Genomic DNA, 57,671 nt, shown 5'->3' with positions numbered 1-57,671 from the left:
TGCCACCAAACACTGCGCTGCGATCACTGCGACCGGTCTTGAGGAACTGCACCAGTTGTTCTTCGCTCCAGTTGCCGAGGCCGTCTTTGTGATCGCCGCGCAGACTTTTCGCGATCCAGCCTTCAAGCGGCGCACTGCCTGACAGAAAGGCGCTGCCTTCACCTGCATTCAGAGCTTTTTCCTGCATGGTCAGGGCACGCGGCGTATGGCACGCGCCGCAATGTCCGAGGCCTTCAACCAGATAAGCCCCGCGGCTGACCACGGCATTTTCGCCGGGTGCCGCTTTGTAGTCCGCCACGGCCGGGGCAAACATCCAGCGCCAGCCCGCAAGCGGCCAGCGCATGCTCAAAGGCCAGGGAATGTCGCTGGCCTTATTCTCCTGAGCGACCGGCGCCACGCCATGCATGAAGTAGGCGTACAAGGCTTGCATGTCGGTTTGGTTGACGCTGGCGTAGGACGGATACGGCATCGCCGGGTACAAAGTGCTGCCGTTTTTGGCGACACCGTGGCGCACAGCCTTGTCGAATTCTTCGAAGCTGTAGTCGCCCAGCCCGGTTTTATCCGGCGTGATATTGGTGGAGTAGATCGTCCCGATCGGCGTTTCCATCGGCAAGCCACCGGCGAACGGCTTACCGTCCTTGGCGGTGTGGCAGGCCACGCAGTCACCCGCGCGGGCGAGGTATTCGCCTTGTTTGATCAGGTTTTGATCAATTTCTGCGGCGTTGATCGAACCACAACCGAGCAGCGCCAGGGTTGCGATAACAAGTGCTTTCATGGTCATCGCTCCTTAAGCCTGAACCAGCGGGCCGGGGTTTTTCAGGTATTGCTCGCGGATCGCCCGGGCCGACCAGTAGGTCAACGCTGCCACCAGGCCGGTAGGGTTGTAGCCCAGGCCTTGTGGGAAAGCTGACGCTCCGGGGACGAAAACGTTGTGTACGTCCCAGCTCTGCAAGTAACGGTTCAGGGCGCTGGTTTTCGGATGGGTGCCCATGATCGCGCCACCGTTGAGGTGGGTGGTCTGGTAAGACGCGGTGTTGAAGTGATCGCCGACCTTCTTGCCGATCACGGCGATGGCTTTAGGGCCCATCGCTTCGGCGATCTTGCCCATTTTCTCGACCATGAAGCGGTTCATCTTGATGTCGTTTTCCTGCCAGTCGAAGGTCATCCGCAACAGCGGCAAGCCGTAGGCATCGCGGTACACCGGGTCCAGATCGAGGTAGTTGCCACGGTAGGATTGATGCGCGCCGTGGGCATCCATCGACACTTGATGGGTGTAGTAATCGGCGGTGGCACGTTTCCAGACACTGCCCCAGGCCGGGGTGCCCGGCGGGTTGGAGGTGCCTGCGATCGGTCGGCTGCCGGCCTGGTTGACCCACATCGGCGAGCCGCCGACGAAGCCATGGGGGCCGTGATCGAAGTTGTCGGCGTTGAAGTCGTCCACCGCCACGCCGTTACCGCCGGCACCAATAAAGTTATTGGTGTGGGTGTCTTTGTCGAAGTAGGCCTTGATGGTGGCCATGTTCTGGTAGGCGAAGTTCTTGCCGACCACGCCTTCGCCGCTGATCGGGTCATACGGCTTGCCGATACCCGACAGCAACATCAGCCGCACATTGTGGAACTGGAAGGCACCGAGGATCACCAGATCTGCCGGCTGCTCGATTTCCCGGCCCTGGCCGTCAATGTAGGTCACGCCTGTCGCCTTGCTCTTGGTGCTGTCGAGATTGACCCGCAGTACGTGGGAGTTGGGCCGCAGCTCGAAGTTGGGCAGCGGTTTGAGCGCCGGCAGAATGTTTACGTTCGGCGATGCCTTGGAATACATGTAGCAGACATAGCCGCTGCAAAAACCGCAGAAGTTGCACGGGCCCATCTGTGCGCCGTAGGGGTTGGTGTAAGGGCCTGACGTATTGGCAGAGGGCAGGTTGTAGGGTTTGTAACCCACGGCGGTGGCCGCTTTCTGAAACAGCTGTGCGGAAACAGTGTTCTTCTGCGATTCCAGCGGGAAATGATTTGAACGATCCGGCGCGTACGGGTTGCCGCCCTTGCCTTCGCCGACCAACTGACCCTTCACCGTCCAGGCCTGACCCGACGTGCCGAAGACCTTCTCGGCGTAATCGAAAAACGGTTCCAGCTCTTCATAGCTGACGCCGAAGTCCTGGATGGTCATGTCCTTGGGGATGAAGCTTTTGCCGTAGCGTTCTTCGTAGTGGCTGCGCATGCGCAACTCGATCGGGTCGACCCGAAAATGCACGCCGGACCAGTGCAAACCGGCGCCGCCAACACCATTGCCGGGCAGGAAGGCGCCCAGTTGGCGGTTCGGCAGCGCGATGTCATTCACGCTATGGCGAATGGTCACGGTCTCCTTGGAAATGTCCTGGAAGAGTTTTTTCCGCACGCTGTAGGTGAGTTCGTCGATCACCTGTGGGTAATTGCCGTCGGGATAGGTGTCCTGCATCGGCCCGCGCTCCAGCGCCAGCACATTCAGGCCGGCTTCTGTCAGCTCCTTGGCCATGATCGCGCCCGTCCAGCCAAAACCGACGATCACTGCGTCGACCTTCTTCATTACCGTTGCCATGCTTACGCCCTCTCGCCGCGAATCGAAACTGCCGGGAAGGGGTATTGCTCGTTGCGTTCCACCCAATCCATGAAATCGGCGCGGGCGCCTGGGAAGCCGATCATGGTCCAGCCGACCATCCCTTTATTGCCGCCATGAATCGGGTCGCAGAAGAACCCTTCTTTGGTGTTTTGCAGCAGCAGGTTGAAGAAAATCTTCGCTGGAACACTGTCGAACTGAGGTTTTCCGGCCTCGAGTTGCTTGAGTAAATTGTCTCGGGTAGCGCTGTCTTGCTCAGCAAATACTTTACCGTTGAACGTTTTCGACCAAGCATCCGTAGCGGCGATGCCCAGGCGATAAATCTCTTTGGGCACCAATTTGCTCTGCCAGCCCATTTCTGGAGCGGCGTCTGCGTTGAACGGTCCCTGCATGAACCACAGCGCGCCGGCCGCGTAAGGCGTGTTCATCTGGCGGTCGATGTATTCGGGCACACCCGCTTCCAGGGCGCCTGGCCCTTGGGCATCGCTTGGAATCAGCTGGGCGACAGCCGCCTGGATGAACGTCCACTCTTCGGCGGTGAAGTAGCTTGGTTCATAGGTGCTGGTGCTGACCGGCGCTTTGCCGGAACTGGCCGGGGCTGCTTCGGGCGCGGCCATCAGGACCGTGCTGCCCAGACCGGTGCTGGCAATGGTGACCACCGGGATCAAGGTCAGGGATTTGCGCAAAAATTCACGCCGCGGGTTGTCTCGATCTTGATCGGACATAGGGAGGGCACCTCATCAGGCATTAGCGGTTTTTCAGCCGTCTCACAGGACGACTTTTCGTTTTGACACCGATGCAGAACGCCAGCAAACGGGGAGCAATAGGGCGCATCGGTAATATGGGGTAACAAATGGTAGCAGGCTAAGCATCAAGATGAACCGATTCAGCTAAAAAACCTCGGTTTTGCGACGAAAGCAATCGGCTGATTCACGATTCTTTGACAGAGGGGTCACAGGCCTTTGACCCCTCGGGGTCGAAGCTCGGCGTCATCTTCCCGACTCTTCCTGAACGGTCACCCCGAGCATGTCTCTACTGCGTTGTTTCCCAGCGATTTGCCTGTCCCTGGCCGCACTTTTAAACCTGCCGCTGGCCCTTGCCGACGACAGTGCATTGCCCCGACCTGCGGAGTGGGCTCAATCGGTCGAGGTGCAGTACAACCTCTTCAAAATGTCCCCGACGCTTTATCGCAGTGCATTGCCCGACAGCGGTGCGGTGCCGTTACTGGAGAAGCTCAAGGTCGGGACGGTTATTACGTTCCTGCCCGAGTCGGATTCAAGCTGGTTGTCGACGCCAGGTATCGCACAAGTACAGTTGCCCTATCGCACCAACCGTGTGGATGACGCGGATGTACTCAAAGCCCTTAGAACGATCCAGACCGCCGAAACCAAGGGGCCGGTGCTGATGCACTGCAAACATGGTTCGGACCGCACTGGCCTGATGGCGGCCATGTACCGGGTCGTGGTGCAGGGCTGGAGCAAGGAAGACGCCCTGAACGAAATGACCCAGGGCGGCTTTGGTGACAGCACTCATTTCAAGGACGGCATCCGTTACATGATGCAGGTCGATGTCGACAAGCTCCGCACCGCGTTGGCCAACGGCGATTGCAGCACGAGTCCGTTCGCCAGTTGTTCGATGAAGAGCTGGTTCAAATCGGCCCACGTCGAATAAACCGTTACGTCAGCCGGCAACGGCCTCTGACGAAAGCGCGAACAGATCTTCGGCGATCGGCCGTTCAAGAAACGCTTCCAGGGCGCTCAGCAACGAGCGCGAATCGCCCGGAGAAAAAAACGCCTCGCGGAAGGCTCGCCCTGTTCGCACATTGAAGACCCAATCCTGACGGAATCGCTTGAAGGCTTCGATGGCCAGTACGCCTGACCACGTGTAGGCGTAAACGGAGGCTGCGTAACCGGTCACCATGTAGTCAAAGCTGTTTGCGAACCGACAATAAGATGGCAGTTTCACGTGGGGAACCTCCCGCTGAACGTCTTCGAATACTTGCTGGGTGCTACGACCATCGCCTTGGCTGTGGTGCACTTCGAAATCGAACATTGCACCCATCAGCAAGAGTGCAGCTTGTCGACTGGTCTGGGTTTCGAGGGCTGCCAGTGCCGCGTCTACCCGCGCCTCGGTCAAGCGTTCACCGCTTTGGTGGTGGGCACCCAGCCATAATAGAAACTCCCGTGACAGGCACCACTGCTCGAATACTTGCCCTGCGAACTCCGCCGTATCGCGCCCCAGTTGGGAAATGCCGGAAAGGTTGTGATGCGGCGAACTCGTCAGCACGTGTTGCAGGCAATGACCGAATTCATGAAAAAGCACTCGAAGATCCTCGTGCTCAAGCAAGCACGGATGGTCGTCGACCCCAGGCGTGAAGTTACAGTGAAGATCAGCAATCGGTAGCACTACCCGGCCCTCTGCGTTTCTTCGCCGGTTTCGCAGCGTGCCGGTCCAGGCGTAATCCGGAGCTTCTTTGCGGTGGAACGGGTCAAGATAAATATGCCCGATGGTCTGACCATGCTCGCTGACCTCAAACAGGCGCACGTCGTTATGCCAGCGACTGAATTCAGCCTGCTCGAGGATCCGGATCCCGAACAGGCGTTCGCAGAACAGGCAGAGTCGTCGCAAGGTGCCGTCCAGGGGAAAATAGTCGCGCAGATTCTCCAGGGCTTCAGGGAAACGATGGTGGCGCAGTTGTTCAGCGAGAAATTCGTGATCCCAGGCGTGTACTTCCGGGATGCCCCGTTCGAGCGCAAACGCTTGTAGCTCCTTTGAATCCCGTGCAAGGGGCGGTGTGTTCACTGTCACTTGCCGACGCAGGAAACGACGAACTTGATCGGTGGACTCGGCCGCTGCGGTGGCCAGACGCAGTTGCGCGAAATTATCGAAACCTAGCAGTTCGGCTTTCTGGTGGCGCAGCGAAAGCAGCAACGTCAGTACAGGATCATTATCGAACTCGTCGGCATGCGGGCCTTGATCGGACGCGCGCGTGGAGTACGCCACGAAATATTCTTCTCGCAATGCCCGATTTTCGGCGTACCTCATGATTTGCTGGTAGGTGTTTTCATCCAGGGGAATCAGCCAGCCCTCATGTCCTGCTTCTGTGGCCAGGTGCCTCAGACGATTTTTTACGGTGGGGTATAAACCTTCCAGTACCGCAACGTCATCGACGTGCTTGGTCCATGCAGCATTGGCGCTTTTCAGATGGATGAGAAACAGCTCTTCGAGCCGATCGATGTCGAGGTTCAATCGGGCCAGCGTTTCCCGTTGCGTCAGGGACAAGTCGATTCCCGACAATTGAAACTTGCGCAGAATCTTGGCCAGCGCTGCCTTGCGCGGTTCATCGAAGTTGAGGGCGATCGAACTGTTCGCCAATCGCTGGTATGCATCAAACAACGGACGATTGCTCATTCTTTCGGATCGGTATTGCGCCCCGGCGTCGCTGCATACAGCCGCTGCCGTGTTCCAGGCGGTGTCGTTGTGTTTCGCCATCGACAGGATCTGGATGATGCCCAAAGCCTCGCTCAGGCGCGCATCGATTTCATCGATGGCCAGAACCAGGTCATCCCAATTGGGGAATACGGATTGGCTGGTGATGGTTTCGGCAATGACCTGCCGGTTGTCGGTAATGATGGCTGTGATTGCCGGCACGAGGTGTTCGGTGCGGACCTCCGACCAGGGCGGCAGGTCCCATGCCTGCAAAAGCGGGTTGGTGTCGGGCATGGCGTCTTCCTTGAGCAGAGGCTGAATGTGGTCAGCCTATAAAGGAAGCGCAGGGGAAAGGTGGTAGATAGTTACCACCTCCGCACCGCAAGGTGTGGAGGTGGCGGTGACTCAGTGTTGCTCGTCAGGCTTTTTCTTCAGCTTCGGGTTCGGGAAAAACTGCACAGCCTGAACCTTGGCGTCCGGCACTTTCAGCGCCGAGGTGTTGACCCGCGTGCCCAATTCCTTGGGTACGGACAGGCCTTGTTCATTCAGCGTGTCCGAATAACCGCAGGCCACGCACTCACGATGCGGGACCTCGTCTTCGTTCCACATCATCAATTTGTCCGGCTCGCTGCAGGCCGGGCAGACTGCCCCGGCGATAAAGCGCTTTTTCGTGATCACAGGGCCCTCGCTCATGCTGCCGCGACCTCACTCAGGCCGCTGTGGCGCAAGAGTGCGTCAATCGACGGCGGGCGTCCGCGGAAGTCGACGAACAGCACCATCGGTTCCTGGGAGCCACCGCGCGCCAGGATGGCTTCGCGGAACGCACGACCGGTCTCGGCGTTGAGCACGCCGTCTTCTTCGAACTTCGAGAAGGCATCGGCCGACAGCACTTCAGCCCATTTGTAGCTGTAGTAACCCGCCGCGTAACCGCCGGCGAAGATGTGGGCGAAGCTGTTAGGGAAGCGGTTGTAGGCCGGTGGACGCATCACCGAGACCTCGTCGCGCACACCTTCAAGTACCTGCGCCACGCTACGGCCGTCACCGTGGGTGGCGTGCAGGTCGAAGTCGAACAGCGAGAACTCCAACTGACGGACCATCATCAGACCGGACTGGAAGTTCTTCGCCGCGAGCATTTTCTCCAGCAGGTCCTGAGGCAGCGGTTCGCCGGTTTCGTAGTGACCGGAAATCAGCGCCAGACCTTCCGGCTCCCAGCACCAGTTCTCCATGAACTGGCTTGGCAGCTCGACCGCATCCCAGGCCACGCCGTTGATGCCGGATACGCCGGCGTGTTCAACGCGGGTCAACAGGTGATGTAGGCCGTGACCGAATTCGTGGAACAGGGTGGTCACTTCATCGTGGGTCAGCAGGGCCGGTTTGCCGCTGTCGGCCGGGGTGAAGTTGCATACCAGGTTCGCCACCGGACTTTGCAATACGCCGCTGATCGTGCGGCGACGGTCACGGGCGCCATCCATCCAGGCACCGCCACGCTTGTTGGCGCGGGCGTAGAGGTCGAAGAAGAAGCGGCCGACGTGCTGGCCGTTTTCCTTGATTTCGAACAGGCGAACATCCGGGTGCCAGGTGTCGAAGCCTTTCAGTTCGGCGATTTCGATACCGTACAGGCGCTGAACGATAGCGAACAGACCGCCCAGCACTTTATCGATCGGGAAGTAAGCACGAAGGGCTTCCTGGGCCACGCTGTAGCGCTGCTCGCGAAGCTTTTCACCGTAGAAACCGCTGTCCCAGCTTTGCAGGTCCGGGCAGCCTTGTTCGGCGGCGTAAGCCTTGAGCTGTTCCAGATCCCGGACGGCGAACGGCTTGCTGCGTTTGGCCAGATCGCGCAGGAAACTCAGCACCTGATCGCTGGATTCGGCCATTTTGGTGGCCAGGCTCAGCTCCGAGAAGCTGGCGAAACCGAGCAGCTTGGCCAGTTCCTGACGCAGGTCGAGGATTTCTTCCATCACCGGGCCGTTATCGTTCTGACCGGCATTCGGGCCTTGGTCCGACGCACGGGTGCAGTAGGCGGCGTAGACTTCTTCGCGCAGAGTGCGGTTCTGGGCGTAGGTCATCACCGCGTAGTAGCTCGGGAATTCCAGGGTGATCAGGAAGCCTTCAAGGCCTTTGGCCTGCGCAGCTGCGGCCATTTGCGCCTTGGCCGAATCGGTCAGACCGGCGAGGGCGGCTTCATCCGTCACGTGCTTGGTCCAGGCTTGAGTCGCGTCAAGCAGCTGGTTGGAGAAGCGACTGCCCAGCTCCGACAACTTGCTTTGCACTTCGGCGTAGCGCTTCTGTTCGGCGTCCGGCAGGTCGATACCCGACAGACGGAAGTCTCGCAGGGAGTGTTCCAGGATAGTTTTCTGCGCCACGTCGAAACCGGCCGCTTCGGGGCTGTTAGCCAGCGCTTCGAATGCTTCGAACAACTCGCGGTTCTGCCCCAGTTCGGTGGAATAGGCGCTCAAGGCCGGCAGGCAGGATTCGTAGGCTTCGCGCAGTTCGGCGCTGTTGCACACGGCATTCAGGTGGCTGACCGGGCTCCAGGCGGCGCCCAGTCGATCATTCAGTTCGTCCATCGCCAGCACCAGGCCGGCCCAGGTCGGTTGTTTGCCCTGGGTTTTGAGGATCTCGATAATGGCGGTACGGTTGTCAGCCAGGATCTGGTCAATGGCCGGTTGCACGTGTTCGGCACGGATCGCCGAGAACGGCGGCAGGTCGTAGGACTGCAAAAGAGGGTTGTTCACGCTCACGGTTGGCACCTTGGCTGGAAGAAACATTGCGCCATCTTAATTACAATCGACGCTCACCGCAGCTATCAGCAAAAGAGAGAGAGCCTATCGTGACCCTTCGCAAGTATCAGAACCACACGCCGCTACTGGGCAAAGGCGCCTTTGTCGACGGTTCGGCGGTGGTGATCGGCGACGTTGAAATCGGCGAAGACAGCTCGGTCTGGCCGCTGACGGTGATTCGTGGCGATATGCACCGTATCCGTATCGGTGCGCGGACCAGCGTGCAGGACGGCTGTGTGCTGCACATCACCCACGCCGGGCCGTTCAATCCCGATGGCTTTCCGTTGCTGATTGGCGATGATGTGACCATCGCGCATAAAGTCATGCTCCACGGCTGCACCGTGGGCAGTCGGATTCTGATCGGCATGGGCAGCATCGTCATGGACGGTGCGGTGGTCGAGGACGACGTGATTATCGGTGCTGGCAGCCTGGTACCCCCGGGCAAACGCCTGGAAAGAGGCTTTCTTTATGTGGGCAGCCCGGTGAAACAGGTCCGGCCGCTGACTGACAAAGAAAGAGCCTTTTTCACCTACAGCGCGGCGAACTACGTGAAGCTCAAGAATTTGCACTTGGCCGAAGGCTACGACCAGCTCTGACCCTGCGCCCTTATTCAGGATTCAACATGCATTACCAAACTGTTTTGTTCGACCTCGATGGCACCTTGACCGATCCACGCGAGGGCATCACCCGTTCGATCCAGTTCGCCTTGAGCAAACTGGGCATCGATGAGCCCGATCTGACCAAGCTTGAACACTTCATTGGCCCGCCGTTGTTGCAGGCGTTCATGCAGTTCTACGATTTCGACGAGCCCAAAGCCTGGGACGCGGTCAACTTCTATCGCGAACGCTTCAAGGTCACCGGCCTGTACGAGAATCGCGTGTTCGACGGCGTCACACCATTGCTGGAAACCCTCGGCGGGCAAGGGCGACAGCTGTACATCGCAACGTCCAAACCGTGGATTTTTGCCCGGGAAATTGCCCGGCACTTCGATTTCGCCAAACACTTTAAAGTGATCTATGGCAGCGAACTGGATGGAACCCGGACCAACAAAGTCGAGCTGATCGCCCACTTGATGGCCGAAGAAGGCCTGGACCCGGCCAGCACCCTGATGATCGGCGACCGTAAACACGATTTGATCGGTGCTCGCAGTAACGGGCTGGATGCAGCGGCGGTGGGTTACGGGTTTGGCAGTCGGGAAGAGTTGAGCGCTGAAGCGCCGGATTATCACTTTGAAACGCTGGATGAAATGCATCAGGCGTTTTTGCAGCGATAGTTCAATCGCCTTCGCGAGCAGGCTCGCTCCCACATTAGATCTGCGAATACAAGTCCATTGTGGGAGCGAGCCTGCTCGCGAAGAGGCCCGCTCCGCCACTGAAGTTTTATGCTCCAGCCAATGTCTTCAAAGCCGCCTTACGTTCTGCAACCGGCAACGCGCCGAGCTTCTCGACTGCCGCATAAAACTTCATCCAATCCCCACCCACCTGTCTGAACAACGCCGCAAACGCCGGCACCCATTGGTCGTACAGCCCAAATGGCAACAGCCGGGCATTGTTCATCGGCGCATTGATCCACGCGTCATAGCGTTTGTCCCCAGCCCATTGGCTGTCGCGCAGTTGCCGGTATTCACGCCGCAATCGTTCGAACTCGTCGGCTTTGCGCTGGCGCATCTGGTCGGCGGGCAGGGGCAGGGTGTACAGCCGTTCGAGTCGCGTGCGGGTGTCCAGAACCAATTGAATGAACTGGTCCCTTTGTTGCACCTGCGCGCCGCTGTCCGGCGCCAGACCGTGGAATGCACGCCATTGGCGGGTGCCTTCCTGTTCGACGAAGGTGGCGAAAGACTCATTGAACTCGGTGTCGTCCTTCACATAAAAACGTTGATGCGCCAGTTCATGGAATATCAGCGTGGCCAATCGTTCGTCACCCCAGGCCATCATCGAACTGATAATCGGATCGTTGAACCAGCCGAGCGTCGAATAAGCCTCGACGCCACCGATCGACACGTCCATACCTTGCAATCGTTGCAACGCAGCTTCACCGCGGGCGGCGCTCTGACTGTAATAACCGCGATACGCGACGCAACCGGCGATTGGAAAGCAATGGTTCTGTGGTGTCAGGGAGAATTCCGGCGTGGCAAACACGTTCCAGACTACGAACGGCCGGCCAATGTCGGCGTACAAACGGTAACTCTGGTTATCCGGCAGCTGCAGCTGTTGGCTGGCGAACGTGCGGGCCTTTTGCGATTGAGTCAGATGCGCACGCAATAATTGATCGCGACCGGGATCGGCAATCACTCTGGAAACCGGCTCGCGTGCCCGCAGCAATTGCAGCTGACCACTGGCCAATTGGCCGTAATAGCTGACGCCGGCGCAACCATTGAGAAACAAAAACAACACACCCGGAAACAAAATGCGTAAAACGCGATCAAGTAACCCAAGGCTTGGAAGCGGCCTGATCAAAATGAATCATCCCTGGAGAGTCTGCCCGCAAGACTATCCCGCCTGACTGGAGCTCCGCTATGCGCACGTTGATGCTGACAGGAGGCCTGCTGATGCTGGCAGGTTGTGCTGGATTCGGATTACCCCCCCATGATCCGGCTCAAGCGTGGATCGACCTGGATTCGAAGCAGGAAGACACCGCGCTGCAAGCGCTGGAAGTCGATGACAAGGCCGCCACCGACAAGCGCTATTTCCAGGTTCAGCCTGGTAGTCATGAGCTCACCGTTCGTTACCAATTCCCGGTCGCGCCAACCAACATCGGACCCGATGCCGAGCCACTATGGCGTGACTGCCACCTAAACGTGAAATTCAACGACTTCAACGCTGGCGAGCGGTATCAGTTGAAAGCAGGAAATATCGGCTTTCGGCCGTGGGCAAAACTCTACGATCAGCAGCGTAAAGTCATTGGCCAGGGCACACCTGCAGGCTGCCAACGCACCTGATCGGCGTTATGCTGAATGACCAATCCTCGGGACATTCATCATGCGCAGGTTGATGTTGTTGCTGGCTGCAAGCGTTGTTGCTGGCTGCCAGAGCCCGTTGCCGGCGGTTAATCCGCAGATGGCCTGGGTCGAATTTTCTACGCCATTCCCCAATGACAAATTGTTGATGGCTGAACGACTGGACAAGCAGCGATTGCGCGACGGGCGTTTTTTCCAGGTCACTCCCGGTAGCCATGAGCTGATCGTTCGATTCGACTTCGAAGTGCCCGGTGGTGGTGGCTTAGGTGTGATGGACGGTCCCTCGGAACGGCTGTGCTACCTGACCATCAACTATGATCATTTCGAAGCCGGCCAACGTTATGTGCTGGTAGGCCAGTCGATAGCGTTTACTCCCGGCGCCCGGCTGTACAACGCCAAGCGTGAAATCGTCGCGGAAGATCGAGAGTCCTATTGCCTCATGTGAGGTGAATCAGCGGTCGTTCTTCTGGTAGATGATTTTCTTCGTGCCGCCTTCGCACGAGCCAACGACCATATTCTGATCGTGTACTTCGTCGTTGGTGACGATTTCCAGCGTGTAGGACGAGACGTTATTGGCCTGGATCTTGGCTTCAATCTCGGCCTTGAGTTCTTCACAGGATTTCGTTGCCGCCAGGGCCGATGTGGCCAGCGCGCAACAGATAACCGCCAAGGCAAAACGTTTCATGGTTGAAGCTCCTTTGAGGCAGCGCGCAGGGTAATGCGCTTTAGCTGCTGTCATTTATTCGACCACAATCTCGCCAGCCAGGTTTTGTTTCAGCGCAAAAAAGATCGCAGCCGGCCGAGGCTGCGACCTTTAATAGGGAAGCGCGACAACCCCCCTTTCAGCTGACCAATGTTGCATCCAGACTGATTTTCGCATTCAGCACTTTGGAAACCGGGCAGCCCTCTTTGGCTTTATTGCTCAGTTCCTCAAATTGAGCCTGAGTCGCCCCAGGGATCTTCGCTTTGAGGATCAATTTCACTGCCGTGATCGCGAATCCACCGTCCACCTGGTCCAGGGTGACTTCGGCATTGGTATCAATGCTGTCAGCCTTGAGACCGGCATCGCCGAGAATCATCGAAAACGCCATGGAGAAGCAGCCCGCATGCGCTGCGCCGATCAGCTCTTCCGGATTGGTGCCTTTGCCGCCTTCGAAACGTGCCTTGAAGCCATAGGGCGCTTCTCTGAGGACACCGGTTTCCGTAGAAATCGAGCCGATGCCGGTTTTCAGATCACCTTCCCAATGAGCTGATGCTTTCTTTGTGATAGCCATGAATGCCTCCTCAAGATCCGGCGCGAAGGGTCGCGCCTTCGTGGTTTTCGGTTGCTAGGGTTCTGAGGATAGACCGTGGTGCAAAGTTCACCTCATCTGATCTTTCTTCAAATTCGGTAGGAATTTTGCCTCTGCTATTGAAACTCGGGTATATGCCCTCATTGCATGAAACACGCTTATAGATTCGGCAGGTTTTCGTTTGCGAGAAAAAACCTGCGTACCCAATTGGAGAAGCAGGTTTATGAAACGACTGTCCGATATCAAGTTCTCGACCCTCGATCTGGTGCCCGTGAGGGAGAACGGCAGCGCGGCCCAGTCGCTGCGCAATTCCCTGGACCTGGCTCAACACGTTGAAAAATTTGGCTACAACCGTTTCTGGGTTGCCGAACACCACAACATGGACGGCATTGCCAGTTCCGCGACTTCGGTACTGCTTGGCTACCTGGCTGGCGGCACCTCGACCATTCGTGTTGGCTCGGGCGGTGTGATGCTGCCAAACCACGCGCCGCTGGTGATCGCCGAGCAGTTCGGCACGCTCGAAAGTCTGTACCCGGGCCGGATCGACCTGGGCCTGGGCCGTGCACCAGGTTCCGACCAGATGACCGCCCGCGCCTTGCGTCGTGAACGCTCCGGCAGCGCCGACGATTTCCCGGAAGACGTGGCAGAGCTGATGCGCTACCTCGGCCCGCGCACCCCGGACCAACGGATCATCGCAATGCCAGGCACGGGCACTAATGTCCCGGTCTGGCTGCTGGGCTCCAGCCTGTTCAGCGCACAACTGGCCGGTGAACGCGGTTTGCCCTACGCCTTCGCTTCACATTTCGCACCGCGCTTCATGCATGAGGCCATTCGCGTCTACCGCAATCACTTCAAGCCTTCAGCAGTATTGGATAAGCCCTACGTCATGCTCGGCGTGCCGTTGGTGGCCGCCGACACCGACGAGCAGGCCGAGTACCTGGCAACTTCCGTCTACCAACGGATTCTTGCCCTGATGCGTGGCCAGAGCCTGGTGCAACGTCCGCCGGTAAAAACCATGGACGGCCTGTGGCTGCCTCATGAAAAAGAGGCTGTCGGCGATTTCCTTGGTCTGGCGATGGTTGGCAGTCCGCAGAAAATCCGCGCCAAACTGGAAGTGCTGATCGAGCAGACCCAGGCGGACGAGCTGATTTTTACCTGCGACCTGTACGAACATGCCGATCGCGTGCACTCCTACGAGCTGCTGGCCCAAGTCATGAAGGGTTGACGCTCAAATAGCGAGCCCAAAAAAGCCGACGTCATTGCGTCGGCTTTTTCAATTTCGAGGGAGTTCAGCCCTGCTTGTAGACGATTTGCTTGGAACCTTTTTCACAGGTGCCGACGACTTTCCCGCCGGCAGCAGTGCCTTTATCGATGATTTCCAGTGAATAATTAGAAATGCCCTTGCCATCAAGTTTCGCTGCGATTTCGGCTTTCAGCTCTTCGCACGACTTGCCCTGAGCCAGGGCTGTTCCCGCAAAAATCAACAAACCTACCGCTAAAATAAAATTCTTCATCGGTCGCATTCCCTGGTCGGATCAATAGGGGCACCCAGCAATCAGCCGGATGTAAATATGTAGCGCTTTGCCATTCCCTATGGCGCTCGGCCAGCGCGCAGGCTCAGAAGACTAGCTCAAACTCAGCTACTGGCAATCCGGAACCCGACTTTGAGCGTCACCTGAAAGTGCGCTGCCTTACCGTCCTTGATGTGCCCGCGGGTTTCGGTCACTTCAAACCATTCCATATATTTGATGCTTTTGCTGGCCTCGGCCAGTGCGTTGTTGATGGCGTCTTCAATGCTGCTGGTGGACGAACCGACGAGTTCGACTTTCTTGTAAGTGTGATGGTCAGTCATGGCGTTCTCCTCAGGGTGTGAAATACAGCCTAGCAGTGATTTTTCGTATTACTTCTGTCGGCCAATCCGAAGTGGAAGTTCAGATTTACTGCACTTTCTCGAACCCCTGAAGTCCCAACCAACACACGCAACTCAATCAATGCAGGAGAGCCACCATGGCCAACACCTCTTTACGTAAAGCCTCATTGCAAAGCATGGAAGCCGAGATCGAGAGTCTGCTGAAGTCTTTGGAAAACCTGAAGGACGACGCCTCGGACGAGTCGCGTAAAACCCTTAAAGCCTTGAAAAGCAACGCCGAGAACGCGCTGAAGCATTCGCGTCATCTGCTCAGCGATGCGTACGAAGAAGTCAAAGTCAAAACCCGTGAAACCGGGATTGCCACGCGGGACTACGCCCAGGAACACCCTTGGACGACAGCGGGTGTGGCTGTCGGTGCATTGGGGCTGCTCGCGGCTTATCTGTTGTTCAAACGCGGTGACTAATCCGTCTGGTGCAGCTCGTTTTTGAGCCACTGCGCCAGTTGCCGAGCGCGCCCGTCCGCGGCGCGCTTGGGTAGCCACAACGCCAGTTGCGCCGGGGTTTCACTGAAGCCCCATGGCGCAACCAGGCGCCCGGCCTTCAAGTCCTCGGCCACCAGCGGCTCGGGCGCAATCGCCACCCCCAGGCCGGCCACTGCGGCCTCCAGCAGATAATACAAATGCTCGAAACCCTGACCGTACTTCAACGCCTTGGCCTCGAGGCCACGTTGCTGTGCCCAGCTTGGCCATGCCTGCGGGCGTGAGGTGGTGTGCAGCAATGGCTCGCTCAGCAGCGCAGCGGGCGGTGCGTTTTGCAGTCGTTCGTAGCCCGCGAATCGCGGGCTCATGACCGGGCCGATGCGTTCGCTTGCCAACTCATAGACTTGCATGTCCGCTGGCCACGGTGGCTCGGCAAACACCAGCAAGGCATCCAGCCCTGGACGACGTGGATCGAGATCACCCTCGCCAGCCGACAGGTGCAGGCGCAGGTCCGGCAGGTCGATATTCAATCGTCCCAACCTGGGAATAAACCAACGTGCCAACAAGCTGCCGGAGCAACCCAGTACGAACGGCGCATCGGCGGTGTTTTGAGTGAGCTCTGCACAAACAGTCCGTAAACGCTCGAACGCCTCGCCGCTGGCATCGCGTAAACGAATGCCGGCATCTGTGAGTTTCAGGCCGCGACCATCCTTGATAAACAGGCTTACGCCCAAGTGTTCTTCAAGCACCTTGAGTTGCCGGCTGACCGCACCATGGGTGACGTGCAGTTGTTCGGCGGCCTTGCTGACGCTGTTCAGGCGGGCAGTCGCTTCGAAGGCCCGAAGGGCGTTCAGCGGGGGAAGGTCATGGCTCATGAGATCTGTGAGTTTTCCTGACGTGTTGCAGCGATCTTATCGGTTTTCAGCTCAAGGCGTCAGGGGTAGAGTTAACCCCATTGTCTTCCCACGCATTCAACTGGAGCGACCCATGACCCAGACTAATCTGCGCAACGGCCCCGACGCCAACGGCCTGTTTGGCGCGTTCGGCGGCCGTTACGTCGCCGAAACACTGATGCCGTTGATCCTCGATCTGGCCCGTGAATACGAATTGGCCAAGGATGATCCTGCATTCAAAGAAGAATTGGCCTACTTCCAGCGCGACTACGTGGGTCGTCCAAGCCCGCTGTACTTTGCCGAACGTCTGACAGAGTTCTGCGGCGGCGCGAAGATTTACCTCAAGCGCGAAGAGCTGAACCATACCGGCGCGCACAAGATCAACAACTGCATCGGCCAGATTCTGCTGGCGCGGCGCATGGGCAAGAAACGCATCATCGCCGAGACCGGTGCTGGCATGCACGGCGTGGCGACCGCCACCGTGGCTGCACGTTTTGGCCTCGATTGCGTGATCTACATGGGCACCACTGACATCGAACGCCAGCAGGCCAACGTATTTCGCATGAAGCTGCTGGGCGCCGAAGTGATCCCGGTCGTGGCCGGTACCGGCACTCTGAAAGACGCGATGAACGAAGCCCTGCGTGACTGGGTCACCAACGTCGACAGCACCTTCTACCTGATCGGCACCGTGGCCGGCCCACACCCTTATCCAGCCATGGTTCGCGACTTCCAGTCCGTTATCGGCAAAGAAACCCGTACTCAACTGCAAGCCCAGGAAGGTCGTCTGCCGGACAGCCTGGTGGCGTGCATTGGCGGCGGTTCCAACGCCATGGGCCTGTTCCACCCATTCCTCGATGACAAAAGCGTCGAGATCATTGGTGTTGAAGCGGCCGGCTACGGTATTGAAACCGGCAAGCACGCAGCCAGCCTGAACGGCGGCGTACCGGGCGTACTGCACGGCAACCGTACCTTCCTGCTGCAGGACGACGACGGCCAGATCATCGACGCTCACTCGATCTCTGCCGGCCTCGACTATCCAGGCATTGGCCCGGAACACGCCTGGTTGCATGACATCGGCCGCGTCCAGTACACCTCGGTAACCGACGACGAAGCCCTCGACGCGTTCCACAAATGCTGTCGCCTGGAAGGGATTATTCCTGCACTGGAAAGCGCCCATGCCCTGGCCGAAGTGTTCAAACGCGCACCGACGCTGCCGAAAGATCACTTGATGGTGGTCAACCTGTCCGGTCGTGGCGACAAAGACATGCAAACCGTGATGCACCACATGGAACACTCTCAACAAGAGCAATCCAAGCAGGAGAAACACTGATGAGCCGCCTGCAAACGCGTTTTGCCGAACTCAAGGAACAGAATCGTGCCGCCCTGGTGACCTTCGTGACCGCTGGCGATCCGAGCTATGACACTTCCCTGGCGATCCTCAAAGGCTTGCCCGGCGCGGGTGCCGACGTGATCGAGTTGGGCATGCCCTTCACCGATCCAATGGCCGATGGTCCGGCAATCCAGTTGGCTAACATCCGCGCCCTTGGCGCCAAGCAGAACCTGGCGAAAACCCTGCAAATGGTTCGCGAGTTCCGTGAAGGCAATACCGAGACGCCGCTGGTGCTGATGGGTTACTTCAACCCGATCCACATGTATGGCGTACCGCGCTTCATCGCCGACGCCAAAGAGGCCGGTGTTGACGGCCTGATCGTGGTCGACTTGCCGCCCGAGCATAATGGCGAACTGTGCGACCCGGCCCAGGCAGCAGGTTTGGATTTCATCCGTCTGACCACCCCGACGACCGATGATGTACGCCTGCCAACCGTTTTGAACGGCAGCTCAGGCTTCGTCTACTACGTGTCTGTTGCCGGTGTGACCGGTGCGGGTGCGGCGACGCTGGAGCATGTTGAAGAAGCCGTTGCGCGTCTGCGTCGCCATACTGATTTGCCGATCAGCATCGGTTTCGGCATTCGTACACCGGAGCAAGCGGCGTCCATCGCGCGTCTGGCTGATGGCGTGGTGGTGGGTTCCGCGTTGATCGATCACATCGCCAATGCCTCGACGCCGGATCAGGCAGTTGATGGCGTGTTGAGCCTTTGCTCGGCTCTGGCAGACGGCGTGCGTAAAGCCCGCGTCAGCTGAAGGTAAAGTTCCTGATACAGAGGAATTAGAGCCTCGCGGTACAGACTAAACAGCAAGACCGAGGGCTTCAGGACTACGTTCTGAAGCCCTTTTTGCTGTATGTGCAGTGAGGAAAGCCCCGATGAAAATGCCGAAACGTCTGATTGCCAGCCTGGGTGTGCTGATGCTCAGTGTCACCCCGTTGCTGAATGCGAGTGCTGATCAGCGCGACGATCACGACCGCGGCGGCCAGCAGCAAGGCCATTACGATAACCGCGGTGACAATCATGGCGACGATCACCGTGGCCCGCAGGACAATCATCGCGGCGGCCCTCCGCCACGGGACTTCGGCCCGGTGCGCCAGACGATCCACGATAACCATGGCTATTTCGTACGCGGTGCTCCGCCTCCTCCGGGTATTCATTTGGTGCGTGGCCGACCACTGCCTCGCGGCTATTACGGCGAACGCCTGGATAACCGGGCGTTGGGCCGACTGCCGTATTACCCCGGTTACGAATGGCGTCGTGCGGGTGGCGACATTGTGCTGATCGCCGTAGGAACCGGGATCGTTTATGAAATTCTCGAAGGGGTGCTTTGAATAGCAAGTAAGTGTTGAAGGCTTCGCGGATTAGCCGCGAAGCCTGTTGTTTACGGCAACTCCAACCCGCCCGCAGCTTTGTGCAACTTCCTCAGATGCTCGCCAACCTGCTTCAGGTTGGCTTCATTGGCGGCCATCTCGGCTGCACGGCTCGGTTCGAGCAGCGCTCTCACTTCTTTGTCCAGATCGCCTGTCAGCGCCTGAAGCTGCTTCTGCCGCAGACTGCTTTCCGATTCCAGACGCTGCCACTCACTCGGCTGCGGCAATCCATAGCCACCGGTGCCGAGCAGCTCCGCCGGACGGCTGAGGAAGCCGCTGTTGGCAAGAATTTGCTGCAAGGTTGCGTTGGCCTTGTCCATGCCGCCGTTCTTCAATTCCCGAGCGCCCAGATAGCGCTGCTTTACTTCGTCCTGGGCCAGCACCAATTGTTGGCGGAAGGCTGCCTGCTCCAGTAACAGTAATGCTGCGCTGGTGCGCAAATCGGCTTGGTCGATCCATTGCCGGCGCTCTTCAGCTTTCAGGGCGAGCCAGTCTTCGACCTTTTCCTGCTTGATCGGCAAGTGCTTCTTCAGCACTTCGAACATCGCTTGATAACGATCGCGGAAGGAGTCGAATCGATAGCCCAGGCGCAGCGCTTCGCGGGGATCATCCAGCACGCTGGTGTCCGCCAGTCCGCGGCCCTTGAGCACTTCCAGCAAACCGTTGGGCATGATGCTGTCCAGCCCGACCAGTTTTGTATTGTTGGTGCTGCTACGCAGTAACTTCAGGCCCTCTACAGCGCAGTTATTGGACAGGAAGAAGTAGTTGCCGTCGTAACTCCAGTGCATTTCGGCGGCGTGTTCCACCACGTCTTCGATCTCGCTGCGCGACAGGTTCAGCGGCACCGAGGCCAGGCTGCGCAGTTCGGTCTTGGTGTATTCATCGATCACCTGGGCCAGCGGCAGGACAAACAGGCGTGACGGATATTTGCCCACCAATCCATCCCAGCTCGACAGCTGCACGTCACCGACGAAGGCGCGGTAGGACAACACCAGATGCTGATCCAGATCCAGTCGACAATCTGGCCCACGTGGCCGGCCGGGTGCACAGATCACCAACCGCAACATGCTGTGACCCCAGCGGCTGACCCAGTTCTGGTTGGCTTCAGCCAGCAGATAGTCGACGGCGTAGACCCGTTCCGGATCTACCTGGCCCAGTGGCGTTTTGGCGAAATCGTTGCCGGCATTGAGGAAGGAGAAGGTTTTGCCACATGCGTCTTTAGCGGTGGGCGCCCAGCCGAAATGGTCTTTGTAGTAGCGGTACAGTGCAGGACGGCGACAGGCGTAGGCGGGGTCGAGAAGGAAATATTCCATGTTGACCGCGACGAACTCCTTGGGGCTGCTCGTCTCGTAAATGTCCGGGCTGCGAGCGATTTGTCGGTTTTGCTGTTCGCGCTCGCCACGGCGGCCAACGTACTGCGGCCAGCCGGCTAGGTCGAGCAGGCGCGGGTCATCACTGAGGGTAAAGCGCCGGGCTGATTGCCCGCGGCATTGATCCGGGATACCCACCAGTCCCGAGCTGCTGCTGCGCCGAGTGCAGCGCTGAATCAGCGTGCGCTCCGCTTCTGGCCACAGGCGCGAGCGGTCATAGATGTGGGTGAGTTCGTGCAACACCGTGGCAAGCATTTCGCGGCGCACGGTGCCGTGCGGGCGATAAGTCTTCTTGGTCGCGGCGCTGCCGTCAGTGAGGCTGGCAAGCAGGTTGCGGTTCAGGTCGAGCTCGGACACCAGCGACGCCTGGCCGTAAGCGTTGCTCGGCATGTCATCGGTCCAGCCGACGTCGATACGTCGGTCGAGTTGCTCGATGAACCGCGGCGGAAGCGCCTGCATGGCTTCATCGAGCAACGCCTGACTGGCCTGTTGTTGAGCGGGGCTGAGGCCTTCGGTTTTAAGCCTTAATTGCAAGTCAGCCTGGGCCGTGTTGCCGAGCAGCAACATGACCCCGGCCAACAGCCAGGCGCCTGGCGACCTCACAGTGCGAGGATGGCTTCGGCGAGAACCTGATCACTGGCGTCGCGGGCTTCCGGCACGCGGGTGCGCAACGTGTTGAAGGCCGCTTCGAGGTGCGCGCCACGAATCTCGCCATCGCTGGCGACGAAGCTGGCCGCATCGTCGTGGGCTTCACGAACGATCTTCGAGTCACGGATGGACGTCGTGGTATCGGAAGTGAAATCAAGGGTACGCCGAGTGGCGTTGATGAGGATGTTACTGGTGGCTACCAGGGTTTGCGCCTGGGCCACATCGGCCAGCAACAATAGGCCTAGGGCGGCAGCAATCAGGGGGCTACGCATGGAACGACTCCGCAAGAACAAGGATAACTATTGGACGAGAATTGCCTGCGCCAGTTCAAGGTCGCTTGCATGAAGTTTTGGCTGGGTGCGGCGCAGATAATTCAGGGCGGACTCCAATTGTGCTCCTCGCAGTTGGCCGTCACTGGCGATGAACGCCGCAGCGTCATCGTGGGCCGCGATTAGCAGCTTACGGTCGAAGGGAGCGGAGGTCACCATGCTTGAGGCGTAGCCGGTAGCTACGATGCCTTGTGTAGACAGGTTGAAAGCGTCAAAGGCATGGGCCGAGCCCGCCCAGCAGGCTGCCACGAAAAGCAGAGAGATCGACAGATTTGAAAGAAAACGCATGAGACTCGAAAGCTGAAGGCAAGTCCCAAGGCTAGCGCAACGCCCGGTCTAGAGCCAGCGCTGAAACATTGGGACACGGCGGGCGTGTCCCCACGTCAGTGATGCCGCTTAGATAGCCAGTATGGCTTGCGCCAACTGTGCGTCAGTCGCGTTCAGCTGAGGTGCCTGGTGGCGAATATGGTCGAGTGCGCTTTCCAGTTTCACGCCACGAATGGCGCCTTCGCTGGCCACGAAGCTGGCGGCGTCGTCACGGGCGGCGCGCACGATTTTGTTATCGCGAAAGGAAGAAGTGACATCGGAGGTCGCATCGGACGTGGCCTTGAGCGCGTCGACGACGGTATCGGTGGTCACGATAAAGCTGGAGGCGTGGGAATTGGCAGCCACGGCAAGCAGGGCTGCAGCGCTGAGCAGACGAAGACGGGACATGGTGAAACTCCTTTGGGAAAACTGATTGAGAGGTGGCGCAGTGTCTGTTGAGTCAGACGCTAATCATGCAGCGTTCGCCACGTTTCATCTGGATATTAGGCCTATGAGAGTCCGTTCGAACAGCCCCGTCTGTTCAAGCAGGAAGCTAACGCCAGAACGGTTTATCCAGCTCGTTGAGACGATCCGCGTGGCTGATGTTCAGGTCTGAGAGCTGCCGGTCATCAAGTTGACCCAGTAAACGCCGGGTTCGGGCTCTTTCCAGGTTGTTGGCAACCCCTCTCAGCAATCTACGGAACCAAAGGAAGCGAGGCGTTGATTGAGACGTGGAAACGGAAATGTCCAGTAAGTGATTCATGGCGCGGTCCTTTTGCTGGCAGTTCGGGATTTCATGGTGATCCCGTCCTCTCTTGCGCAACAGACACACTGCACTGAAATTGTACTGGTTCAGTTGTTTAAATATGAAAACTGTACCTGTTAAGCGGAATCTCTACTGTATGACCCGTGTTGAAGGTCCAAAACGACAAAGCCCGTCGTGGTTTCCCACGACGGGCTTTGTTTTTTCAATTTGGAGTGCTGGCGGTGGACCCGGTGGGTCAGAGCCAGCGACGCTAAATTAGCGCCAGAACGGCTTGCTCAGCTCTTCGTAGCGTTGTGCTTCGCTAATCCCTGCGTCAGCCAGCAGACGCGAATCCAGACGAGCCAGTTGATGGCGGCTGGAGATGCGGCGCTGCCACAGCATCAGGTTGGCGAGAACGCGCAGAGGCGTGGAAGCCTGGGTTTTTACAGCGTTGTCTTCGAAAAACAGCTCGGAACTGAGTGTACGTTCCATGGTTGACATCCTTCCGCTTATGGCGGGATTAGGTAGTGGTTTAACTGATGCCAATGATCCTCTCGTTTGGCCAGTCTCTCTAGATACAGTTCACCTGTATTGTGAGGGACCAGTTAACTGTTAAAGGGTGGTGTACTGGTCGAAATTGAGGCAACTGTACCTATCTGCACTGACATGGTGCATTTTTGATTGATTGACTCGGAAAGGTAGGCAATTACGGTAGGAAAAGACCGGTACAGCAGTACAGTTTTGTTCAGGATTTTGTTCGGCAACAGCGAGCTGACGAAACTGTGTTTGCGTCAGCTGCTATCTGTACCAATTACACCGCCAGCATGCGCCCCGTTTCTTCCAGGTTGATGTGCCAGCTCAGGGCATCGCGCAGGATGTGCGGTGTGTGACCGCCGAGAGCACAAGCGGCTGTGAAGTAGTCATCCAGGGCTTGGCGATAGTCCGGATGCACGCAGTTGTCGATGATGACCCGAGCGCGCTCTCGCGGCGCCAGGCCACGCAAATCCGCCAGACCGATCTCAGTGACAAGGATGTCGACGTCATGCTCAGTGTGATCAACGTGGCTGACCATCGGCACCACACTGGAAATTGCGCCGCCCTTGGCGATCGACTTGGTCACGAAGACCGCCAAATGCGCATTGCGCGCAAAGTCGCCCGAGCCGCCGATACCGTTCATCATCCGCGTGCCGCAGATGTGGGTGGAGTTGACGTTGCCGTACAAGTCGAACTCAAGTGCCGTGTTGATGCCGATGATGCCGAGCCGGCGCACCACTTCCGGGTGGTTGGAAATTTCTTGCGGGCGCAGGACCAGTTTGTCCTTATAGCGCTCAAGGTTGCCGAAAACATCGGTATTGCGACGGCTCGACAAGGTGATTGAACTGCCTGAAGCAAAGCTCAGCTTGCCGGCGTCGATCAGGTCGAAGGTCGAGTCCTGAAGCACCTCGGAGTACATCGTCAGGTCTTCGAACGGCGAGTCGATCAGCCCGCACATCACCGAGTTGGCGATGCTGCCAATCCCGGCCTGCAGCGGGCCGAGCTTGTTGGTCATGCGCCCGGCAGCCACTTCCTGCTTGAAGAAGTCGATCAGGTGGTCGGCAATGGCCTGGGTGTCAACGTCCGGCGGCAGCACGGTGGACGGCGAGTCAGACTGATTGGTGATCACGATAGCGACGATCTTCTCCGGCGGAATCGGGATGGCAGTGCTGCCAATGCGATCGTCGACTTTTACCAGCGGGATCGGCGTGCGCGTCGGCCGATAGGTCGGGATATAGATGTCGTGCAGGCCTTCGAGATTCGGGTTGTGCGCGAGGTTGATCTCGACGATCACGTGTTTGGCGAAGATCGCGAAACTGGCTGAGTTGCCCACCGAAGTGGTCGGCACGATGTGGCCTTGCTCGGTGATCGCCACGGCTTCAATCACGGCGATGTCCGGCAGCTTGAGTTGCTGGTTGCGCAACAGCTCCACGGTTTCTGACAGATGCTGGTCGATGAACATGACTTCGCCAGCGTTGATCGCCTTGCGCAGGGTGCTGTCGACCTGGAACGGCATGCGCCGCGACAGTACGCCAGCTTCGGTGAGCTGTTTATCGAGGTCGTTGCCCAGGCTCGCGCCGGTCATCAGGGTGATTTTCAGCGGGGTGATTTTGGCGCGTTCGGCCAATGCGTGAGGCACGGCTTTGGCTTCGCCGGCGCGGGTAAAACCGCTCATGCCGACGGTCATGCCGTCCTCAATCAGAGCAGCAGCGTCAGCGGCGCTCATCACCTTATCCAACAACGAAGGCAAGCGAATACGATCACGGTACATGGATTGTTATCTCGGGCAACGAAAGCAAGGTGTGCAGTTTAGTGATTTCAAAAAAATTCCTCCCGCTACCATGGTCGAATGCAGAGCCCCGATTTAGAGCCTTTGGTCGGTTTTTAGCGGGCAATAAAAAACCCCAGCCTACTAAAGGCTGAGGTTTTGGGTATTGCGCTGGAGCAGGTTTTACTCGACGGCTTTGACCATGTCTTCGATGACTTTCTTGGCGTCGCCGAAGACCATCATGGTTTTGTCGAGGTAGAACAGCTCGTTGTCCAGACCGGCATAGCCGCTGGCCATCGAGCGCTTGTTGACGATCACAGTCTTGGCTTTATAGGCCTCGAGGATCGGCATGCCGGCAATCGGCGATTTCGGATCGTTCTTCGCTGCCGGGTTGACCACGTCGTTGGCGCCGAGCACCAGCACCACGTCGGTCTGACCGAACTCGGAGTTGATGTCATCCATCTCGAATACCTGCTCGTAAGGCACTTCGGCCTCGGCCAGCAGGACGTTCATATGGCCAGGCATCCGACCGGCGACCGGGTGGATCGCAAACTTCACGGTGACTCCCCGGTGGGTCAGCTTCTCCGCCAGTTCCATCAGCGAGTGTTGGGCGCGTGCCACCGCCAGACCATAACCCGGAACGATGATCACGGTGTCGGCGTTGGTCAGCAGGAAGGTCGCATCGTCAGCCGAGCCGGATTTCACCGGGCGAGCTTCTTTCGAGCCCGCCGGGCCAGCCGCATCCGCCGTGTTGCCGAAGCCGCCGAGCAGGACGTTGAAGAACGAACGGTTCATCGCTTTGCACATGATGTACGAGAGGATCGCACCGGACGAGCCCACCAGGGAGCCGGCAATGATCAGCATCGAGTTGTTCAGCGAGAAGCCGATACCTGCCGCTGCCCAGCCCGAGTAGCTGTTGAGCATCGACACCACCACCGGCATGTCGGCGCCGCCGATCGGGATGATGATCAGCACACCCATCACGAAGGCCAGGGCCAGCATGAGGGCAAAAGCACCGAGGTTGCCAGTCAGCATGAAGGTGATGCCCAGGCCGAGCGTGGCCAAGCCCAACAGCAGATTCAGCTTGTGTTGGCCGCCGAACTGTACCGGTGCGCCCTGGAACAGGCGGAACTTGTACTTGCCCGACAGCTTGCCGAAGGCGATCACCGAACCGGAGAAGGTGATTGCACCGATGGCCGCACCGAGGAACAGCTCCAGACGGTTACCGGCAGGAATGGAGTCACCCAGTTGCTTGACGATACCCAGCGATTGCGGTTCAACGACAGCAGCGATGGCAATGAACACCGCGGCCATACCGATCATGCTGTGCATGAAGGCGACGAGTTCCGGCATTTTGGTCATTTCAACGCGCTTAGCCATGATCGACCCGGCGGTACCGCCGACCAACAGACCTACGATGACGTAACCGATGCCGGCGGTGGCCCCGCCTTGCGCAAAAGAGAGCGCGCTCAGCTTATAGATGAGGCCAATGGTGGTGACGATCGCCAATGCCATGCCGAGCATGCCGTACACATTGCCGCGGCGGGAGGTCGTCGGGTGCGACAGGCCTTTGAGGGCCTGGATGAAGCAGATCGACGCGATCAAGTAGAGCGTCGTGACGAGATTCATGCTCATTACTTGGACGCCTCTTCTTTTACTGCTTTCGGGGCTTTTTTCTTGAACATCTCAAGCATCCTGCGGGTCACCAGGAAGCCACCAAATACGTTCACCGCTGCCAGAGCTACCGCTAGGGTGCCCATGGTTTTGCCCAGTGGCGTCACGGTCAGCGCCGCTGCCAGCATGGCGCCGACGATCACGATCGCCGAGATCGCGTTGGTCACCGCCATCAAAGGCGTGTGCAGTGCAGGTGTAACGTTCCAGACCACGTGATAACCGACATAAATCGCCAGCACGAAGATGATCAGGTTGTAGATACCGGGGGAGATAAGCTCTTCCATCGTCTGAATCCCTGCTTAGGCGTTTTTGCGGATGACTTGGCCGTCGCGGCACATCAGGCACGCGGCGACGATGTCGTCTTCGAGGTTGATCTCGAACTGGCCTTCTTTGTTGAAGACCAGCTTCAGGAAGTCCAGCAGGTTGCGCGCGTAAAGCGCCGAGGCGTCTGCCGCGACTGCGCCGGCCAGGTTGGTCGGGCCGCAAATGGTCACGCCATTCTCGACGACGACCTGGTCAGCCACGGTCAGCGGGCAGTTGCCGCCCTGGGCTGCGGCTAGGTCGATGACCACCGAGCCCGGCTTCATCTGCGCAACGGTTTCCGCGCTCAACAACGTCGGCGCCTTACGGCCCGGGATCAGTGCCGTGGTGATGACAATGTCAGCCTGTTTGGCGCGTTCGTGCACAGCCAGGGCCTGCCGTTGCATCCAGCTGGCGGGCATTGGACGCGCGTAACCGCCGACACCGACGGCGCATTCGCGCTCTTCATCGGTCTCATAAGGCACGTCGACGAACTTGGCGCCGAGGGATTCGATCTGCTCTTTTACCGCAGGACGTACATCAGACGCTTCGATCACTGCACCCAAACGTTTCGCCGTAGCGATCGCCTGCAAACCAGCCACGCCAGCGCCGAGAATCAGCACGCGCGCCGCTTTCACGGTACCCGCAGCAGTCATCAGCATCGGCATGAAGCGAGGATAGTGGTGAGCGGCCAGCAACACGGCTTTATAGCCGGCTATGTTGGCTTGGGAGGACAGCACATCCAGGCTCTGAGCGCGGGAGGTGCGCGGCGCGGCCTCCAGTGCGAAAGCGGTAATGCCGCACTCAGCCAGCTTGGCAATGGTTTCATTACTGAACGGGTTGAGCATGCCCACCACAACGGTGCCGCTTTTTATCAGCGGCAGTTCGCTGTCGCTGGGGGCGACCACCTTGAGAATCAGCTCGGCACCAAACGCATCGTTGGCGCTGCCAATAATCGCGCCTGCCGCTTCATAGGCACTGTCGACAACGCTGGCGTTAATACCGGCGCCGCTTTGCACAGTGACCTTATGACCCTGGCCGATCAGCTTCTTGATGGTTTCCGGGGTTGCAGCAACCCGTGTTTCACCCGTCTGGGTTTCGAGAGGAACACCAATGTGCACGTCAAATCTCCTGCGTGATCTTATTGAGTAAACCCAGGCACTTCGGATGGTGCGGCTGGGGCGGCCGATCAGCACGATCCCGCCAAATCAGGGCGGGGCGCGGCATTTTGCAGGCGAACTTAGTGCCCTTCAAGGGTTTATGACGGGTGACGGAAAATTAACTACAAGTCACCCCGTGACCGAATGTCGCAACTGACCGGTTCAATCCCTTGCAGGCCGTGACTTGTAAGGATTCTTGTAAAAATTGAAGAATTTGCGCATCGGTCAGGTGAATGAGTTGTTATTGCTCCGCAATAGAGGCTCAAGGCCACGTTTTCAGGCTCTTGTGGGACGTTTGTACTGCTTGTCGGTACAGTCTTCGAATATGCGACAAATACTTATATCTGTAGTGCATTGATTTTGCTGACTACGGGGTCAGCTAATAACGTGGAGCCTTTATCCTTCTAGGCTGTAGCTCTGTGCCTGATTGACCAGCCAATCGCGAAATGCCCTTAAAGAGGCCGATTCGACCTTCCGCTCGGGAATCATCAAGTAATACGCCTTGATGCTTGATAACGCCTGGGCGTTGGCAATGACCAGGCGCTTCTCGGCCAGTTCACGTTGAATCAGGAACGGTGGAATCAACGCTATTCCCATATCGTGCATGGCCGCTTGGGCAAGCATGGAGAATAGCTCGTAGCGCGGCCCTGTCATGTCTCGCGGGATATTTAGGTTTTGAGAGTTGAACCACTGGCGCCAGGCATAAGGGCGAGTGGTCTGCTGCAACAGGGGTAATTCGGCGATGTCGCCGGGAGACAGGGTTGTCTTTTTCCCCATGAGATTGGGGCTGCACACCGGCATCGGATTTTCGCCCATCAGCCTGTGGGATTCGGTACCCGACCAGTCTGCGTCGCCAAAATAGATCGCGGCATCGAAGTCGGTGTCGGCAAACAGGAAGGGCCGAGTTCGGTTGGTGAGGTTGACCGTCACTTCCGGGTGCTTTTGCTGGAAATCCTTGAGTCGAGGCAACAGCCATTGAGTGCCAAAGGTAGGAACCACCGCCAGCTCAATCACGTTTGCACCTTGCTGGCCCATCACTGACAAGGTATCCCGTTCAACAGCATCGAGTTGGGTGGCCACCCGGCGGCTGTAAGAAAGACCGGCCTCCGTCAGCTTGACCCCACGTCGCGAGCGACGGAACAGTTCTACGCTGAGGAACTCCTCAAGGCTGGCGATCTGTCGGCAAATTGCGCCTTGAGTGAGCGAAAGCTCCTGAGCTGCCTTGGTAAAACTTTCGTGGCGAGCTGCCGCTTCAAAGCTGATCAGGGCCGTTGTGCTGGGGATTTTCCTGCGCATGTACGTCAACCTCACTAATACATCGCATAAAAGCTAATTTGCGATGTTTCGGAGTGAGAAATTAGCACAACAGTATGCAAAATCCTCGTTTGCCGTAACGCCGAACCCGGCCTAGGATCAGCTCACGTTATTTGACCCGATTCGAGAGGACACACTCATGGGCGGTAAAGCTAGCTTCAACTGGATCGATCCCCTGCTGCTGGATCAACAGCTCACCGAAGAAGAACGCATGATCCGCGACACTGCTGAGCAATTCGCTCAGCAAAAGCTCGCGCCGCGTGTTCTCGAAGCTTTCCGTCATGAAAAGACCGACCCGGCGATCTTCCGCGAGATGGGCGAAATAGGTCTGTTGGGCGCGACTATCCCTGAGCAGTATGGTGGAAGCGGCCTGAACTACGTCAGCTACGGCCTGATCGCCCGTGAAGTCGAGCGTGTCGACTCCGGCTACCGCTCGATGATGAGTGTGCAGTCCTCGCTGGTCATGGTGCCGATCAATGAATTCGGTACCGAAGCCCAGAAGCAGAAGTACCTGCCGAAACTGGCTTCAGGCGAATGGATTGGTTGCTTCGGTCTGACCGAACCTAACCACGGTTCCGACCCAGGCGCGATGATTACTCGTGCGCGCAAAGTGGAAGGCGGCTACAGCCTGACCGGCAACAAGATGTGGATCACCAACAGCCCGATCGCTGATGTGTTCGTGGTCTGGGGCAAGGACGACGCCGGCGATATCCGCGGCTTCGTTCTGGAGAAAGGCTGGAAGGGCCTGAGTGCTCCTGCGATTCACGGCAAGGTTGGTCTGCGCGCATCCATCACCGGCGAAATCGTCATGGACAACGTGTTTGTCCCTGAAGAGAACATCTTCCCGGATGTCCGTGGCTTGAAAGGCCCTTTTACTTGCCTCAACTCGGCACGTTACGGCATTTCCTGGGGCGCGCTGGGCGCGGCTGAGTTTTGCTGGCACACCGCTCGCCAATACACCCTGGATCGTCAGCAGTTCGGCCGCCCGTTGGCTGCTACTCAGCTGATCCAGAAGAAGCTGGCCGACATGCAGACAGAAATCACCATGGCGTTGCAAGGCTGCCTGCGTCTGGGTCGTATGAAGGATGAAGGTACTGCAGCGGTCGAAATCACTTCGATGATGAAGCGCAACTCCTGCGGCAAGTCCCTGGACATTGCTCGCATGGCGCGCGACATGTTGGGTGGTAACGGTATTTCCGATGAGTTCGGTGTCGCTCGCCACTTGGTCAACCTGGAAGTGGTGAATACCTATGAAGGTACGCATGACGTCCACGCACTGATCCTCGGTCGTGCGCAAACTGGCATCCAGGCGTTCTATTAATAGGAGAACGGCCATGGGCGCGCTTTCGCATCTACGAGTACTGGATTTGTCGCGGGTACTGGCCGGGCCTTGGGCCGGGCAGATCCTTGCCGACCTTGGCGCCGAAGTGATCAAGGTCGAGCGCCCGGGTAATGGCGATGACACGCGCGCCTGGGGGCCTCCTTTCCTTAAAGACGCTTATGGCGAGAACACTAGCGAGGCCGCCTATTACTTGTCGGCCAATCGCAACAAGCAATCGGTCACCATCGACTTCACCCGGCCTGAAGGGCAGAAGCTGGTGCGTGATCTGGCGGCGAAGTCGGACATCCTAATCGAGAATTTCAAGGTCGGTGGGCTGGCGGCATATGGTTTGGACTATGAGTCTCTAAAGGCGATCAATCCGAATCTGATCTATTGCTCGATTACCGGGTTTGGCCAGACAGGCCCTTACGCCAAGCGCGCGGGTTATGACTTCATGATCCAGGGGCTGGGCGGTCTGATGAGTCTGACGGGGCGACCCGAAGGGGATGAGGGTGCCGGGCCGGTGAAAGTCGGCGTGGCGCTGACGGACATTTTGACCGGTCTCTATTCGACCGTGGCGATCCTTGCAGCGCTTGCGCATCGGGATCATGACGGTGGCGGTCAGCATATTGATATGGCGCTGTTGGATGTTCAGGTGGCTTGTCTGGCTAACCAGGCAATGAATTACCTGACTACGGGCAATGCTCCGAAGCGCCTGGGTAATGCTCATCCGAATATCGTGCCTTATCAGGACTTTCCTACGGCGGATGGAGACTTCATCCTCACCGTGGGTAATGACGGGCAGTTTCGCAAGTTTGCTGAAGTGGCTGGTCAACCGCAGTGGGCGGATGATCCACGCTTTGCGACCAACAAGTTGCGGGTGGCGAATCGTGCGGTGTTGATTCCGCTTATTCGCCAGGAGACTGTGTTCAAGACGACTGCTGAGTGGGTGCTGCAGTTGGAGCAAGCAGGTGTGCCGTGCGGGCCGATCAATGATCTGGCTCAGATGTTTGCGGATCCTCAGGTTAAGGCGCGCGGGTTGGCGATCGAGCTGCCCCATGTTCTGGCCGGGATGGTGCCGCAAGTGGCGAGTCCGATTCGTCTGTCCGAAACGCCTGTGGAGTATCGCAATGCGCCTCCTTTATTAGGGGAGCATACGCTGGAGGTTCTGCAGCGGGTGTTGGGTCTGGATGCTGGTGCTGTGGTGGCATTCAAAGAGGCCGGGGTGCTCTGAGGATTCCTTCTATATAGGGGAGTGGTTTTACTCTCCTATGATAGAGAGGAAGCGGGCTGTTTTCCGGTGTTCGGCAAGTGTTTGATAGAAAAGCGCAATTAAGGGTTGACGGCAGATTCTGGAAGTCTATAATTCGCCCCACTTCCGGCGCAGTCGAAACGGAAAACTCCTTGGTAAACAATGAGTTACGCAGTTTTAGACAGCGAGTTGCTTCAGGTCATCGAAGCCCAGAAGGAGTTGAAAGAGTGAGGTTGTTTGGCTCTTTTAACGATTCGATCTTCTCGGTCGAAAGCGGTGTAAAAGAGGTGTTGACAGCAGCGAGTAACGCTGTAGAATTCGCCTCCCGCTAACGAGAGATCGGAAGCGCAAGTGGTTGAAGTTGCAAAGGAAACTTTGAAAGCTTCGAAAAATAACCGCTTGACAGCAACAGAGGCTGCTGTAGAATGCGCGCCTCGGTTGAGACGAAAGATCTTAACCAACCGCTCTTTAACAACTGAATCAAGCAATTCGTGTGGGTGCTTGTGGAGTCAGACTGATAGTCAACAAGATTATCAGCATCACAAGTTACTCCGCGAGAAATCAAAGATGTAACCAACGATTGCTGAGCCAAGTTTAGGGTTTCTTAAAAACCCAAAGATGTTTGAACTGAAGAGTTTGATCATGGCTCAGATTGAACGCTGGCGGCAGGCCTAACACATGCAAGTCGAGCGGTAGAGAGAAGCTTGCTTCTCTTGAGAGCGGCGGACGGGTGAGTAATGCCTAGGAATCTGCCTGGTAGTGGGGGATAACGCTCGGAAACGGACGCTAATACCGCATACGTCCTACGGGAGAAAGCAGGGGACCTTCGGGCCTTGCGCTATCAGATGAGCCTAGGTCGGATTAGCTAGTTGGTGAGGTAATGGCTCACCAAGGCAACGATCCGTAACTGGTCTGAGAGGATGATCAGTCACACTGGAACTGAGACACGGTCCAGACTCCTACGGGAGGCAGCAGTGGGGAATATTGGACAATGGGCGAAAGCCTGATCCAGCCATGCCGCGTGTGTGAAGAAGGTCTTCGGATTGTAAAGCACTTTAAGTTGGGAGGAAGGGCATTAACCTAATACGTTGGTGTCTTGACGTTACCGACAGAATAAGCACCGGCTAACTCTGTGCCAGCAGCCGCGGTAATACAGAGGGTGCAAGCGTTAATCGGAATTACTGGGCGTAAAGCGCGCGTAGGTGGTTTGTTAAGTTGGATGTGAAATCCCCGGGCTCAACCTGGGAACTGCATTCAAAACTGACAAGCTAGAGTATGGTAGAGGGTGGTGGAATTTCCTGTGTAGCGGTGAAATGCGTAGATATAGGAAGGAACACCAGTGGCGAAGGCGACCACCTGGACTGATACTGACACTGAGGTGCGAAAGCGTGGGGAGCAAACAGGATTAGATACCCTGGTAGTCCACGCCGTAAACGATGTCAACTAGCCGTTGGGAGCCTTGAGCTCTTAGTGGCGCAGCTAACGCATTAAGTTGACCGCCTGGGGAGTACGGCCGCAAGGTTAAAACTCAAATGAATTGACGGGGGCCCGCACAAGCGGTGGAGCATGTGGTTTAATTCGAAGCAACGCGAAGAACCTTACCAGGCCTTGACATCCAATGAACTTTCCAGAGATGGATTGGTGCCTTCGGGAACATTGAGACAGGTGCTGCATGGCTGTCGTCAGCTCGTGTCGTGAGATGTTGGGTTAAGTCCCGTAACGAGCGCAACCCTTGTCCTTAGTTACCAGCACGTAATGGTGGGCACTCTAAGGAGACTGCCGGTGACAAACCGGAGGAAGGTGGGGATGACGTCAAGTCATCATGGCCCTTACGGCCTGGGCTACACACGTGCTACAATGGTCGGTACAGAGGGTTGCCAAGCCGCGAGGTGGAGCTAATCCCAGAAAACCGATCGTAGTCCGGATCGCAGTCTGCAACTCGACTGCGTGAAGTCGGAATCGCTAGTAATCGCGAATCAGAATGTCGCGGTGAATACGTTCCCGGGCCTTGTACACACCGCCCGTCACACCATGGGAGTGGGTTGCACCAGAAGTAGCTAGTCTAACCTTCGGGAGGACGGTTACCACGGTGTGATTCATGACTGGGGTGAAGTCGTAACAAGGTAGCCGTAGGGGAACCTGCGGCTGGATCACCTCCTTAATCGACGACATCAGCTGCTCCATAAGCTCCCACACGAATTGCTTGATTCATTGAAGAAGACGATAAGAAGCAGCCCGAAATTGGGTCTGTAGCTCAGTTGGTTAGAGCGCACCCCTGATAAGGGTGAGGTCGGCAGTTCGAATCTGCCCAGACCCACCAATTTTGTGTGGGAACCTGTAGAGATACGGGGCCATAGCTCAGCTGGGAGAGCGCCTGCCTTGCACGCAGGAGGTCAACGGTTCGATCCCGTTTGGCTCCACCACTACTGCTTCTGTTTGTTGAAAGCTTAGAAATGAGCATTCCATTGTGATGATGGTGAATGTTGATTTCTAGTCTTTGGATTAGATCGTTCTTTAAAAATTTGGGTATGTGATAGAAAGATAGACTGGACGTTACTTTCACTGGTAACGGATCAGGCTAAGGTAAAATTTGTGAGTTGCTCTTTGTGAGCAAGAATCGAATTTTCGGCGAATGTCGTCTTCACAGTATAACCAGATTGCTTGGGGTTATATGGTCAAGTGAAGAAGCGCATACGGTGGATGCCTTGGCAGTCAGAGGCGATGAAAGACGTGGTAGCCTGCGAAAAGCTTCGGGGAGTCGGCAAACAGACTTTGATCCGGAGATGTCTGAATGGGGGAACCCAGCCATCATAAGATGGTTATCTTAAGCTGAATACATAGGCTTAAGAGGCGAACCAGGGGAACTGAAACATCTAAGTACCCTGAGGAAAAGAAATCAACCGAGATTCCCTTAGTAGTGGCGAGCGAACGGGGACTAGCCCTTAAGTGGCTTTGAGATTAGCGGAACGTTCTGGAAAGTACGGCCATAGTGGGTGATAGCCCTGTACGCGAAAATCTCTTAGTCATGAAATCGAGTAGGACGGAGCACGAGAAACTTTGTCTGAATATGGGGGGACCATCCTCCAAGGCTAAATACTACTGACTGACCGATAGTGAACTAGTACCGTGAGGGAAAGGCGAAAAGAACCCCGGAGAGGGGAGTGAAATAGATCCTGAAACCGTATGCGTACAAGCAGTGGGAGCCCACTTTGTTGGGTGACTGCGTACCTTTTGTATAATGGGTCAGCGACTTATTTTCAGTGGCGAGCTTAACCGAATAGGGGAGGCGTAGCGAAAGCGAGTCTTAATAGGGCGTCTAGTCGCTGGGAATAGACCCGAAACCGGGCGATCTATCCATGGGCAGGTTGAAGGTTGGGTAACACTAACTGGAGGACCGAACCGACTACCGTTGAAAAGTTAGCGGATGACCTGTGGATCGGAGTGAAAGGCTAATCAAGCTCGGAGATAGCTGGTTCTCCTCGAAAGCTATTTAGGTAGCGCCTCATGTATCACTGTAGGGGGTAGAGCACTGTTTCGGCTAGGGGGTCATCCCGACTTACCAAACCGATGCAAACTCCGAATACCTACAAGTGCCGAGCATGGGAGACACACGGCGGGTGCTAACGTCCGTCGTGAAAAGGGAAACAACCCAGACCGTCAGCTAAGGTCCCAAAGTTATGGTTAAGTGGGAAACGATGTGGGAAGGCTTAGACAGCTAGGAGGTTGGCTTAGAAGCAGCCACCCTTTAAAGAAAGCGTAATAGCTCACTAGTCGAGTCGGCCTGCGCGGAAGATGTAACGGGGCTCAAACCATACACCGAAGCTACGGGTATCACTTAGGTGATGCGGTAGAGGAGCGTTCTGTAAGCCTGTGAAGGTGAGTTGAGAAGCTTGCTGGAGGTATCAGAAGTGCGAATGCTGACATGAGTAACGACAATGGGTGTGAAAAACACCCACGCCGAAAGACCAAGGTTTCCTGCGCAACGTTAATCGACGCAGGGTTAGTCGGTCCCTAAGGCGAGGCTGAAAAGCGTAGTCGATGGAAAACAGGTTAATATTCCTGTACTTCTGGTTATTGCGATGGAGGGACGGAGAAGGCTAGGCCAGCTTGGCGTTGGTTGTCCAAGTTTAAGGTGGTAGGCTGGAATCTTAGGTAAATCCGGGATTCTAAGGCCGAGAGCTGATGACGAGTGTTCTTTTAGAACACGAAGTGGTTGATGCCATGCTTCCAAGAAAAGCTTCTAAGCTTCAGGTAACCAGGAACCGTACCCCAAACCGACACAGGTGGTTGGGTAGAGAATACCAAGGCGCTTGAGAGAACTCGGGTGAAGGAACTAGGCAAAATGGCACCGTAACTTCGGGAGAAGGTGCGCCGGTGAGGGTGAAGCATTTACTGCGTAAGCCCATGCCGGTCGAAGATACCAGGCCGCTGCGACTGTTTATTAAAAACACAGCACTCTGCAAACACGAAAGTGGACGTATAGGGTGTGACGCCTGCCCGGTGCCGGAAGGTTAATTGATGGGGTTAGCTAACGCGAAGCTCTTGATCGAAGCCCCGGTAAACGGCGGCCGTAACTATAACGGTCCTAAGGTAGCGAAATTCCTTGTCGGGTAAGTTCCGACCTGCACGAATGGCGTAACGATGGCGGCGCTGTCTCCACCCGAGACTCAGTGAAATTGAAATCGCTGTGAAGATGCAGTGTATCCGCGGCTAGACGGAAAGACCCCGTGAACCTTTACTATAGCTTTGCACTGGACTTTGAATTTGCTTGTGTAGGATAGGTGGGAGGCTTTGAAGCGTGGACGCCAGTTCGCGTGGAGCCAACCTTGAAATACCACCCTGGCAACTTTGAGGTTCTAACTCAGGTCCGTTATCCGGATCGAGGACAGTGTATGGTGGGTAGTTTGACTGGGGCGGTCTCCTCCTAAAGAGTAACGGAGGAGTACGAAGGTGCGCTCAGACCGGTCGGAAATCGGTCGTAGAGTATAAAGGCAAAAGCGCGCTTGACTGCGAGACAGACACGTCGAGCAGGTACGAAAGTAGGTCTTAGTGATCCGGTGGTTCTGTATGGAAGGGCCATCGCTCAACGGATAAAAGGTACTCCGGGGATAACAGGCTGATACCGCCCAAGAGTTCATATCGACGGCGGTGTTTGGCACCTCGATGTCGGCTCATCACATCCTGGGGCTGAAGCCGGTCCCAAGGGTATGGCTGTTCGCCATTTAAAGTGGTACGCAGAGCTGGGTTTAGAACGTCGTGAGACAGTTCGGTCCCTATCTGCCGTGGACGTTTGAGATTTGAGAGGGGCTGCTCCTAGTACGAGAGGACCGGAGTGGACGAACCTCTGGTGTTCCGGTTGTCACGCCAGTGGCATTGCCGGGTAGCTATGTTCGGAATAGATAACCGCTGAAAGCATCTAAGCGGGAAACTAGCCTCAAGATGAGATCTCACTGGGACCTTGAGTCCCCTGAAGGGCCGTCGAAGACTACGACGTTGATAGGTTGGGTGTGTAAGCGCTGTGAGGCGTTGAGCTAACCAATACTAATTGCCCGTGAGGCTTGACCATATAACACCCAAGCAATTTGCTGACCTGAGAAGGCACCAGATTGCGGTGTGTGAAGACGACACAAGTCGAAAATTCGAAACGAAACACACAAATCTATCGCATACCCATTCGCTGGAGCGTGAACCTGAAAAGGCCCACGACCTGGCTACCGAATTTCTTGACGACCATAGAGCATTGGAACCACCTGATCCCATCCCGAACTCAGCAGTGAAACGATGCATCGCCGATGGTAGTGTGGGGTTTCCCCATGTGAGAGTAGGTCATCGTCAAGATTAAATTCCGAAACCCCTATCTGCGTATGCAGGTAGGGGTTTTGTTTTAGTAGAAGTCACCAATTTTGCTGGCACGTTACGGTGTAACGGGCTGGTTACAGAATTTCTTGACGACCATAGAGCATTGGAACCACCTGATCCCATCCCGAACTCAGCAGTGAAACGATGCATCGCCGATGGTAGTGTGGGGTTTCCCCATGTGAGAGTAGGTCATCGTCAAGATTGAATTCCGAAACCCCTGTCTGCTAACGCAGACAGGGGTTTTGTCGTTTTGGAGCAGGAAACGCTTCAAGCGATAATCTACTCGGCAGCCACGGGAATGAAACCTGTTCAACCTGTCTAGTATGCCGTTCGGCGGGAATCTGGTTTGAATACCAGACAATTCAAACAACCCCCTAAGATTTCTCCTCTCTGTGCCGAAAGACTGGTGAGACATGCGCACCAAAGTAGAGCGACCTCAGAAAGTCGTCTGTGCTGTTACATGGAATGTTGCAACCCGGAACGCATCCCCACTTTTTGCATAAGAAGTCCCATGAAATGAATCTCAAATTCAGCCATAAAATCCTTCTGGCCGCCTCCGGCGTCGTGGTGCTGGCTTTTGCGTTGTTCACTTTGTACAACGACTATCTGCAGCGAAACACCATCCGTCAAAACCTCGAATCAAGCGTCCAGCAGGCCGGTGACTTGACCGCCAGCAGCGTGCAGAACTGGGTGAGCGGCCGCGTGCTGGTGCTGGAAAACCTCGCGCAAAACGTCGCCCACCAAGGCGCCAATGCCGACCTCCCGGGGCTGGTCAATCAACCGGCCCTGACCTCGAACTTCCAGTTCACCTACGTGGGCCAGACCAACGGCGTGTTCACTCAGCGCCCGGACGCGAAGATGCCTGACGGTTACGATCCGCGTCAGCGTCCCTGGTACAAACAGGCCGTAGCTGCCGACAAGATCATGCTGACCCCGCCTTACATGGCCGCCGTCGGTGGCCTGGTGGTCACCATCGCCCTGCCGGTGAAAAAGAACGGCGAGTTGCTCGGCGTGGCCGGTGGTGACCTGAGCCTGGAAACGCTGGTGAAGATCATTAACTCGGTGGACTTCGGTGGCATCGGTCACGCATTTCTGGTCAGCGCCGACGGTCAGGTGATCGTCAGCCCCGACAAAGACCAGGTGATGAAAAACCTGAAGGACATCTACCCGAACGCCGGTGTGCGCATCGAGAAGGGCAATCAGGAAGTCACCCTGAACAAGCAGGACCGAATCCTTTCGTTCACCCCGGTCAGCGGTTTGCCCAATGCCGAGTGGTACATCGGTCTGTCGATCGACAAGGACAAGGCCTACGCACCACTCAGCCAGTTCCGCACTTCTGCGCTGATCGCGATGTTCATCGCCGTGACGGCCATTGCCGTTCTGCTGAGCCTGCTGATCAACGTGCTGATGCGTCCACTGACCACCATGGGCCGTGCGATGCGGGACATCGCTCAAGGTGAGGGCGACCTGACCCGACGTCTGGCGGTGGAAAGCAAAGACGAGTTCGGCGAGCTGGGAGGTTCTTTCAATCAGTTCGTGGAACGAATTCACGCGTCGATTTCCGAAGTGTCGTCGGCCACCCGTCAGGTTCACGACCTGTCGCAACGGGTGATGGCTTCGTCCAACGCCTCGATCATCGGCTCCGATGAGCAAAGCGCCCGCACCAACAGTGTGGCCGCGGCGATCAACCAGTTGGGCGCCGCCACCCAGGAAATCGCCCGCAATGCCGCCGATGCTTCCCAGCACGCCAGCGGCGCGTGCGAGCAGGCTGATGATGGTCGTCAGGTGGTGGAGAAAACCATTCTGGCGATGACCGAGTTGTCGCAGAAAATCAGCCTGTCCTGCACGCAGATCGAAACCCTGAACGCCAGCACCGACAACATCGGGCACATTCTGGATGTGATCAAAGGCATCTCCCAGCAGACCAACTTGCTCGCGCTCAACGCGGCCATCGAAGCGGCCCGCGCTGGTGAAGCCGGTCGTGGTTTTGCGGTGGTGGCGGACGAGGTGCGTAACCTCGCTCACCGTACTCAGGAATCGGCGGAGGAGATCCACAAGATGATCACCTCGCTGCAGATCGGTTCTCGTGAAGCGGTGACCACGATGAACGCCAGTCAGGTCTCTAGCGAGCAGAGCGTCGAAGTGGCGAACCAGGCCGGTCTGCGTCTGGTCAGCGTGACCCAGCGCATTGGCGAAATCGACGGCATGAATCAGTCGGTGGCCGCGGCGACCGAAGAACAGACGGCGGTCGTGGAAACCCTCAACGTCGACGTTAACCAGATCAACCTGCTGAACCAGCAGAGCGTGGCCAACCTCAATGAAACGTTGAAGGATTGCGATGCGTTGTCCCTGCAGGCGAACCGGTTGAAGCAGTTGGTCGACAGCTTCAAAATCTGATTCAGGTCAGTTGTACCGCGTTATCGTTCTTCGCGAGCAGGCTCGCTCCCACCTTCGACCGTGTTCCGTCTGAAAAAACTCGGTCAACCTGTGGGAGCGAGCCTGCTCGCGAAAGCGGTGTAACGATCACCGCTGAACCAAAGCCTTACACAAACAATTTCAGCACATTGTTCATCGAGTCATCGGCAAAGCCCTGCACGAAATCCGTGAACCCCGCCAATGCCTCCGCGCCGCCCTGTGCGGGTTCGGCGATGATGGTCCAGGTCGCTCGGGATTTTCCCGTGCCCAGCGGTTCAACACTCATCGCCGCCCACAAATTGGCCACGCCCAATGTGTTGTAAATCGTGGTCCAGGTCATGTTCAGCGCCTGGTCATCCCGGGAGTTGAGTTGCTCGACTACCAGGTTGCCGTCCTTGAAGAATTTCTTGCGCAGGGACGACACGCCTTCGCCGGTCATCTCGATGTGCGACAGCGCCGGAATGAATTGATCGAAGCCGGCAAAGTTGCCGACCACCGCCCAGACCTGCGCGGCATTCGCCGGCACTTCCACTGAAGACACGACGTGGCAGCCTTGAGGGTTTTTGATCAGGGTATCGGGTTGCAGAGTGCTCATGGCCTTGCTCCATTTTTGGGGTTGGGTTGAATCAGATGAAGTTGATTTCTTTGAGGTAGTCGCAGCCGCGACGTAGCAGCGCCGGGGATTTTTCCGGGTAATGCGCGCCCATCTGCCGCACGCCCGCCTGGGCGTTGGCGTGGCCGATCATTGAGATGTCGCCGATGTCTTCCTCGAAGCCGTTGAGGTAGAAACCGAGCACGCCGAACAACGCGTTGTCGCTGTCGACCCGACCCAGTTGTTGCTGCCAGTCGGCGACGCTGACCATGGAAAACTCCCGACCCGCCTCACGGAATGACGCGACGTAGTTGTCCCAGCTCAGAGGTTCGGGATTGTGCAGGTTGAACACCGCTTTTTCGGGTGAATAACGGCTGGCATGGAAGGCGATGAACCGGGCGAGAAAGTCCACCGGCATCAGGTCGAAGTTCAGCGCGAACTCCGGAACCTGGCCGAGCTGGATCGAGCCTTTGAGCATCAGCATCAGGCGATTCTTGTGAGGCTGGCAGACACCGGTGAGGCTGTTGAAACTGATGTTTCCGGGGCGATAAAGATTGACTCGTACGCCACGTTCGCGAGCCCGTTCGAGGATCCGCTCACCGACCCATTTGGACAGGTTGTAGCCGTTCTTGATGTAGATCGGTGGGGTTTGCGCGGCGGGCAATTCCAACACCCGGCCATCGGCGGCAATGGTGCTGGAAGCCGAGAGCGTCGAGACGAAATTGAAGATCTTTTTGCTGCGCCCTTCGCACAAACGAAGACACTCGAAAATCGGTTCGACGTTGTCCCGCGCCAGCGACTCGTAATCGAGTACATGATTGACGTTGGCGGCGTTGTGCACCAACGCGCCGAACTGCCGATCCAGTCGCTCGTAAACATCCGCTTCGAGCCCCAATGACGGCCGTGTAATGTCCGCCGCATAGACCCGCACCCGGCTCAGGTCCAGATGCTCCAGGCGGTTTTCTCGCAACGCATGGGCAAACCGCTCGGCTGCCGATTGCCCTCCGCCGTCGCGCACCAGGCAGGCGACTTCGCTGGCGCCCCAGGCGAGCAATGCTTCAACGATGTGCACGCCGACAAAGCTGTTGGCGCCGGTAACGATCACCTTGTGCACATCGCCCATGCGGTTGACTGGCAACGGCTGGATATCCAGTTCGCGGAAGGCATCGGCCAAGGCCTTTTCACTCAACACTTCTTCGGTGCCGGAGCCGCGCACCAAGGTCGCCAACTTGGCGATGGTCGGCAATTCGATGAAGCGGTTGATCGAGATGCTGCGACCAAATTCTTCACGCAAACGTAAAAGCATGCGCGACAGCAGGATCGAGTGGCCACCCAGGTTGAAGAAACTTTCGTCGGTGGAAATATCGCTGGCCGGCAGCTCCAGCAGCTCAGCCCAGATCTCCAGCAGCAGCGCCTCGTCGGCACTGACGGGCAAACGCCGCAGCGTGTTTTCGGACACATTCACGGGCATTGCCAGCAGCGCCTTGCGGTCGACCTTGCCGTTGCTGGCGAATGGCATGCTCGGCAGTTCGGTCCAGGCTGTGGGTTGCATGTAATCCGGTAAAAACTGCGTCGCATGAGCCTTCAGCGCTTCGCGCGCGGTGCCGGGTTGATCCTCCTGAGGCTGCGCGAGGAAGGCCAGAATCCGGCGCTGGCTGTCGATGACCACTGCCACTTGGCGGTACAACTGACTGTCGCGCAGGCAGCGTTCGATCTCCTCCGGCTCGACCCGAAAGCCGCGAATCTTCACCTGATTGTCCCGCCGCCCGCACAGCTCGATGCCGTCGCGAGTCCACTTCGCCATGTCGCCGGTGCGGTAGGCGCGCAGGCTTTGGCCATTCGGCAGACTCAGGTTCAGATAACGTTCGGCGGTCTGCTGCGGGTTGTTCAGGTAGCCCAGGCACACGCCTGGCCCGAGGATGTACAACTCACCGACGGTTTGCTCGGCCACCGGTTGAAAATCCTCATCGAGAATCAGCACCTGACTGTTAGCAATAGGCGCGCCGAGGGTGCGGTTGCTGTCGTCGGTGCGCAGTTGGCGCGCGGTAATCAGCACCGTCGCTTCGGTCGGGCCATAGAGGTTGTAGAGGTTGCCCTGACGGGTGAGCTGCTCGATGACGTAGGGTTCGCAGACATCGCCGCCGGTCATCACGTGATTGAGGCAGTGCAATTGATCCAGAGGCAGGATGCTCAACAACGCCGGTGGCAAAAAGGCGTGGCTCAGTTGTTGATGGCGGATCAGCTCGACCAGTTGCAACGGATCGCGGCGCTGATCGTCGTCGGGCACGATCAGTTCGGCGCCCTGGAGCAGGGTCGGGAAGATATCGATCAGCGACGAGTCGAAACTCAACGACGAAAATTGCAGTACCCGGCTCTGTTCGGTCAGTTGCACATAGTCGGCGTACCACGCGGTGAAATGCGCGAGGTTGGCCTGGCTGAGCAACACGCCTTTGGGATGGCCGGTGGTGCCCGAGGTATAGAGCGCCATGCACGGCGCATCTGGATCGGGTCGTTGGCGCATCAAGGGTTGATCGAGATCCACGTCACCGATGTCGATGCGGCTGATGTCGAGTCCCGGCATTTGCGCCGCGAGCGGGTGCTCACCGTCATGCAGCAGCAACACTGCCCCGGCGTTTTCCAGGATGTACTGCTGGCGTTGCAGGGGATGGCTCGGCTCCAGCGGCAAATACACCGCGCCACTGCCAAGAATCGCCAGAATCCCCGCATACAACGCGCTGCATTTTGGCAGGCAGATCCCGATCACCAACGGCCCGTGATGCTGAGCGAGCAATGGCTGCAAACGCTGCTGGATGGCGCGGCTGTGGGCGTGCAAATGCCGATAGCTCAGCGGCGTGCCGGCAATGTTCAGCGCGGGTCGTTCGGCACACTGGATGAAGCGTTGCTCAAGGCGCTCAATCATCGGTATTTGGCTGAGTTCCAGCAGCGCGGGTGCTTCCGTGAGGTTGAGTCGATGGAAAAACGCCAGGTTCTCCAAATAGAGCAGGTTTTCCACGCTCTCGAAGCAAGTGGGAGCAGCAGGGTCGGCCAGCAGAAAATAGTCGGCATCACGAGAGAAACGACTGACCAGCAGCGCCACGTGATCGACCAGTTCTGCCACTGCCCGCAGGCGCAATGCCTGGCCGTTGCCCGAAGGTTCGTCGGTGATCGGCACGCGAGTGAACAGTTTCGAACCGTAGGTGCACAGCAAGTCCAGCGGCGGCAGGCCAGAAACTCCAGGCACACCGATACCCAGTTGCAGCGTCAATCGCGGCGTATTGCCGACGTCTTGAACAGGCAGGCAGGCGTCGTCGATCAGCAAATCGGCGTTACCCAACGGCTGCTTGTCGACGGCCGTCAGGCGCACCAGAGAGTGACCGTGTTGTTCAAGTTCCAGCGCCAGGTCGGTCAGGGCCTGGCTTTGTCCAATGAGCAGAATGTCGAGACGTCTCATGATGGGCTCCTCGTTAAACCAGGTAATCGCTGAGGGCGTCTTGCACGCACGGCGAATCGAGCAGCGAACTGCTGCGGAAAAACCGTACGATGTTGGCGACCAGCGGATGATGGCGATTGATCGGGAACGCCAGCCCCGACACTTCGCTCTTGAGGGCGTGGCGCGCGGTATCGCTGATCTTCAAGGACTCGATCAGGCGGAAGTCGAACGACTTCTGGATGTCGTTGGTCAGGTAATGGCCGATGAACACCGGCAGGATGTGCGCGATGCATCGGCGGTCGTCTTCGCTCGCGGTGTGCCAGTAGATGCGCACCAGCCGCGCCCAGAACCCGGAGTGGCGGCCCTCGTCGAGCAAGTGATCGGCCATCAGGCCCTTGATCGACTGCTTGACCGTGTCGTCCTTGGCGAACGCCGCGACATCGCCGGTCACGGTGTTCTCGGCGATGGCCACGCAGATCAATTCCACGGCGCTGCGCAGGTGTTCCGGCGCGAGCACCACGGCCGCTGGAATGGCTCGGCTGAGTTCGATTTCGTCCGGCAGTTCGATGGGCGTGATGCCGGTCATGGCGACGGTCTGTTGCATGAAATCCATTGCCACCAGCGCGTGGTAATCCTCGTCCACCACCACGGTCATGGCGTCGTAGCGGCAGGCGAACGGGAAGGCCACGGCGAAGCGATTCTTGGCGATGCTGCGGGCGGTCTTGTCGACGATTTCGGTTTCGAAAATCACCACGTCGTTGATGAATTTGTAGAGCGTCTGCACCAGCGCAAAGTCGCGCTGTTCCGGGCATTCGCGCAGGAAGGTTTCGCTCAGCACCAACGGTTGGCGGCTCAACGGGTAGATCAGCTTGTCGTCGTTCTCCAGCACACGCCGGGGGCGGGTACGGATGGTCGCGCGGCTTTCCCAGGCGTCGGCGAAGGATTGGTAGTCGGCGGCGTTCATGCATTCACCTCGGCAACCGGTTCGGTCATGCTCAGGCGCAGGCCATCCCACAGGGCGATGCGGCTTTCCACGGCGGCGATGGCGCTGGCGTAGACGTCTTCCTCGCGTTGCGGATCGCCATTGACCAGCCGGGCGAGAAGTCTTTCCGCCGCCGGGCCGTGGTCTTCGGAGTCGACTTCGATGTGGCGTTCAAGGTAGTAACGAAAGGTCGGTGCTTGATCCAGACCAATGCCCCAATCATCGAGGATCCGCTGGAACATCTGCGGAATGACACTTTCCCGGCCATGCAGGAACACCGCCGCAACGCTATGCCCAGGCGCATGCAGCGCGGTGTGCAAGGTATGGCGCACGAACTGCGCTGCCGCCGGATCGACGTCCACGCTTTGCAGTGCCACGTCGTAACTCACACCTTCTTTTTGCAGCGCGACGAAGCGTTCGACCGCCGCCGTGCTGGCGCCAACTTCGCGCATCGCATCCAGGTACAACTCGAAATGGCTGTAGTGACCGTGAGCCGGACGATCATCGGACTCCTCGCCCAGCACGATCTCGTTGATCAAACGCGCTGCCTGCGGATCTCGCGGCGGCAGCCAGGGCAGCTGGACGCAGGTCAGTTCCTGTTGCAGGCGTTTGGTCAGTGACATGAAATCCCATACCGCAAACACATGGGTTTCCATGAAACGTTGCAATACCGACAGTGAGTTGATTTCGGAAAAGATCGGATGAGCGCTAAGTTCTGCTTTCTTCTGGTTGAGACGGTCTTTAGTTGGTTTCATGGGCGAGCCTATAAGTGAACTGGAAATACCGTTGGGTGTGTTCTGATAAGTAAGCGATCGTTAGTGGTAACTTTTTTTTGGCGAGCGGATGCCTCAAGCGAATTGATATGGGTAAGTTGCAATGCGTCGTTAAGTGACGGCCTAGCGCCAGTATTCAAGGCGGCGGAGAAAAACTAATACACGAATAAAGTGTCGGGCAAGTTATTTTTATATTATTTTAAAGTTTAACTTTCTCGTGCGCGACAAGTGCCAATGAAACTTTTAATTTGAGTTTCATTTGGATGTAGTTACTCCTTCCGGCTTATATAAGTCAGAATTAAAATGAAGAGTGAATGCCTCACTCGAAGCAACTTTCTAACTGAGTCGTTGAAGTGAATTGAGGGGGCGGAAGTTGACTGGGATCAACGCCGGTTCTTCCTTTCCCGTGGCAAGACTCCTTCCGTAGGTTCTTGGTGCGGAGACTGCCCCGCTCATGCGGTGCGTCGCCCGTTTATTATTCGTTGGCAGGCCAAGAGTGAGCGTAAATGACGACAGCCGCCATCACCGGCGTGTCATCGACTCGGAGTCATTGTTGGTCTTGAGAGGGGTAAATCGAGGGCAGGGCTTTGGAGAGGGGCGTAGCGCAGCGCGGCAAGCGAGAACAAGCAGTTCGATCTGCTCGCTCAGGCTTGCCGGCGCAGTTTACCTGGAGGTTTTCTTGTTCAGCGCTTCGGGGCTGTTGAGGTAGCGTGTGATGACCTCGACGCCCCGATTGAGGTGATGTTCGAGCAACTTCACCGCGCGCTCGACGTCCCGGTCTTCGACGGCCAGCAACAGCGCCCGGTGATCTTCCTGGGACAGTTTGCCCAGGCCCATGGCTTGCAGGTTGAAGCGCAGGAAGCGCTCCTCTTCGTTCAGTCCGTCTTCCACCAGCCTCAACAGCCGTTGGTTCGGCGCCTTGCAGTACAGCGACATGTGGAAAAGCCGATTGAGCCGGCCGATTTCGGTGTAGTTGTTTTCCGTTTCCAGTTCGTCGATGTAGCGGGCAGCCTGTTCGAGATCCTCATTAACCAGTAACGGGATCGACAGGCGCAACGCTTCGGATTCCAGCAGGATCCGCAGCGCGTAGGTTTCCACGGCATCACCCTGAACCAGCGGTGCGACCACAGCACCTTTATGGGCGATGACGTTGAGCAGCGCCTGGGCCTCAAGCTGGCGCAAGGCTTCGCGCACCGGCATGCGGCTGACACCGAAAAGATCGGCCAAATCTTGCTGACGCAGGGCGGTGCCGCAGGGAATACGACCGTCGAGAATGGCCGAACGCAGAGTTTCTTCGATCACCGAGCGTGCCAGGTGAGCGGGAATTGGCCCGTTGACCTTGATACTGTTCAGAGGATTGAGCTTCTGTGGCACAACAACGCACCCTGTTTGATTGAAATTGATTTGGATCCAAGAGGACACTAGTGACTGCCTGACAGGTTGTCAAACGGACAAAAAATCGCAGCCTGACGTGGCCATGAAAGTTTTAATGGCACCTGTCATACCAAGTCTAGCGCGCCACCAGTGATCTCACCGTGCCATTGTCTTTTACCGGGCTAACCTGCACCATCGACCGATTTCCACTTGCCTGATCTGGATGCCTCGCATTGGCGGTACGTTTCGCGATCCCTCGGACTTTGCGCTGGCTGTACTGCGCGTTGCTGCTGGCCGGCGTTATGCTGGGCGGGCTGCATGCCGATTGGGATTTTTCGCTGATCAGCCGTCGCGCGCAGTCATTGTACGGGTCATTGGGCGAAGGGCAGCCACGCATTGACGCCTGGCAGCACTTATTGGCCACGCAAAAGCAAGTTGGCGAGCTCGAACAGCTTAAAGTGGTCAACCAGTTCTTCAACAAGCAGATGCGGTACGAGGAAGACATCGACCTGTGGCACGAGGTCGATTATTGGGAGACCCCCGTCGAGGCCCTGTGGAAGGGCGCCGGCGATTGCGAAGATTATGCGATCGCCAAGTATTTCAGCCTGCGTCATCTCGGTGTCGCCAGTGACAAGCTGCGCATTACTTACGTCAAGGCCTTGCGCCTGAATCGGGCGCACATGGTGTTGACCTACTACTCAAGCCCCGAGGCCATGCCGCTGGTACTCGACAGCCTGATTGATGCGATCCAACCGGCCAGCCAACGAACCGATTTGCTGCCGGTCTACTCTTTTAATGCCGAAGGGTTGTGGTTGCCGGGCGCCAAGGGCAACAAGAAAGTCGGTGACACCAAACGCCTGTCTCGTTGGCAGGATGTGTTGAAGAAAATGCAGGCCGAAGGTTTCCCGGTCGAGACGACTAACTAGGAGCACGCGCTCAGATGTCCTTGTTCAAACAGCTGTTGATCGCTATCTGTCTGTTCCTGGTGATTGCCTTCACCGGTAGCTTCGTGGTCAGCCTGGAAAGCTCGCGCACCCAATACGTCAACCAGCTGCGCTCCCACGCTCAGGACGCCGCGACGGCATTGGCGCTGTCCCTGACGCCGAACATCGACGACCCGGCGATGGTCGAGTTGCTGGTCAGTTCGATTTTCGACAGCGGTTATTACGCGAGCATCCGCGTGGTCGACCTCAAGTCCGATCAAACCATCGTCGAGCGCAGCGGCATTCCAGCGGTGAACAACGTGCCGGACTGGTTCGTCAAAATGATCGGGCTGGAAGCGGCCGGTGGTGATGCCCTCGTCAGCCGTGGCTGGGAGCAGGCGGCGCGGGTCGAGGTGGTCAGCCATCCGATGTTTGCGTTGGCCAAACTCTGGCAGAGCGCGCTGGGCAGTCTTGGCTGGTTGCTGATCTGCGGTGCGGTGAGCGCGGTGCTCGGCGCGCTGTTGTTGCGCCGGCAACTGAAGCCGCTGGATTACATGGTCAAGCAATCTCACGCCATCGCTCGCCGCGAATTCCTCAGCCTGCCGGAACTGCCGCGCACGCCCGAATTGCGCCGCGTGGTGCAGGCCATGAATCAGATGGTCGAGAAGCTCAAGGCGTTGTTTCAGGAGCAGGCCGTGCGTAGTGAAAAACTGCGGGTCGAATCCTATCAGGACACCCTGACAGGCTTGGCCAACCGTCGCTATTTCGAAATGCAATTGAACGCCCGGGTAAGCAATCCGGAGCAGGCGAGTTCCGGTTATCTGCTGTTGTTGCGGGTCAAGGACCTGGCAGGGTTGAACCAGCGGTTGGGCGGTCAACGCACCGACCAGTTGTTGATAGCAGTGGGTGAGCAGCTGTCCCGCGAGTGTGCCAAGTACCCGGAAACCCAGAACCTCGTGACGCGAGTTCGCGGCGGTGAATTCGCCGTGCTGGCGCCGGGACTGGTGCGCGAAGAAGCGCTGCAACTGGCGCAGAACCTCGACAGTGCCTTGGCGAGCCTGCACGCGACGGGCGCCACCGACGTGGCCTCGGTGGCCTCGATCGGGCTGGCGCCGTTTGTGTATGGCGACTCCCCACAAGCGGTGCTCGGGTTGGGCGATCAGGCGTTGGCTCAGGCGGAAGGCCAGGGCGATTCGAGCTGGGTTTGCCTGGATCACAGCGCGTCGGTCAGCGTCGGCGACGACCATCATGCCTGGCACAACTTACTGGAACAGGCGTTGAGCCAGCAGCGTTTCAAGCTGTATTTCCAGCCGGTGGTGGCCGCCCAGGACACGCAACTGGTGCTGCATTACAAGGTGCTGTCGCGCCTGATGGACGACGAGGGCCAGACCATTCCCGCCGGGCGCTTCCTGCCGTGGCTCGAGCGCTTTGGCTGGACCGCGCGGCTGGACCGTCTGATGTTGGAGCTGGTGCTTGAGCAGATGGCTGACCATGAAGAGTCGCTGGCGCTGAACCTGTCTTCGGCGACGTTGGCCGATCCGCAGGCGTTGAATAAAGTCTTCGAAATCCTGCGTCAGCATTCGGATCTCGGGGAGCGATTGACCCTGGAAATCGGTGAGGAGCAGTTGCCGGAGCAAGCCGTGCTGGAAGAGCTGACGCGACGTCTGCACGAACTCGGGTTCTCCCTGAGTCTGCAACGCTTTGGCGGGCGCTTCAGCATGATCGGCAACCTGGCGCGGCTTGGGTTGGCGTATCTGAAGATCGATGGCAGTTACATCCGGGCGATTGATCAGGAGAGCGACAAGCGCCTGTTCATCGAGGCGATTCAGCGGGCGGCCCACAGCATCGATTTGCCGTTGATTGCCGAGCGTGTCGAGACGGAGGGGGAGTTGATGGTGATTCGTGAGATGGGCTTGTATGGGGTTCAGGGGCAATTGTTTGGTGAGCCGAAGCCTTGGCAGTAATGCGTCGTCAGTGATTCTGCCTTCGCGAGCGGGCTCGCTCCCACATGAGATCTTCAGTGAACACAACATATGTGAACAGCCGAGAATCAATGTGGGAGCGAGCCTGCTCGCGAAGGGGCCAGCACAGACACCGACAATGGCGGGGCCTTAGATCAACCCCGTCTCATCATCATCGATCAATTGACTCAACCCACCTAACGCTTCACGGGCCTGGTTCCGGTCCATCAGCTTGGCTTGTGCGGCCGGCGGAAGGTCGGTAACGCGGATCACGCCTTTGCTGGTCAATACCTGGATCAAGTCGTCGAGTACCCGGATCATTTCCAGGTCGCTCTGCTTGAGCTGTTTGAGGCTGGTTTCCACTACTTCATTGGCATACCAGGCCTGGATTTCATGGTGGTCGGCCGGCAGTGTTTCCGTGGCCTCGGCGTAGGCCGCGGCTTCCACGCGCACTAACTGACCTTGCGCATCGCGTTGCACGTAGAACATTGAACATCCCTCGGAAATGGACCAGCGTCATGCTGTCAGCAGCATAGGCCAACTGGACGCGAGTATGCGGTGCGGCGACGAAATCGTCACCGGGGTGATGGACGCAAACGTGACGGCCGCCCCATAAGGGCGGCCGTTTTTCGTTGGCTCAGGTGTTGTTGTGATCGATTTTGATGGTCGGGTCACTGCCGGCAATCAACGAGTTAATGTTGGCGCTGGACCAGTTGTTGCCTTCCAGTTTGATCGTCACATCGGGTTGCGCCGCTGCGCCGTCAGCGCCGTTGAACTTGCCGGCGGAGCTGACTTGCAGGGACGAAACGCCGTCCACGGTGGTGATCTTCAGGAAGTTGTCGATGGTGCTGCCGGTTTCCCCCTGCAGCAGATCGCGCAAGTCGATGCGGTCACCCTCGCTGGCCTTGAAGTCCTTGATCACGTCGCTGCCAGTGTCGCCGGCCTTCCAGACGAAGGTGTCGGCACCTGAGCCGCCGATCAGCGAGTCATTACCGCTGCCGCCGAGCAGGATGTCATTGCCCTTGCCGCCGTCGAGGAGGTCGTTGCCGCCCTGGCCGAAGAGAATGTCATTGCCGGCACCGCCCAGCAGCGAGTCATTACCGTCATGCACCCCGGACACATCGAACGCGGTGTAGTGCTCGGTGATGAACTGGTGCACGTTGCTGGTGGTGACTTTGCTGACGTCTACGCCGGTTTGCTGGGCGACGAACGCCTGCATCGCCTGATAACCCTCGCCGGCAACGCCGTTGAAGCTCACCAGGTCGCCGAACAGGATGTCGTTGCCATCGCCGCCATTGACCGTGTCGGCGCCTGGCATTGTCGCTTCGGTGTGACCGATGATTGAGTTGGCCAGGTCTTTCGGATCGATGTTGGTTTGCGGCGTTTGATCCGAGTCGTACGGCTTCAGATCGCCAAGGGTGACGTCCTTGTTTATGCCGATGGCTTCTACCGTCGACACCTTGCCCAGCAGCGCGAAGCTGTCGGTAGAGTTGTCGGTGGTGGTCCAGCTGGTGCTGTTACCGCTGCCCGCCAGGCTCGAGAACTCGTAGGTGCCATCGCCTTGAGCGTGCAGGGTGCCGAAATCTTTATACGACCAGTTGTTGCCGGACTTGGTCCCGACCGTGACGTAGCCCGAAGCGGTGATATCGATCTTGTGGTCGCTGTCCGGGTACAGGGTGATCGCTTTGCCCAACTGGTAATTGCTGGTGGTGATTACGCTGTCGAGTTTGGCGCCGCCATACAGATTCGGGTTGCTCGATTCATCGCTCTGGTAGTAAGTCGGTTTGCCGTCTGTGATGAAGTACGTGAGGTTCGTCGCGCCCTTGTTGGCGACCGCGTCGGCGCTCTGGAACCAGTTGGCCGTGGTTTTGAACACGTCCTCGTAGTTGGTACCGCCGCCGGAAGCCATCGAATCCAGTACCGATTTGAGCAGGGTCAGGGCATTCGGATCCTTCAGGTTGACCGACACCGACCTGTTGATCTGGGTGTCGAAGTCCACCAGGAAGATATTCACCGTCCCCGAGTTGCCGCCCATGCTCTGCTTGAGGGTGTTGAACACCGACGTCAGCGAGTCCTTGGCTGAGCTGACCGACGACGCGCTCATGCTGCCCGAGCTGTCGACCATGAACGCGATGTTGTAGTTGGTACCCGGCACCACGGTGAGGCCGCCGATGTCGGCGATCATGATGTCGTTGCCGTCGGTGCCGGTGATGGTGTCACTGGCTGACGTGGCGGTGACCGCGTTGTAGACCGCCGGGTAAACCGTGACGGGAATCGTCGCAGTACTGGCCGCCGATCCGCCGAGGGACTCGGTGGAGGTCGAGGTCACGGTCAGGTTGAACTGGCCGTTGTAGTACGGCGGCGGGGTCACGGTCAGCGTGCCGAGGTTCCAGCCGGTGACGTTGGCTTCGCCGGAGGTCGCGGTGGCGGTGAAGGTGTGGCCGGCGCCATCGGTGAGCACCGAGCCCGCCGGGATGCCGCTGATCTTCACGCTCAGGCTTTCCGAGCCGTCGGTGTCGGTCAGCGCCGTATTGATCGCGGTCAGGTGAACGCTGGTGCCTTCGGCGCCGGTGTTGAGTTTGTAGCCGTCGTAATAGCCTTCGCCGTTGGTGCCGTGCAAATCGGACACGGTCACGCCGGCCGCGGCCAGGTCCGCCACACCGGTGTACAGCGGCACGCCGGCACTGCTCAGGTCGACTGCCGCACCGCCGTTGACCGACAGGTTGACGTCATAGCTGCCCGGGCCGCTCTGGTTGTGGTGATAGATGTCCAGGGTGTAGTAACCGCTGGTGGTCGGGATGAACGAACCGTTCAAATTACCGCCCGCGCCCCAGGTGATCGATGCGACATTTTTGCCGCCGATGGTCACCAGCAGGCTGTCATCGCCGGTACCGCTGAAGGTGTAAGTCTTGCCGGCTTCGAGGTAGATCAGGCCCGAGGTTTTCGACGCCGTGCCTGCCGCGACACTGCCGTCGGACTGCACGTTGGTCACGGTGCCACTGGAGTTCGGTGTGCCCGCGCCATCGATGACGGTTTTCAGCGTGCCCGTCGCCGCGCCGTTGCCATCGGTGCCGAGGCCCGACAAGCCGGTCCAGACCTCTTTGATCAAGCCCGTCGAGGTTACGTTGTTGCTGGCGACGTTCAGCGTTGGTGCATCCGCCACCGGGGTGATGTCGACTTTCAAGGTCGCTTCGGTGCCCTGGTTGAAGCCGTCGGTAGGCTTGAACTTGATCTGCGCGTAGTCCGCCGCCTGGTTACCCACGCCGGTGCCGCCATATCCGTTGGCGCCCGATGCGTTGGTGGCCGGCACAAAGGTCAGTTTGCCCAGCGCGATATCCGCCTGGCTGATGGTCTGGCCCAAGGAGAGCTGCATACCGTTGAACAGCAGGGTGCCGCCGGCCGATACCTGAGTGATGGTGATGCTGAGCGGGCTGTCGTTATCGACGTCGGTGACCTTGAAGTTGTCCCAGGTCAGGGTGATGGTCGAATCTTCGAGACCGGCGACAGCTCCCCCAACGGACACCGGCGCGTGGTCGTTGTCGACGATGTTGGTGCTGACATCTTTATGGGCCGAGTCGATCACCAGGCTCTCGAAATTACCGCCGCTGACCGAATCAATGGCGATCTTGAAGTTCTCGGTACCTTCGACCAACTTGTCATGAATAGTATTGATGTCGAAACCGACACTGTTGCTGTTGGCTGGAATCTTGACGGTCACCACACCGGTGTAATCCACGCCATTGGTCGCGGTGCCGGTGTATTTCAGGGTGACCGTCACTTCGGTCTGAGCGGTATTGCTCAGGGTCAGCGTGTAATGCGCAGCCTGGCCTTCGTTCACCGACGTAGCGCCGCTGATGCCAAGGGTGGTTTGCTCACCCTGGCCCGAAGGCTCGTCGGTGACGGTCGTGGTGAGTTTTGCGTCGTTCAGGGTCAGTTTTTCGAAGTTGTCGCTGCCGGTTACCGATTCCAGTTTGTTGACCAGCGAGGTTTGCCCGCCGGTGTACACGTCATCCTTGGTGACCACGGTCGCGGAACCGCTGGTGCTGTTGGCCGGCACGGTAACGATTGTGCCGTCGGTCAGCTTGAAGGTCAGCGCATCGTGGTTGCCGATGGCGATCCCGTCTTTGTTGGTCAGGGTCACGGTGTAGGTGACCGAGCCGCCTTCGGCGACGGTGGTTTTGTCCACGGTCAGGTTGGCGACGACTTCGCTGAGGGTGTCGCTGATTTGCACGGTGCCTGCGGTATCGCTGAGCACGAGGTTTTCGAAGGTCTTGCCGGTGACGGTCGCATCGGTGACTTTCAGGTTCAGAGGCCCGCCGTCTTTGAAGACGTCTTCGCCTTGAATCGGAGCGGTGTAGATCGCCTGGGTCTGACCGGCCACGATGGTGACCTTGCCGCCATTGCTCAGGGTCACGTCGAGGTTGTCACTCAGCGCCCGATCAATTTTGACGGTGAAGGCTGCGCCAACGTTTTCAGCGACTCCGCCGTTGCCGTAGATGCTCACGGTCACTTTGTCGCCCTGGCCCGAAGGTTCGTCGGTGACGGTCGTGGTGAGTTTTGCGTCGTTCAGGGTCAGTTTTTCGAAGTTGTCGCTGCCGGTCACCGATTCCAGCTTGTTGACCAGCGAAGTTTGCCCGCCGGTGTACACGTCATCCTTGGTGACCACGGTCGCGGAACCGCTGGTGCTGTTGGCCGGCACGGTAACGATTGTGCCGTCGGTCAGCTTGAAGGTCAGCGCATCGTGGTTGCCGATGGCGATCCCGTCTTTGTTGGTCAGGGTCACGGTGTAGGTGACCGAGCCGCCTTCGGCGACGGTGGTTTTGTCCACGGTCAGCTTGGCGACGACTTCGCTGAGGGTGTCGCTGATTTGCACGGTGCCTGCGGTATCGCTGAGCACGAGGTTTTCGAAGGTCTTGCCGGTGACGGTCGCATCGGTGACTTTCAGGTTCAGAGGCCCGCCGTCTTTGAAGACGTCTTCGCCTTGAATCGGAGCGGTGTAGATCGCCTGGGTCTGACCGGCCACGATGGTGACCTTGCCGCCATTGCTCAGGGTCACGTCGAGGTTGTCACTCAGCGCCCGATCAATTTTGACGGTGAAGGCTGCGCCAACGTTTTCAGCGACTCCGCCGTTGCCGTCGATGCTCACGGTCACTTTGTCGCCCTGGCCCGAAGGTTCGTCGGTGACGGTCGTGGTGAGTTTTGCGTCGTTCAGGGTCAGTTTTTCGAAGTTGTCGCTGCCGGTTACCGATTCCAGTTTGTTGACCAGCGAGGTTTGCCCGCCGGTGTACACGTCATCCTTGGTGACCACGGTCGCGGAACCGCTGGTGCTGTTGGCCGGCACGGTAACGATTGTGCCGTCGGTCAGCTTGAAGGTCAGCGCATCGTGGTTGCCGATGGCGATCCCGTCTTTGTTGGTCAGGGTCACGGTGTAGGTGACCGAGCCGCCTTCGGCGACGGTGGTTTTGTCCACGGTCAGGTTGGCGACGACTTCGCTGAGGGTGTCGCTGATTTGCACGGTGCCTGCGGTATCGCTGAGCACGAGGTTTTCGAAGGTCTTGCCGGTGACGGTCGCATCGGTGACTTTCAGGTTCAGAGGCCCGCCGTCTTTGAAGACGTCTTCGCCTTGAATCGGAGCGGTGTAGATCGCCTGGGTCTGACCGGCCACGATGGTGACCTTGCCGCCATTGCTCAGGGTCACGTCGAGGTTGTCACTCAGCGCCCGATCAATTTTGACGGTGAAGGCTGCGCCAACGTTTTCAGCGACTCCGCCGTTGCCGTAGATGCTCACGGTCACTTTGTCGCCCTGGCCCGAAGGTTCGTCGGTGACGGTCGTGGTGAGTTTTGCGTCGTTCAGGGTCAGTTTTTCGAAGTTGTCGCTGCCGGTCACCGATTCCAGCTTGTTGACCAGCGAAGTTTGCCCGCCGGTGTACACGTCATCCTTGGTGACCACGGTCGCGGAACCGCTGGTGCTGTTGGCCGGCACGGTAACGATTGTGCCGTCGGTCAGCTTGAAGGTCAGCGCATCGTGGTTGCCGATGGCGATCCCGTCTTTGTTGGTCAGGGTCACGGTGTAGGTGACCGAGCCGCCTTCGGCGACGGTGGTTTTGTCCACGGTCAGCTTGGCGACGACTTCGCTGAGGGTGTCGGTGATGACCACCGACGCCGGGTTACCCACCACCAGATTTTCCAGCGCAGTGCCACCGGAGGTTGCGCCGCTGATGCCCAGCGTCGCGGTGCCGCCGTCTTTGTAGACGTCCTCGCCTTGCGGCGCCAGGGTGTGGACCTTTTCCGTTTCGCCTGCGGCGAAGGTCACCGTCTGACCGTCGCTCAACTTCACGGTCAGGGCAACAGCCTGGGCCTTGTCGAGCTTGATGGTGAAGCTCGGCGCCTGGTTTTCCAGCACCGCGCCGTTGCCGACGATGGTGATGCCGACTTTGTCGCCCTGGTTGTCGATTGAGGTACCCGAACCTGATTCGTCCGTCACGGCGGTTTGTGTCGAATTCTGAGCCAGGGTCAGTTGTTGGAAGTTGTCAGCACCGCTGACGCTTTCGAGTTTGTTGACGATGGCCGGTTGACCGCCCATCAGGATGTCGTCCGGGGCGTTAATGCTGAACGAGCCCGACGCCGCGTTGGCCGGTACTTTGACGAGTGTGCCGTCGGACAGCTTGAAGGTCAGCTCGTCGTGGCTGCTGATGGCGATCCCGTCCTTGTTGGACAGGGTCACGGTGTAAGTGATCTGGCCACCTTCGGCCACGGAGGTTTTATCCACCGTGAGGGTTGCGACCACTTCGCTGACGGGGGCCGTCGGGTAAACCGTGACCGGGATCGTCGCGGTACTTGGCGCCGAACCGCCGAGGGTCTCGGTGGACGTCGACGTGACGGTCAGGTTGAACTGGCCGTTGTAGTTCGCCGGCGGGGTCACGGTCAGGGTGCCGAGGCTCCAGCCGGTGACGTTGGCTTCGCCGGACGTCGCGGTCGCGGTGAAAGTGTGGCCGGCGCCATCGGTGAGGACCGATCCGGCTGGGATGCCGCTGATCTTCACGCTCAGGATTTCGGAGCCGTCGGTGTCGGTCAGTGCGGTGTTGATGGCGGACAGGTGAACGCTGGTACCTTGCGCGCCTTCGTTGAGTTTGTAGCCTTCGTAATAGCCTTCACCGTTACTGCCGTGCAGATCGGAAACCGTCACGCCTGCATGGGTAAGGTCGGCAACGCCGGTGTAGATCGGCACGCCAGCACTGCTCAGGTCGACCGCCGGACTGCCGTTGACGGACAGGTTGACGTCGTAGTTTCCCGGGCCGTTCTGGTTATGGTGGTAGATGTCCAGCGTGTAGTAGCCACTGGCAGACGGTGTGAACGAACCGTTCAGGTTGGCCCCGGCGCCCCACGTAGTGGCTGCGACGTTCTTGCCGCCAATGGTCACCAGCAAGCTGTCATCGCCAGTGCCGCTGAAGGTGTACGTCTTGCCGGCTTCGAGATAGATCAGGCCGGAGGTTTTCGACGCGGTGCCTTGGGCCACATCGCCCTCGGATTGCACGTTGCTGACGGTGCTGCTGGAGTTCGGCGTGCCCGCGCCATCGATGACACTTTTCAGCGT

At 58.0% G+C, this 57,671-nt stretch carries 45 protein-coding genes, 2 tRNA genes and 4 rRNA genes (2 of these 51 only partly in view); 21 read left to right on the top strand and 30 right to left on the bottom strand.

The window, feature by feature from the left end:
• The 3 genes in view from JFU47_RS16790 to JFU47_RS16780 are tightly spaced (at most 12 nt apart) and all read right to left on the bottom strand, a layout consistent with a single transcriptional unit that may run on beyond the window.
• A protein-coding gene (locus tag JFU47_RS16790; protein WP_201184448.1) for a c-type cytochrome crosses the window boundary here: on the bottom strand, positions 1-775 show its 5' portion. The gene continues 530 nt to the left of window position 1, outside the view; the window shows 775 of its 1,305 coding nt (coding positions 1-775); the start codon lies at positions 773-775; its stop codon lies off the left edge, out of view.
• Positions 776-787: 12 nt separating this feature from the next.
• Positions 788-2,572, bottom strand: a complete 1,785-nt coding sequence (locus JFU47_RS16785) for a GMC family oxidoreductase (protein ID WP_201184445.1) — start codon at positions 2,570-2,572, stop codon at positions 788-790.
• A 2-nt stretch (positions 2,573-2,574) separates the two neighbouring features.
• Positions 2,575-3,315, bottom strand: a complete 741-nt coding sequence (locus tag JFU47_RS16780) for a gluconate 2-dehydrogenase subunit 3 family protein (RefSeq protein ID WP_201184443.1) — start codon at positions 3,313-3,315, stop codon at positions 2,575-2,577.
• A gap of 301 nt (positions 3,316-3,616) precedes the next feature.
• Between JFU47_RS16780 and JFU47_RS16775 the strand changes: the two genes are divergently transcribed.
• A complete protein-coding gene (locus JFU47_RS16775; protein WP_201184441.1) occupies positions 3,617-4,261 on the top strand; it encodes a phosphatase domain-containing protein in 645 nt (214 codons plus the stop codon).
• Between the two features lie 9 nt (positions 4,262-4,270).
• On the opposite strand, the gene JFU47_RS16770 is transcribed toward JFU47_RS16775, so the two are convergent.
• The 3 genes from JFU47_RS16770 to prlC form a co-directional block, all read right to left on the bottom strand.
• Positions 4,271-6,313 carry a M3 family metallopeptidase gene (locus tag JFU47_RS16770; protein WP_201184438.1) on the bottom strand — a complete coding sequence of 681 codons (2,043 nt, stop codon included), beginning with the start codon at positions 6,311-6,313 and terminating at the stop codon, positions 4,271-4,273.
• A 111-nt stretch (positions 6,314-6,424) separates the two neighbouring features.
• Positions 6,425-6,712, bottom strand: a complete 288-nt coding sequence (locus tag JFU47_RS16765) for a YheV family putative zinc ribbon protein (RefSeq protein ID WP_008152496.1) — start codon at positions 6,710-6,712, stop codon at positions 6,425-6,427.
• Entirely contained in the window at positions 6,709-8,787 is a 2,079-nt protein-coding gene (gene prlC, locus JFU47_RS16760) for an oligopeptidase A (RefSeq protein WP_170206607.1), read from the bottom strand. Before prlC ends, JFU47_RS16765 begins: the two co-directional genes overlap by 4 nt.
• Positions 8,788-8,849: 62 nt before the next feature.
• Between prlC and JFU47_RS16755 the strand changes: the two genes are divergently transcribed.
• Both JFU47_RS16755 and JFU47_RS16750 read left to right on the top strand, forming a co-directional pair.
• Positions 8,850-9,395 carry a gamma carbonic anhydrase family protein gene (locus JFU47_RS16755; RefSeq protein ID WP_201184436.1) on the top strand — a complete coding sequence of 182 codons (546 nt, stop codon included), beginning with the start codon at positions 8,850-8,852 and terminating at the stop codon, positions 9,393-9,395.
• A 26-nt stretch (positions 9,396-9,421) separates the two neighbouring features.
• Positions 9,422-10,072: an HAD family hydrolase gene (locus tag JFU47_RS16750; RefSeq protein ID WP_201184434.1), complete on the top strand. Its 651-nt coding sequence runs from the start codon at positions 9,422-9,424 to the stop codon at positions 10,070-10,072.
• 106 nt (positions 10,073-10,178) lie between these two features.
• Here JFU47_RS16750 and JFU47_RS16745 read toward each other — a convergent pair whose 3' ends face one another.
• Positions 10,179-11,255, bottom strand: coding sequence for an aminopeptidase (locus tag JFU47_RS16745; protein ID WP_201184432.1), 1,077 nt, complete (start codon positions 11,253-11,255; stop codon positions 10,179-10,181).
• 59 nt (positions 11,256-11,314) lie between these two features.
• On the opposite strand from JFU47_RS16745, the gene JFU47_RS16740 reads away from it, so the two are divergent.
• On the top strand, positions 11,315-11,737 hold the full coding sequence (locus tag JFU47_RS16740; protein ID WP_201184430.1) for a PA0061/PA0062 family lipoprotein: 423 nt from the start codon (positions 11,315-11,317) through the stop codon (positions 11,735-11,737).
• Positions 11,738-11,777: 40 nt separating this feature from the next.
• Positions 11,778-12,200 carry a PA0061/PA0062 family lipoprotein gene (locus tag JFU47_RS16735; protein ID WP_123367388.1) on the top strand — a complete coding sequence of 141 codons (423 nt, stop codon included), beginning with the start codon at positions 11,778-11,780 and terminating at the stop codon, positions 12,198-12,200.
• 6 nt (positions 12,201-12,206) lie between these two features.
• Here JFU47_RS16735 and JFU47_RS16730 read toward each other — a convergent pair whose 3' ends face one another.
• Positions 12,207-12,440, bottom strand: a complete 234-nt coding sequence (locus JFU47_RS16730; protein ID WP_111448103.1) for a DUF1161 domain-containing protein — start codon at positions 12,438-12,440, stop codon at positions 12,207-12,209.
• A gap of 157 nt (positions 12,441-12,597) precedes the next feature.
• Complete coding sequence (locus tag JFU47_RS16725) at positions 12,598-13,029, bottom strand: OsmC family protein (protein WP_008152515.1); 432 nt, start codon at positions 13,027-13,029, stop codon at positions 12,598-12,600.
• A gap of 241 nt (positions 13,030-13,270) precedes the next feature.
• Between JFU47_RS16725 and JFU47_RS16720 the strand changes: the two genes are divergently transcribed.
• Entirely contained in the window at positions 13,271-14,272 is a 1,002-nt protein-coding gene (locus JFU47_RS16720) for an LLM class flavin-dependent oxidoreductase (RefSeq protein WP_140893182.1), read from the top strand.
• A gap of 64 nt (positions 14,273-14,336) precedes the next feature.
• Here JFU47_RS16720 and JFU47_RS16715 read toward each other — a convergent pair whose 3' ends face one another.
• Both JFU47_RS16715 and JFU47_RS16710 read right to left on the bottom strand, forming a co-directional pair.
• Positions 14,337-14,561 (bottom strand): DUF1161 domain-containing protein, encoded by a 225-nt coding sequence (locus tag JFU47_RS16715; RefSeq protein ID WP_201184428.1) that lies wholly within the window; start codon positions 14,559-14,561, stop codon positions 14,337-14,339.
• A gap of 122 nt (positions 14,562-14,683) precedes the next feature.
• Positions 14,684-14,899 (bottom strand): dodecin, encoded by a 216-nt coding sequence (locus JFU47_RS16710; protein ID WP_123367386.1) that lies wholly within the window; start codon positions 14,897-14,899, stop codon positions 14,684-14,686.
• A 155-nt stretch (positions 14,900-15,054) separates the two neighbouring features.
• Here JFU47_RS16710 and JFU47_RS16705 point away from each other — a divergent pair, with 155 nt between their 5' ends.
• Positions 15,055-15,381, top strand: a complete 327-nt coding sequence (locus JFU47_RS16705) for a DUF883 family protein (RefSeq protein WP_008152522.1) — start codon at positions 15,055-15,057, stop codon at positions 15,379-15,381.
• On the opposite strand, the gene JFU47_RS16700 is transcribed toward JFU47_RS16705, so the two are convergent.
• On the bottom strand, positions 15,378-16,271 hold the full coding sequence (locus JFU47_RS16700; RefSeq protein WP_201184426.1) for a LysR family transcriptional regulator: 894 nt from the start codon (positions 16,269-16,271) through the stop codon (positions 15,378-15,380). The genes JFU47_RS16705 and JFU47_RS16700 overlap by 4 nt on opposite strands.
• Positions 16,272-16,383: 112 nt before the next feature.
• Between JFU47_RS16700 and trpB the strand changes: the two genes are divergently transcribed.
• The 3 genes from trpB to JFU47_RS16685 all read left to right on the top strand — a co-directional run bounded on the left by trpB (position 16,384) and on the right by JFU47_RS16685 (position 19,008).
• Entirely contained in the window at positions 16,384-17,619 is a 1,236-nt protein-coding gene (gene trpB, locus JFU47_RS16695; RefSeq protein ID WP_140676086.1) for a tryptophan synthase subunit beta, read from the top strand.
• Positions 17,619-18,431: a tryptophan synthase subunit alpha gene (gene trpA, locus JFU47_RS16690; RefSeq protein ID WP_008152530.1), complete on the top strand. Its 813-nt coding sequence runs from the start codon at positions 17,619-17,621 to the stop codon at positions 18,429-18,431. The genes trpB and trpA overlap by 1 nt, the downstream gene beginning before the upstream one ends.
• A 121-nt stretch (positions 18,432-18,552) precedes the next feature.
• A complete protein-coding gene (locus JFU47_RS16685) occupies positions 18,553-19,008 on the top strand; it encodes an anti-virulence regulator CigR family protein (RefSeq protein WP_201184423.1) in 456 nt (151 codons plus the stop codon).
• Between the two features lie 50 nt (positions 19,009-19,058).
• On the opposite strand, the gene JFU47_RS16680 is transcribed toward JFU47_RS16685, so the two are convergent.
• The 11 genes from JFU47_RS16680 to JFU47_RS16630 form a co-directional block, all read right to left on the bottom strand.
• Positions 19,059-21,020, bottom strand: a complete 1,962-nt coding sequence (locus tag JFU47_RS16680) for a DUF7844 domain-containing protein (RefSeq protein ID WP_201184420.1) — start codon at positions 21,018-21,020, stop codon at positions 19,059-19,061.
• Positions 21,017-21,337: a DUF2388 domain-containing protein gene (locus JFU47_RS16675; protein ID WP_123367380.1), complete on the bottom strand. Its 321-nt coding sequence runs from the start codon at positions 21,335-21,337 to the stop codon at positions 21,017-21,019. The genes JFU47_RS16680 and JFU47_RS16675 overlap by 4 nt, the downstream gene beginning before the upstream one ends.
• A 27-nt stretch (positions 21,338-21,364) precedes the next feature.
• A complete protein-coding gene (locus JFU47_RS16670) occupies positions 21,365-21,682 on the bottom strand; it encodes a DUF2388 domain-containing protein (RefSeq protein WP_123367379.1) in 318 nt (105 codons plus the stop codon).
• Between the two features lie 108 nt (positions 21,683-21,790).
• Complete coding sequence (locus tag JFU47_RS16665; protein ID WP_123367378.1) at positions 21,791-22,108, bottom strand: DUF2388 domain-containing protein; 318 nt, start codon at positions 22,106-22,108, stop codon at positions 21,791-21,793.
• 145 nt (positions 22,109-22,253) lie between these two features.
• On the bottom strand, positions 22,254-22,463 hold the full coding sequence (locus JFU47_RS16660) for a DUF1127 domain-containing protein (RefSeq protein ID WP_201184418.1): 210 nt from the start codon (positions 22,461-22,463) through the stop codon (positions 22,254-22,256).
• Positions 22,464-22,721: 258 nt separating this feature from the next.
• Positions 22,722-22,937 (bottom strand): DUF1127 domain-containing protein, encoded by a 216-nt coding sequence (locus tag JFU47_RS16655; RefSeq protein ID WP_008154465.1) that lies wholly within the window; start codon positions 22,935-22,937, stop codon positions 22,722-22,724.
• A gap of 319 nt (positions 22,938-23,256) precedes the next feature.
• Entirely contained in the window at positions 23,257-24,750 is a 1,494-nt protein-coding gene (locus tag JFU47_RS16650) for an acetyl-CoA hydrolase/transferase family protein (RefSeq protein ID WP_201184416.1), read from the bottom strand.
• 180 nt (positions 24,751-24,930) lie between these two features.
• On the bottom strand, positions 24,931-26,382 hold the full coding sequence (locus JFU47_RS16645) for an NAD(P)(+) transhydrogenase (Re/Si-specific) subunit beta (protein WP_201184414.1): 1,452 nt from the start codon (positions 26,380-26,382) through the stop codon (positions 24,931-24,933).
• Positions 26,382-26,705, bottom strand: coding sequence for an NAD(P) transhydrogenase subunit alpha (locus tag JFU47_RS16640; protein WP_017335806.1), 324 nt, complete (start codon positions 26,703-26,705; stop codon positions 26,382-26,384). The genes JFU47_RS16645 and JFU47_RS16640 overlap by 1 nt, the downstream gene beginning before the upstream one ends.
• Positions 26,706-26,720: 15 nt before the next feature.
• Positions 26,721-27,842: a Re/Si-specific NAD(P)(+) transhydrogenase subunit alpha gene (locus tag JFU47_RS16635; RefSeq protein WP_201184413.1), complete on the bottom strand. Its 1,122-nt coding sequence runs from the start codon at positions 27,840-27,842 to the stop codon at positions 26,721-26,723.
• A gap of 435 nt (positions 27,843-28,277) precedes the next feature.
• A complete protein-coding gene (locus tag JFU47_RS16630; protein WP_201184411.1) occupies positions 28,278-29,177 on the bottom strand; it encodes a LysR family transcriptional regulator in 900 nt (299 codons plus the stop codon).
• 157 nt (positions 29,178-29,334) lie between these two features.
• On the opposite strand from JFU47_RS16630, the gene JFU47_RS16625 reads away from it, so the two are divergent.
• The 9 genes from JFU47_RS16625 to JFU47_RS16585 all read left to right on the top strand — a co-directional run bounded on the left by JFU47_RS16625 (position 29,335) and on the right by JFU47_RS16585 (position 40,024).
• Positions 29,335-30,516, top strand: a complete 1,182-nt coding sequence (locus tag JFU47_RS16625) for an acyl-CoA dehydrogenase (protein WP_201184410.1) — start codon at positions 29,335-29,337, stop codon at positions 30,514-30,516.
• 13 nt (positions 30,517-30,529) lie between these two features.
• Positions 30,530-31,750, top strand: coding sequence for a CaiB/BaiF CoA transferase family protein (locus JFU47_RS16620; RefSeq protein ID WP_201184408.1), 1,221 nt, complete (start codon positions 30,530-30,532; stop codon positions 31,748-31,750).
• A gap of 642 nt (positions 31,751-32,392) precedes the next feature.
• A 16S ribosomal RNA gene (locus JFU47_RS16615) occupies positions 32,393-33,929 on the top strand.
• Between the two features lie 82 nt (positions 33,930-34,011).
• A tRNA-Ile gene (locus JFU47_RS16610) sits at positions 34,012-34,088 on the top strand.
• A 27-nt stretch (positions 34,089-34,115) separates the two neighbouring features.
• Positions 34,116-34,191: transfer RNA gene (locus tag JFU47_RS16605), tRNA-Ala, on the top strand.
• Positions 34,192-34,441: 250 nt separating this feature from the next.
• Positions 34,442-37,334 (top strand): 23S ribosomal RNA (locus tag JFU47_RS16600).
• 156 nt (positions 37,335-37,490) lie between these two features.
• Positions 37,491-37,606 (top strand): 5S ribosomal RNA (gene rrf / locus JFU47_RS16595).
• A gap of 106 nt (positions 37,607-37,712) precedes the next feature.
• A 5S ribosomal RNA gene (rrf, locus tag JFU47_RS16590) occupies positions 37,713-37,828 on the top strand.
• Together the 16S, 23S and 5S rRNA genes with 2 tRNA genes alongside form the textbook arrangement of a ribosomal RNA operon.
• Before the next feature lie 315 nt (positions 37,829-38,143).
• On the top strand, positions 38,144-40,024 hold the full coding sequence (locus tag JFU47_RS16585; RefSeq protein WP_201184407.1) for a methyl-accepting chemotaxis protein: 1,881 nt from the start codon (positions 38,144-38,146) through the stop codon (positions 40,022-40,024).
• Positions 40,025-40,169: 145 nt separating this feature from the next.
• On the opposite strand, the gene JFU47_RS16580 is transcribed toward JFU47_RS16585, so the two are convergent.
• The 5 genes from JFU47_RS16580 to JFU47_RS16560 form a co-directional block, all read right to left on the bottom strand.
• Positions 40,170-40,637, bottom strand: a complete 468-nt coding sequence (locus JFU47_RS16580) for an SRPBCC family protein (RefSeq protein WP_201184405.1) — start codon at positions 40,635-40,637, stop codon at positions 40,170-40,172.
• Between the two features lie 31 nt (positions 40,638-40,668).
• Positions 40,669-44,085 (bottom strand): non-ribosomal peptide synthetase, encoded by a 3,417-nt coding sequence (locus tag JFU47_RS16575; RefSeq protein WP_201184404.1) that lies wholly within the window; start codon positions 44,083-44,085, stop codon positions 40,669-40,671.
• 13 nt (positions 44,086-44,098) lie between these two features.
• Complete coding sequence (locus tag JFU47_RS16570; RefSeq protein ID WP_201184402.1) at positions 44,099-45,028, bottom strand: diiron oxygenase; 930 nt, start codon at positions 45,026-45,028, stop codon at positions 44,099-44,101.
• Positions 45,025-45,801 (bottom strand): DUF3050 domain-containing protein, encoded by a 777-nt coding sequence (locus JFU47_RS16565; RefSeq protein WP_201184401.1) that lies wholly within the window; start codon positions 45,799-45,801, stop codon positions 45,025-45,027. Before JFU47_RS16565 ends, JFU47_RS16570 begins: the two co-directional genes overlap by 4 nt.
• Positions 45,802-46,482: 681 nt before the next feature.
• On the bottom strand, positions 46,483-47,193 hold the full coding sequence (locus JFU47_RS16560) for an FCD domain-containing protein (protein WP_201184399.1): 711 nt from the start codon (positions 47,191-47,193) through the stop codon (positions 46,483-46,485).
• A 233-nt stretch (positions 47,194-47,426) separates the two neighbouring features.
• Between JFU47_RS16560 and lapG the strand changes: the two genes are divergently transcribed.
• Together lapG and lapD are read left to right on the top strand one after the other, a co-directional pair.
• On the top strand, positions 47,427-48,119 hold the full coding sequence (lapG, locus tag JFU47_RS16555) for a cysteine protease LapG (protein ID WP_201184396.1): 693 nt from the start codon (positions 47,427-47,429) through the stop codon (positions 48,117-48,119).
• Between the two features lie 14 nt (positions 48,120-48,133).
• A complete protein-coding gene (lapD, locus tag JFU47_RS16550) occupies positions 48,134-50,080 on the top strand; it encodes a cyclic di-GMP receptor LapD (RefSeq protein WP_201184394.1) in 1,947 nt (648 codons plus the stop codon).
• 147 nt (positions 50,081-50,227) lie between these two features.
• Here lapD and JFU47_RS16545 read toward each other — a convergent pair whose 3' ends face one another.
• Together JFU47_RS16545 and JFU47_RS16540 are read right to left on the bottom strand one after the other, a co-directional pair.
• Positions 50,228-50,566 carry a tryptophan synthase subunit beta gene (locus JFU47_RS16545; RefSeq protein WP_201184392.1) on the bottom strand — a complete coding sequence of 113 codons (339 nt, stop codon included), beginning with the start codon at positions 50,564-50,566 and terminating at the stop codon, positions 50,228-50,230.
• Positions 50,567-50,714: 148 nt separating this feature from the next.
• A protein-coding gene (locus JFU47_RS16540; protein WP_201184390.1) for a retention module-containing protein crosses the window boundary here: on the bottom strand, positions 50,715-57,671 show its 3' portion. Its footprint extends 8,829 nt past the window's final position; only the last 6,957 of its 15,786 coding nucleotides appear in the window; the start codon falls outside the window, past its right edge — the gene reads right to left on this strand; it ends in the stop codon at positions 50,715-50,717.

It is taken from the genome of Pseudomonas sp. TH39(2020), assembly GCF_016650715.1.
In the GTDB taxonomy this organism is placed as follows: domain Bacteria; phylum Pseudomonadota; class Gammaproteobacteria; order Pseudomonadales; family Pseudomonadaceae; genus Aquipseudomonas; species Aquipseudomonas mandelii_C.
The sequence above is the reverse complement of the archived record's forward strand: the minus strand, read 5'-3'. Positions and strand labels throughout refer to the sequence as shown.

Coding starts and splice junctions, on each gene's coding strand:
- JFU47_RS16785 (WP_201184445.1), bottom strand. CDS start 2,572: ATGGCAACGGTAATGAAGAAGGTCGACGCAGTGATCGTCGGTTTTGGC.
- JFU47_RS16780 (WP_201184443.1), bottom strand. CDS start 3,315: ATGTCCGATCAAGATCGAGACAACCCGCGGCGTGAATTTTTGCGCAAA.
- JFU47_RS16775 (WP_201184441.1), top strand. CDS start 3,617: ATGTCTCTACTGCGTTGTTTCCCAGCGATTTGCCTGTCCCTGGCCGCA.
- JFU47_RS16770 (WP_201184438.1), bottom strand. CDS start 6,313: ATGCCCGACACCAACCCGCTTTTGCAGGCATGGGACCTGCCGCCCTGG.
- JFU47_RS16765 (WP_008152496.1), bottom strand. CDS start 6,712: ATGAGCGAGGGCCCTGTGATCACGAAAAAGCGCTTTATCGCCGGGGCA.
- prlC (WP_170206607.1), bottom strand. CDS start 8,787: ATGTTTCTTCCAGCCAAGGTGCCAACCGTGAGCGTGAACAACCCTCTT.
- JFU47_RS16750 (WP_201184434.1), top strand. CDS start 9,422: ATGCATTACCAAACTGTTTTGTTCGACCTCGATGGCACCTTGACCGAT.
- JFU47_RS16740 (WP_201184430.1), top strand. CDS start 11,315: ATGCGCACGTTGATGCTGACAGGAGGCCTGCTGATGCTGGCAGGTTGT.
- JFU47_RS16735 (WP_123367388.1), top strand. CDS start 11,778: ATGCGCAGGTTGATGTTGTTGCTGGCTGCAAGCGTTGTTGCTGGCTGC.
- JFU47_RS16730 (WP_111448103.1), bottom strand. CDS start 12,440: ATGAAACGTTTTGCCTTGGCGGTTATCTGTTGCGCGCTGGCCACATCG.
- JFU47_RS16725 (WP_008152515.1), bottom strand. CDS start 13,029: ATGGCTATCACAAAGAAAGCATCAGCTCATTGGGAAGGTGATCTGAAA.
- JFU47_RS16720 (WP_140893182.1), top strand. CDS start 13,271: ATGAAACGACTGTCCGATATCAAGTTCTCGACCCTCGATCTGGTGCCC.
- JFU47_RS16715 (WP_201184428.1), bottom strand. CDS start 14,561: ATGAAGAATTTTATTTTAGCGGTAGGTTTGTTGATTTTTGCGGGAACA.
- JFU47_RS16710 (WP_123367386.1), bottom strand. CDS start 14,899: ATGACTGACCATCACACTTACAAGAAAGTCGAACTCGTCGGTTCGTCC.
- JFU47_RS16705 (WP_008152522.1), top strand. CDS start 15,055: ATGGCCAACACCTCTTTACGTAAAGCCTCATTGCAAAGCATGGAAGCC.
- JFU47_RS16700 (WP_201184426.1), bottom strand. CDS start 16,271: ATGAGCCATGACCTTCCCCCGCTGAACGCCCTTCGGGCCTTCGAAGCG.
- trpB (WP_140676086.1), top strand. CDS start 16,384: ATGACCCAGACTAATCTGCGCAACGGCCCCGACGCCAACGGCCTGTTT.
- trpA (WP_008152530.1), top strand. CDS start 17,619: ATGAGCCGCCTGCAAACGCGTTTTGCCGAACTCAAGGAACAGAATCGT.
- JFU47_RS16685 (WP_201184423.1), top strand. CDS start 18,553: ATGAAAATGCCGAAACGTCTGATTGCCAGCCTGGGTGTGCTGATGCTC.
- JFU47_RS16675 (WP_123367380.1), bottom strand. CDS start 21,337: ATGCGTAGCCCCCTGATTGCTGCCGCCCTAGGCCTATTGTTGCTGGCC.
- JFU47_RS16670 (WP_123367379.1), bottom strand. CDS start 21,682: ATGCGTTTTCTTTCAAATCTGTCGATCTCTCTGCTTTTCGTGGCAGCC.
- JFU47_RS16665 (WP_123367378.1), bottom strand. CDS start 22,108: ATGTCCCGTCTTCGTCTGCTCAGCGCTGCAGCCCTGCTTGCCGTGGCT.
- JFU47_RS16660 (WP_201184418.1), bottom strand. CDS start 22,463: ATGAATCACTTACTGGACATTTCCGTTTCCACGTCTCAATCAACGCCT.
- JFU47_RS16655 (WP_008154465.1), bottom strand. CDS start 22,937: ATGGAACGTACACTCAGTTCCGAGCTGTTTTTCGAAGACAACGCTGTA.
- JFU47_RS16650 (WP_201184416.1), bottom strand. CDS start 24,750: ATGTACCGTGATCGTATTCGCTTGCCTTCGTTGTTGGATAAGGTGATG.
- JFU47_RS16645 (WP_201184414.1), bottom strand. CDS start 26,382: ATGAGCATGAATCTCGTCACGACGCTCTACTTGATCGCGTCGATCTGC.
- JFU47_RS16640 (WP_017335806.1), bottom strand. CDS start 26,705: ATGGAAGAGCTTATCTCCCCCGGTATCTACAACCTGATCATCTTCGTG.
- JFU47_RS16630 (WP_201184411.1), bottom strand. CDS start 29,177: ATGCGCAGGAAAATCCCCAGCACAACGGCCCTGATCAGCTTTGAAGCG.
- JFU47_RS16625 (WP_201184410.1), top strand. CDS start 29,335: ATGGGCGGTAAAGCTAGCTTCAACTGGATCGATCCCCTGCTGCTGGAT.
- JFU47_RS16620 (WP_201184408.1), top strand. CDS start 30,530: ATGGGCGCGCTTTCGCATCTACGAGTACTGGATTTGTCGCGGGTACTG.
- JFU47_RS16585 (WP_201184407.1), top strand. CDS start 38,144: ATGAATCTCAAATTCAGCCATAAAATCCTTCTGGCCGCCTCCGGCGTC.
- JFU47_RS16580 (WP_201184405.1), bottom strand. CDS start 40,637: ATGAGCACTCTGCAACCCGATACCCTGATCAAAAACCCTCAAGGCTGC.
- JFU47_RS16575 (WP_201184404.1), bottom strand. CDS start 44,085: ATGAGACGTCTCGACATTCTGCTCATTGGACAAAGCCAGGCCCTGACC.
- JFU47_RS16570 (WP_201184402.1), bottom strand. CDS start 45,028: ATGAACGCCGCCGACTACCAATCCTTCGCCGACGCCTGGGAAAGCCGC.
- JFU47_RS16565 (WP_201184401.1), bottom strand. CDS start 45,801: ATGAAACCAACTAAAGACCGTCTCAACCAGAAGAAAGCAGAACTTAGC.
- lapD (WP_201184394.1), top strand. CDS start 48,134: ATGTCCTTGTTCAAACAGCTGTTGATCGCTATCTGTCTGTTCCTGGTG.
- JFU47_RS16545 (WP_201184392.1), bottom strand. CDS start 50,566: ATGTTCTACGTGCAACGCGATGCGCAAGGTCAGTTAGTGCGCGTGGAA.